50 protein-coding genes and 1 tRNA gene (1 of these 51 running past the window's edge) are annotated in these 57,671 nt (G+C 41.2%); 26 read left to right on the top strand and 25 right to left on the bottom strand.

Annotated features, from left to right (window positions below):
* Both RMY27_RS17390 and RMY27_RS17385 read right to left on the bottom strand, forming a co-directional pair.
* Window positions 1-1,190, bottom strand: the 5' portion of a protein-coding gene (locus tag RMY27_RS17390; RefSeq protein WP_322665272.1) for a TIGR03279 family radical SAM protein. 136 nt of this gene lie to the left of the window's left edge; the window shows 1,190 of its 1,326 coding nt (coding positions 1-1,190); its start codon is at window positions 1,188-1,190; its stop codon lies beyond the left edge, outside the window.
* Window positions 1,191-1,510: 320 nt separating this feature from the next.
* Entirely contained in the window at window positions 1,511-2,335 is an 825-nt protein-coding gene (locus RMY27_RS17385) for an undecaprenyl-diphosphate phosphatase (RefSeq protein WP_322665270.1), read from the bottom strand.
* A 437-nt stretch (window positions 2,336-2,772) separates the two neighbouring features.
* Between RMY27_RS17385 and RMY27_RS17380 the strand changes: the two genes are divergently transcribed.
* The 3 genes from RMY27_RS17380 (at window position 2,773) to nadB (ending at window position 6,422) form a co-directional block, all read left to right on the top strand.
* Window positions 2,773-3,552 (top strand): DUF3120 domain-containing protein, encoded by a 780-nt coding sequence (locus tag RMY27_RS17380; RefSeq protein WP_322665268.1) that lies wholly within the window; start codon window positions 2,773-2,775, stop codon window positions 3,550-3,552.
* 592 nt (window positions 3,553-4,144) lie between these two features.
* Complete coding sequence (gene psbU / locus RMY27_RS17375; RefSeq protein ID WP_322665266.1) at window positions 4,145-4,573, top strand: photosystem II complex extrinsic protein PsbU; 429 nt, start codon at window positions 4,145-4,147, stop codon at window positions 4,571-4,573.
* A 172-nt stretch (window positions 4,574-4,745) separates the two neighbouring features.
* Window positions 4,746-6,422 carry an L-aspartate oxidase gene (nadB, locus tag RMY27_RS17370; protein ID WP_322665264.1) on the top strand — a complete coding sequence of 559 codons (1,677 nt, stop codon included), beginning with the start codon at window positions 4,746-4,748 and terminating at the stop codon, window positions 6,420-6,422.
* A 1,116-nt stretch (window positions 6,423-7,538) separates the two neighbouring features.
* On the opposite strand, the gene RMY27_RS17365 is transcribed toward nadB, so the two are convergent.
* The 3 genes from RMY27_RS17365 to btpA all read right to left on the bottom strand — a co-directional run bounded on the left by RMY27_RS17365 (window position 7,539) and on the right by btpA (window position 12,351).
* Entirely contained in the window at window positions 7,539-9,743 is a 2,205-nt protein-coding gene (locus RMY27_RS17365) for a CHASE2 domain-containing protein (RefSeq protein ID WP_322665262.1), read from the bottom strand.
* A 616-nt stretch (window positions 9,744-10,359) separates the two neighbouring features.
* On the bottom strand, window positions 10,360-11,343 hold the full coding sequence (locus RMY27_RS17360; RefSeq protein WP_322665335.1) for a vitamin K epoxide reductase family protein: 984 nt from the start codon (window positions 11,341-11,343) through the stop codon (window positions 10,360-10,362).
* A gap of 159 nt (window positions 11,344-11,502) precedes the next feature.
* Entirely contained in the window at window positions 11,503-12,351 is an 849-nt protein-coding gene (btpA, locus tag RMY27_RS17355) for a photosystem I biogenesis protein BtpA (protein ID WP_094352113.1), read from the bottom strand.
* A 756-nt stretch (window positions 12,352-13,107) separates the two neighbouring features.
* Here btpA and rimO point away from each other — a divergent pair.
* The 3 genes from rimO (at window position 13,108) to RMY27_RS17340 (ending at window position 17,039) form a co-directional block, all read left to right on the top strand.
* A complete protein-coding gene (gene rimO / locus RMY27_RS17350) occupies window positions 13,108-14,427 on the top strand; it encodes a 30S ribosomal protein S12 methylthiotransferase RimO (protein ID WP_322665260.1) in 1,320 nt (439 codons plus the stop codon).
* Window positions 14,428-14,709: 282 nt separating this feature from the next.
* Window positions 14,710-16,239 carry a DEAD/DEAH box helicase gene (locus RMY27_RS17345; RefSeq protein WP_322665258.1) on the top strand — a complete coding sequence of 510 codons (1,530 nt, stop codon included), beginning with the start codon at window positions 14,710-14,712 and terminating at the stop codon, window positions 16,237-16,239.
* Between the two features lie 221 nt (window positions 16,240-16,460).
* Window positions 16,461-17,039 carry a Uma2 family endonuclease gene (locus RMY27_RS17340; RefSeq protein WP_322665257.1) on the top strand — a complete coding sequence of 193 codons (579 nt, stop codon included), beginning with the start codon at window positions 16,461-16,463 and terminating at the stop codon, window positions 17,037-17,039.
* Window positions 17,040-17,049: 10 nt separating this feature from the next.
* Here RMY27_RS17340 and RMY27_RS17335 read toward each other — a convergent pair whose 3' ends face one another.
* From RMY27_RS17335 to RMY27_RS17315, 5 genes are all read right to left on the bottom strand, one after another.
* Window positions 17,050-17,997 (bottom strand): aldo/keto reductase, encoded by a 948-nt coding sequence (locus RMY27_RS17335; protein WP_322665256.1) that lies wholly within the window; start codon window positions 17,995-17,997, stop codon window positions 17,050-17,052.
* A 236-nt stretch (window positions 17,998-18,233) separates the two neighbouring features.
* Window positions 18,234-18,458: a hypothetical protein gene (locus tag RMY27_RS17330; protein WP_322665254.1), complete on the bottom strand. Its 225-nt coding sequence runs from the start codon at window positions 18,456-18,458 to the stop codon at window positions 18,234-18,236.
* A 595-nt stretch (window positions 18,459-19,053) separates the two neighbouring features.
* Window positions 19,054-19,458, bottom strand: coding sequence for a hypothetical protein (locus tag RMY27_RS17325; protein WP_322665253.1), 405 nt, complete (start codon window positions 19,456-19,458; stop codon window positions 19,054-19,056).
* Window positions 19,459-19,559: 101 nt separating this feature from the next.
* Window positions 19,560-21,062: a hypothetical protein gene (locus RMY27_RS17320; RefSeq protein WP_416212352.1), complete on the bottom strand. Its 1,503-nt coding sequence runs from the start codon at window positions 21,060-21,062 to the stop codon at window positions 19,560-19,562.
* A 19-nt stretch (window positions 21,063-21,081) separates the two neighbouring features.
* Window positions 21,082-22,092, bottom strand: a complete 1,011-nt coding sequence (locus RMY27_RS17315) for a hypothetical protein (RefSeq protein ID WP_322665251.1) — start codon at window positions 22,090-22,092, stop codon at window positions 21,082-21,084.
* On the opposite strand from RMY27_RS17315, the gene RMY27_RS17310 reads away from it, so the two are divergent.
* A complete protein-coding gene (locus tag RMY27_RS17310) occupies window positions 22,091-22,348 on the top strand; it encodes a hypothetical protein (protein WP_322665249.1) in 258 nt (85 codons plus the stop codon). The two genes, RMY27_RS17315 and RMY27_RS17310, sit on opposite strands and share 2 nt — an antisense overlap.
* A 172-nt stretch (window positions 22,349-22,520) precedes the next feature.
* Here RMY27_RS17310 and RMY27_RS17305 read toward each other — a convergent pair whose 3' ends face one another.
* Window positions 22,521-22,715: a hypothetical protein gene (locus RMY27_RS17305; protein WP_322665247.1), complete on the bottom strand. Its 195-nt coding sequence runs from the start codon at window positions 22,713-22,715 to the stop codon at window positions 22,521-22,523.
* 18 nt (window positions 22,716-22,733) lie between these two features.
* Window positions 22,734-23,567, bottom strand: coding sequence for an Rpn family recombination-promoting nuclease/putative transposase (locus tag RMY27_RS17300; protein WP_322665245.1), 834 nt, complete (start codon window positions 23,565-23,567; stop codon window positions 22,734-22,736).
* 292 nt (window positions 23,568-23,859) lie between these two features.
* On the opposite strand from RMY27_RS17300, the gene RMY27_RS17295 reads away from it, so the two are divergent.
* From RMY27_RS17295 to RMY27_RS17280, 4 genes are all read left to right on the top strand, one after another.
* Window positions 23,860-25,293, top strand: a complete 1,434-nt coding sequence (locus RMY27_RS17295) for a BCD family MFS transporter (protein WP_322665243.1) — start codon at window positions 23,860-23,862, stop codon at window positions 25,291-25,293.
* Between the two features lie 70 nt (window positions 25,294-25,363).
* On the top strand, window positions 25,364-26,170 hold the full coding sequence (locus RMY27_RS17290; RefSeq protein ID WP_322665241.1) for an inositol monophosphatase family protein: 807 nt from the start codon (window positions 25,364-25,366) through the stop codon (window positions 26,168-26,170).
* A 213-nt stretch (window positions 26,171-26,383) separates the two neighbouring features.
* A complete protein-coding gene (locus RMY27_RS17285) occupies window positions 26,384-26,956 on the top strand; it encodes a hypothetical protein (protein WP_322665239.1) in 573 nt (190 codons plus the stop codon).
* A gap of 223 nt (window positions 26,957-27,179) precedes the next feature.
* Window positions 27,180-28,136: an MDR/zinc-dependent alcohol dehydrogenase-like family protein gene (locus RMY27_RS17280; protein ID WP_322665237.1), complete on the top strand. Its 957-nt coding sequence runs from the start codon at window positions 27,180-27,182 to the stop codon at window positions 28,134-28,136.
* A 44-nt stretch (window positions 28,137-28,180) separates the two neighbouring features.
* Here the strand turns inward: RMY27_RS17280 and RMY27_RS17275 are convergent, their stop codons facing one another.
* From RMY27_RS17275 to RMY27_RS17260, 4 genes are all read right to left on the bottom strand, one after another.
* Window positions 28,181-28,468: a hypothetical protein gene (locus RMY27_RS17275; protein ID WP_322665235.1), complete on the bottom strand. Its 288-nt coding sequence runs from the start codon at window positions 28,466-28,468 to the stop codon at window positions 28,181-28,183.
* Between the two features lie 78 nt (window positions 28,469-28,546).
* Window positions 28,547-29,593, bottom strand: a complete 1,047-nt coding sequence (gene chlG, locus RMY27_RS17270) for a chlorophyll synthase ChlG (RefSeq protein ID WP_322665233.1) — start codon at window positions 29,591-29,593, stop codon at window positions 28,547-28,549.
* A 92-nt stretch (window positions 29,594-29,685) separates the two neighbouring features.
* Window positions 29,686-30,786 (bottom strand): ArsA family ATPase, encoded by a 1,101-nt coding sequence (locus RMY27_RS17265; protein WP_322665232.1) that lies wholly within the window; start codon window positions 30,784-30,786, stop codon window positions 29,686-29,688.
* Window positions 30,787-30,896: 110 nt separating this feature from the next.
* A complete protein-coding gene (locus RMY27_RS17260; RefSeq protein ID WP_322665230.1) occupies window positions 30,897-31,088 on the bottom strand; it encodes a DUF2862 domain-containing protein in 192 nt (63 codons plus the stop codon).
* Window positions 31,089-31,334: 246 nt separating this feature from the next.
* On the opposite strand from RMY27_RS17260, the gene RMY27_RS17255 reads away from it, so the two are divergent.
* From RMY27_RS17255 to rfbD, 13 genes are all read left to right on the top strand, one after another.
* Window positions 31,335-31,433 (top strand): hypothetical protein, encoded by a 99-nt coding sequence (locus RMY27_RS17255; protein ID WP_322665228.1) that lies wholly within the window; start codon window positions 31,335-31,337, stop codon window positions 31,431-31,433.
* Window positions 31,434-32,313: 880 nt separating this feature from the next.
* Complete coding sequence (locus RMY27_RS17250) at window positions 32,314-33,894, top strand: group II intron reverse transcriptase/maturase (RefSeq protein ID WP_322665227.1); 1,581 nt, start codon at window positions 32,314-32,316, stop codon at window positions 33,892-33,894.
* Between the two features lie 343 nt (window positions 33,895-34,237).
* Complete coding sequence (locus RMY27_RS17245; protein WP_416212351.1) at window positions 34,238-35,095, top strand: ABC transporter permease; 858 nt, start codon at window positions 34,238-34,240, stop codon at window positions 35,093-35,095.
* A 177-nt stretch (window positions 35,096-35,272) separates the two neighbouring features.
* Entirely contained in the window at window positions 35,273-36,628 is a 1,356-nt protein-coding gene (locus RMY27_RS17240) for an ABC transporter ATP-binding protein (RefSeq protein ID WP_322665224.1), read from the top strand.
* A gap of 11 nt (window positions 36,629-36,639) precedes the next feature.
* Window positions 36,640-37,134, top strand: a complete 495-nt coding sequence (locus RMY27_RS17235) for an acyltransferase (protein WP_322665223.1) — start codon at window positions 36,640-36,642, stop codon at window positions 37,132-37,134.
* A gap of 125 nt (window positions 37,135-37,259) precedes the next feature.
* Entirely contained in the window at window positions 37,260-41,903 is a 4,644-nt protein-coding gene (locus RMY27_RS17230; protein ID WP_322665222.1) for a glycosyltransferase, read from the top strand.
* A 259-nt stretch (window positions 41,904-42,162) separates the two neighbouring features.
* Window positions 42,163-43,125, top strand: coding sequence for a GDP-mannose 4,6-dehydratase (locus RMY27_RS17225; protein ID WP_322665221.1), 963 nt, complete (start codon window positions 42,163-42,165; stop codon window positions 43,123-43,125).
* A 173-nt stretch (window positions 43,126-43,298) separates the two neighbouring features.
* Window positions 43,299-44,597: a glycosyltransferase family 1 protein gene (locus tag RMY27_RS17220; protein ID WP_322665219.1), complete on the top strand. Its 1,299-nt coding sequence runs from the start codon at window positions 43,299-43,301 to the stop codon at window positions 44,595-44,597.
* A gap of 27 nt (window positions 44,598-44,624) precedes the next feature.
* Window positions 44,625-45,686 (top strand): glycosyltransferase family 1 protein, encoded by a 1,062-nt coding sequence (locus tag RMY27_RS17215; protein ID WP_322665218.1) that lies wholly within the window; start codon window positions 44,625-44,627, stop codon window positions 45,684-45,686.
* A 102-nt stretch (window positions 45,687-45,788) separates the two neighbouring features.
* Window positions 45,789-46,865: a glucose-1-phosphate thymidylyltransferase gene (locus RMY27_RS17210; protein ID WP_322665217.1), complete on the top strand. Its 1,077-nt coding sequence runs from the start codon at window positions 45,789-45,791 to the stop codon at window positions 46,863-46,865.
* 113 nt (window positions 46,866-46,978) lie between these two features.
* A complete protein-coding gene (rfbC, locus tag RMY27_RS17205) occupies window positions 46,979-47,524 on the top strand; it encodes a dTDP-4-dehydrorhamnose 3,5-epimerase (protein ID WP_322665215.1) in 546 nt (181 codons plus the stop codon).
* Window positions 47,525-47,685: 161 nt separating this feature from the next.
* The gene (locus RMY27_RS17200) at window positions 47,686-47,835 is read left to right on the top strand and encodes a hypothetical protein (RefSeq protein WP_322665214.1); all 150 of its coding nucleotides are present in this window, start codon (window positions 47,686-47,688) and stop codon (window positions 47,833-47,835) included.
* A gap of 92 nt (window positions 47,836-47,927) precedes the next feature.
* On the top strand, window positions 47,928-48,818 hold the full coding sequence (rfbD, locus tag RMY27_RS17195) for a dTDP-4-dehydrorhamnose reductase (protein ID WP_322665213.1): 891 nt from the start codon (window positions 47,928-47,930) through the stop codon (window positions 48,816-48,818).
* Between the two features lie 87 nt (window positions 48,819-48,905).
* On the opposite strand, the gene RMY27_RS17190 is transcribed toward rfbD, so the two are convergent.
* Window positions 48,906-49,646, bottom strand: coding sequence for a 2-phosphosulfolactate phosphatase family protein (locus RMY27_RS17190; protein WP_322665212.1), 741 nt, complete (start codon window positions 49,644-49,646; stop codon window positions 48,906-48,908).
* Between the two features lie 332 nt (window positions 49,647-49,978).
* Between RMY27_RS17190 and RMY27_RS17185 the strand changes: the two genes are divergently transcribed.
* Both RMY27_RS17185 and RMY27_RS17180 read left to right on the top strand, forming a co-directional pair.
* A complete protein-coding gene (locus RMY27_RS17185) occupies window positions 49,979-50,398 on the top strand; it encodes a BlaI/MecI/CopY family transcriptional regulator (protein ID WP_099102645.1) in 420 nt (139 codons plus the stop codon).
* On the top strand, window positions 50,398-51,237 hold the full coding sequence (locus RMY27_RS17180; protein WP_322665332.1) for a M56 family metallopeptidase: 840 nt from the start codon (window positions 50,398-50,400) through the stop codon (window positions 51,235-51,237). The genes RMY27_RS17185 and RMY27_RS17180 overlap by 1 nt, the downstream gene beginning before the upstream one ends.
* A 108-nt stretch (window positions 51,238-51,345) precedes the next feature.
* Here the strand turns inward: RMY27_RS17180 and RMY27_RS17175 are convergent, their stop codons facing one another.
* The 8 genes from RMY27_RS17175 to RMY27_RS17140 form a co-directional block, all read right to left on the bottom strand.
* Window positions 51,346-51,693 carry a hypothetical protein gene (locus tag RMY27_RS17175; protein WP_322665211.1) on the bottom strand — a complete coding sequence of 116 codons (348 nt, stop codon included), beginning with the start codon at window positions 51,691-51,693 and terminating at the stop codon, window positions 51,346-51,348.
* Window positions 51,694-51,874: 181 nt separating this feature from the next.
* On the bottom strand, window positions 51,875-52,513 hold the full coding sequence (locus RMY27_RS17170) for a hypothetical protein (RefSeq protein ID WP_322665209.1): 639 nt from the start codon (window positions 52,511-52,513) through the stop codon (window positions 51,875-51,877).
* Window positions 52,514-52,585: 72 nt separating this feature from the next.
* Entirely contained in the window at window positions 52,586-53,836 is a 1,251-nt protein-coding gene (locus RMY27_RS17165) for an AAA family ATPase (protein WP_322665207.1), read from the bottom strand.
* Window positions 53,837-54,046: 210 nt separating this feature from the next.
* The gene (locus tag RMY27_RS17160) at window positions 54,047-55,225 is read right to left on the bottom strand and encodes an aminotransferase class V-fold PLP-dependent enzyme (protein ID WP_322665204.1); all 1,179 of its coding nucleotides are present in this window, start codon (window positions 55,223-55,225) and stop codon (window positions 54,047-54,049) included.
* A gap of 24 nt (window positions 55,226-55,249) precedes the next feature.
* A tRNA-Asn gene (locus RMY27_RS17155) sits at window positions 55,250-55,321 on the bottom strand.
* Window positions 55,322-55,469: 148 nt separating this feature from the next.
* Entirely contained in the window at window positions 55,470-56,018 is a 549-nt protein-coding gene (locus RMY27_RS17150) for an NYN domain-containing protein (protein ID WP_109011419.1), read from the bottom strand.
* A 263-nt stretch (window positions 56,019-56,281) separates the two neighbouring features.
* On the bottom strand, window positions 56,282-56,959 hold the full coding sequence (locus RMY27_RS17145; RefSeq protein WP_322665200.1) for an ABC transporter ATP-binding protein: 678 nt from the start codon (window positions 56,957-56,959) through the stop codon (window positions 56,282-56,284).
* A gap of 13 nt (window positions 56,960-56,972) precedes the next feature.
* On the bottom strand, window positions 56,973-57,245 hold the full coding sequence (locus RMY27_RS17140) for a hypothetical protein (protein WP_190731518.1): 273 nt from the start codon (window positions 57,243-57,245) through the stop codon (window positions 56,973-56,975).
* Window positions 57,246-57,671 lie beyond the last annotated feature (426 nt).

Below are 57,671 nucleotides of genomic sequence, written 5' to 3'. Positions count from 1 at the left end.
AGTAAAATTCCGTCTCCCAAATCTTGACCTTGTAAATTCAACAGCAAATCATGACCCGTTAGTAATCCCGTGACAGTGATACTCTGTCCCCAATAATCACTACATAAAGCACGCATATTTACTTTTAATCCTTCAACAGAATTTAACCGTTTCAAGATAGGTTCAAAGGCGTTTTCTACTGCGTTGCCTACTACCCAAGTTAATGTCCTCTGAGGATAGACTTTTGGCGGTAGTAATTCTGTTGCCGCGGCTGCAAATTGCTTGATAAACAACTGAATTGAACCAACACCATTATCAATTTGGGGATACTCTTCATATTCAGATTCGCTCGGTAATTCTTCACCAGCAATCAAAAACCACTCATCAGCTAACCAAGCGACGTTAGAGGAAAACTTTTGGCGAAATTGTTGCGAGAGTATTCGCACTTGAGAAATTACTTCTTTCGCTTTTTCTCTGGTTACGGGTATGAGTTCGTCTTCTGGAGGACGAAACCTTGTCAATCCGACTGGTACAACTGCCACCGATGCCACAGTAGGCACTTTACCAGTATGAAAAGATGCTAAGTCTTTTAGGGTTTGCTCTAGGTGTTCGCCATCATTTATACCAGGACAAACAACTACTTGAGCATGAATTTGTAGCCGTCTTTCTTGAAACCACTTGAGTTGTTGCAAGATTTGTCCCGCACGGGGATTTTTCAAGAGTCTAATTCTAACTTCCGGCTCCGTAGCATGAACAGAAACATACAACGGAGATAAGCGCATTTGTTCAATCCGCTGCCATTCTCTTTCTGGCAAATTGGTCAGGGTAAGATAAGAGCCGTACAAAAAGCTTAAGCGGTAATCGTCGTCTTTAAAGTACAAGCTAGTGCGCTTTCCTGGCGGCTGTTGGTCGATAAAGCAAAATGGACAGCGGTTATTACACTGAATTAAGCCATCAAATAGGGCAGTTTCAAATTCTAGCCCCAAGTCTTGGTCGTAATCTTTTTCTATTTCCAGGCTATGAGTTTTACCAGCAGCGTCTAAAACTTCTAATTCCAAGACTTCATCAGCACACAAAAACTGATAATCAATTAAGTCGCGGGGACGTGTACCATTGATTGCAACGATCGCATCCCCAGCTTCAAAACCAATCTCTGCGGCTATTGAGTCTGGAAGAACCTTGGTAATTCGGGCAGGATGAATGGTAGTCATGGTGCATAGGGCGTTGGGCAAAACAGTGCTGAGTGCTGAGTGCTGAGTGCTGAGTAAAGAATCTCACTTCTTTACTCAGAACTCAGCACTCATAACTGGGAACTATTGAGGGGTATTGGGCATTATAACGTCTCTCAGTTGAGTCTAATACAGACCGAACCCCCAGCGCTTTCCCTAATAGTGTTGGGGAGTAAAATTCAAAGCCTCTCTCCTTTTAGGAGAGAGGTTTGGAGTGAGGTTAGATTGTATTACATACAAACGAGCGCTCGCTATAGTCATTTGCTTTGGACAAAGGACAAATGACAAATGACTAATTACTATTATCCTTTCCAACCTGCTGCGATCGCTAGTAAGATCGCACTACCAAATGCTAATCTATACCATACGAAAATCAAAGTGTTTTTGGTTGCTAAGTATTTGATCAAGAATGCAATTGATAGGTAGGAAAAGATAAAGGTTGAAATAATTCCTATAATTAACAGTCCAACAATATTATCTGGCAACTGGTGGTCTTGAAACAACTTGAAGATTTTCAGGCTTTTATACAGCGTCGCAATGGTAAGAGTTGGAAACCCTAACAAAAATGAGAATTTCGCTGCCGTATCGCGTTCTAATCCCAAAAATAAGGCTGTCGTTAACGTCGAGCCAGAACGAGAAACACCCGGAATCAAAGCAAGTGTTTGTCCCAATCCAACCAAAATACCATCCCGAATCTGCAATGACTCAAAACCGCGCTTACGAGTGCCAATTTTTTCTGCTAGAGCTAGTAAAAGTGCCATAATAATTGACATGATGCCAATAATTAATGCACTCTCAGGTAAAATATCTTTTAAAAGGAAGCCAAAAATTAAAGCAGGCAGTGTTCCGACTGCAATACCAACAAGAATCTTCCATTCTTCGCGTTCCCAGTCTTTGGCTTTTAGTGCTTCGATTCCACCTTTGACAATACTATAAATCAGCGACCAAAAATACCCCACAATTGCTATAACACTGCCAAATTGAATTGCGTCAACAAAATCTTTAGAACCTAGTTCTTTCCAACCAAATAGCTTTGTCACAATCAGAAGGTGTGCGGTGCTACTGATTGGCAAAAACTCTGTAATACCTTGAACAATACCTAAAATAAAAGCTTGAATAAACTCCATATAGAATTAATACCTTTTTCGTGTTATAGAGATCGTGATGAACATTTTTTAGCTGATGATGTTGCTTTATATACTCTCTATTGCACCCAATCTTGTAGAAAACTCAATTTTACCGATCAAAAACATCATCGAAGACGCTGACTATGTTCTTACACCCACCTCAATAAGTCAACGCAATTTGAAAAATTCATTAAATTTTAATATTTAGCAGACTTATAGCACCTGACTTTCCACCTTTCTGTAGTCCCTCATTTACAAGGAACTACAAAGGAGTTCTGTACATAGTGGAACTCTAATGGATTCGTCTGGCGCAAAATGTTTTGTTTGGTTTGCACCAGCGCTAGTGGAAATTTCAGTATAATTACAATGCCCCAGGGGGGGATTTGAAAATGTGATATCTTAAATAAAATAAAGTTTAGTAACAAATATTAAAAACTTTGATTAATAATACACTGTCTTCCTACAGCGCTTCTACCCCTTCTATTGATACTGAGTTGGATTTAGCTGATACTGGGCTGAAGAGTATCAAGCAATTGGAATCTACACTCTCCCTTTCTCCCTCTTTACCCTTATCTACTTCTGTCCGACAAACTTGGTTAGTGTTTGCGGCGGCGGTGTTTTTAGTAACAGTCCCAGTATTTGTAGAAGCGCCAATAGTGCGATCGCTACCAACTCTGAGTTTAGCGCTGACAGGATTTTGGGTATGGCTAAGTTTTGCCTTAATGTCACGCCCTGCAACTTACGTCTGGGGGGATTTGCTCTTAGGGTTTAGCTGGAGTTGGTTAGCAGGAGCAATTTACTGGGGCTGGTTACGTTGGGAACCTTTATGGCATCTGCCTGTGGAATTTATCGGCTTACCGTTTGCTTGCTGGTGTCTGGCAAAGAATTGGGGCAAGGTAGGTAACTGGTTTTATTTAGGTTCTTTACTCGGTACAGTTTTAACAGATGTATATTTTTATATAGTAGATTTAATGCCCTATTGGCGGCAAATCATGAGAGTAGATGCAGATGTAGTACCACAAATTTTACAAAATGCTCTCATACAAGTACAAGCACCTTGGGGGCAAACTTGGGCGATACTTCTCGCCGTAGTGCTATTAACAGTAGGAATTTCAGCTTTAGGTCGAAATCAAAGACACTGGTATGCCTTTGGTGGCGCAGTTTTAAGCACAATTTTGGTAGATAGCCTATTTTTGTTAGCTGCGATCGCAGCGTGAAGAAGATAGGAGACACTATATGTTGCAATGAGCGTGTGGGCTTCTCTTACTGAAACTTTTCCCAGCCCAATCTACGGCACATCAAAAATGATGCTGTAGATGATTAATTAGTTAAGAAATATTACATAAAATCGATCGGCATCAAGTCTTTTTTGGCAAGGTTTTCGATCTTAGACATCGTGCAGTTTTGTGTCTGCTTTAGAGGTAGAATCAGCCACCCCAAAAAGATTTCGTCAAGCAGAGCATGCTGCTGGAATCGTCGATGTAAGGCTATTGCAGCCATGCAGGCACTCTTTCCACCATGAAAATTTGTGGCAAAAGTATAGTCAAACCCAGTAACGGTAAATATTGTGGATATTAATACGCTGTATATTAGTTTCTGATGACTGCTGTGTTGACTAAGCTATCAGCTTTTGTCCTTTGTCCTTTGTCCTTCGTGCTTGGCGCTCTCACGTAGAGGCATTAACGGCTTCCCGCAGGGTATGACTAATGACTAATACTTCGACTGCGCTCAGTACAAGTGACTAATGACTAATAACTGTTGTTAGCTTAAAACTTTTATTTCTGTTTGATGGAAAGAGGTAGAAAAATCGTGAAAGGATTGGCGCGTTTATTAACAGTGTTTAGCTTGTTACTTAGTTGCTGGGGATGGTTGGGAACAACTCAGATAGCCCAAGCTGCTAGTTTCAACAGTTTTGCTTTTCCCCAAGTCCCAGTTCTGGCAATTGAGCGGCAAAATAGCGCAGACAGGAAGCTAGCAACGGAATTTGGTAAAAAAATTGATTTGAATAATACCAACGTCCGAGCTTTTCAACAATATCCAGGCCTTTATCCCACCCTTGCGAAGCTCATCATCAAAAATGCTCCCTACGAAAGCGTAGATGATGTATTGAATATTGGAGGATTGAGCGATCGCCAAAAACAAACCCTGCAAGCTAACTTCGATCACTTCACCGTGACAGAACCAGAATCTGCCTTCATCGAGGGAGACGATCGGTTTAACAACGGTATCTACAGATAACTAAATTGCAGTTAATGTAGCAAATAGCAGCCCACTCCTGATTCTAGGGAGTGGCAGATGATATGAGTTATGAGTTATGAGTTAGGAGTTATGAGTTATGAGTTAAAAATTCAAAACTCCTCACTTCTAACTCCTCACTCCTCACTTCTAACTCCTAACTTCTCCATATACCTTGTCTCAGATAGATATTCCCAGCCAATTTGATGTTTTAGTAGTCGGCGCTGGTGCCGCTGGACTATACACAGCTCTGTGTCTGCCAGAATCCTTGCGAGTCGGTTTGATTACCAAAGAAACCGTTGCATTATCCGCCAGCGATTGGGCACAAGGTGGTATTGCCGCAGCGATCGCCCCAGAAGATTCTCCCACGCTGCACATTGAAGATACGATCCAGGCGGGTGCAGGTTTATGCGATCGCACCGCTGTCGAATTTCTCGCCCAACACGCCCCTAGCTGTATTCAATCCCTAGTTAACTTGGGAGTAGCTTTTGACCGTCATGGTCAAGCCTTAGCTTTAACTTTGGAAGCCGCCCATTCTCGCCGCCGTGTTCTCCATGCTGCGGATACTACAGGGAGGGAAGTTACTACCACCCTCACCGCCCAAGTATTACGTCGCCAAAATATTCAAGTTATTCAGCAAGCTTTGGCTTTAAATTTGTGGATTGAACCTGAAACTGGTTGCTGTCAGGGAATTAGCCTGTTTTATCAAGGAAAAATCACCTGGCTAAGAGCTGGTGCTGTGGTATTGGCAACTGGCGGTGGCGGTCAGGTATTTGCCCAAACCACTAATCCAGGTGTGAGTACAGGTGATGGAGTAGCGATCGCAGCTAGGGCTGGAGCTATTCTCCGTGATTTAGAATTTGTCCAATTTCACCCCACTGCTCTCACTAAACCTGGTGCCGATCGTTTCTTGATCAGCGAAGCTGTACGCGGCGAGGGGGCACATCTCATCGATAATGAAGGGCGACGTTTTGCCTTTGACTACCACCCTGCGGGTGAACTTGCACCTAGAGATGTGGTCAGTAGAGCAATTTTCAGCCATTTACAACGTACCGCCCTTGATTTGGCTACTGCTCATGTCTGGTTGGATATGCGCCCCATTCCCGCCGACAAGATTCGTCACCGCTTTCCCAATATCATCAAAGTTTGTCAGCATTGGGGCGTTGATGTCTTCCACGAACCAATTCCTGTAGCGCCAGCCGCCCATTATTGGATGGGTGGAATTGTTGCGGATCTAATGAATCGCACGAATATCCCCGGTTTATACGCAGTGGGTGAAACCGCTAGTACTGGAGTGCATGGGGCCAATCGCCTTGCCAGTAATTCCCTGTTGGAATGTATTGTGTTTGGGGCCCAGATGGCTAATATTAAGTTAGAAAATATTGGGCTGACCTCAGAAACACCAGTGTTACCATTACGGAAATTTAGTCCTGATGCTAGTGAGTGGCACATCCAACAAGCACAGCTAGAAACACTCAGGGAGAAATTACCGCGTCTAGTGTGGGAAAGTGCTGGTATTTGCCGGGAGCAATCAAGGCTGGAAAGTGCGATCGCTACTATTGAATCTTGGCAACAAGATTTCGCTGCCTTGCCTTTAACTCAATTTTTGCTTGCTTTACGTCCAGTAGAACCCGCTAGTTTTGACCTACCAGATGTTGAACGGCAATTGGGACTTTGGGCAGAAACCCGCAATTTATTAGATGTAGCTGATTTAATTCTCAAAAGTGCTGCTTTTAGAACCGAAAGCCGAGGCGGACACTTCCGTTTAGATTATCCTCAACCAGACTCAAATTGGCAAGTTCACACACTTATACAAACAAATCATTGGTGGAAATCTCCACTCTTGTCTTAAATCAACTACCTTAAAGAGCCTGACGGTTTTCGCAACCCTAACCACAACATCTTGCAATGAGCCGCCAAGTAAAAAATGTGGTGTCCAAGACGGTAGCTATCTCATCGTGCTGCTCTACCACAATCTAAAATCTAAAATTGCCATCAGCGTGTGCCGCTACCATTATGACTGTCGGGACCACCATAATTTGGTGGAATGTATATGTCTTTTAAATTTTGAGAATTGACCTCGTGGGCGATTAAGGTGTTACTACTAGGACCAAAAGAATTAGCACTTGCAGTACTGAATATACCTGTGCAAGCGGCAATTTTTGGGAGCAGTATGTAAGCTCCTATGAGGAATATCATAAACTTTGTGATTCGAAAGTTAGTCTTCATATTTTTAAGCAAATTTACTAATCTTTTTTTTCAAAAGTATTTTTATTTACTACCGTATATTTACTGGATTTTTTAAAAAACTATTTGAACTTTATGAAATTCTTGCTGGTAGTGTACAAATCATTATGGTATTTGCTTGTCTATTAACCCTCATTTGCCGATATTAAATAGTCTTTATACTTAAGTGGTATTCTTAATAAACGCTTTTTACATCAGTCTCAGGTTAGATATGTCAATGATTTACTGTGAGCATTTTGCTCAATTCACTCTTTATTAATAATATCTTAATACTTCTAAGTATAAACACTATGTTTGCTAAATCAGTAGTTCACAAAAATGTAAGATAATACTTATTTAAGTGTATAGTTTAGACTTGATCGAGTAAAGGTCTGTAAAGATACAACAACATATTTATCGTGTTATAAGGATTTTTAAAACTATCAAACAGCGTAATAAGCGACTAAGTACAAGTATAATTTTTAATGTAGTTTAAAGTACATTAAAAATTATTTTTCTAATTATTTCTGATCGCTAATTGCTTGATGACATCAGTTATGAAGTTTAGTCTTTAAGCCAAAAATGCTTGCTGGGTATATATCTTGGCTAAAAATTTACCTTGCAGTATATAAGCAATATTTTTCAAAATAGTGCCTTAGACATGTCTCTGGTCTAAATTCCTAATTTGAAGGTAAAAATTGTAACTTTAGTGAAAAAAACTGGAGACTTGATTCTTAACTAATTAAGCAAACTCGTAGCGATTTTTACCCAGGCGCTTGGCACGGTACATTGCTGTATCAGCTTGTTTCATCAAAGTTTCACTGTCTTGACTGTTATATGGGTAAACACTAATGCCAATACTCGCAGAGACTCGGATTGTATAGCCGTCCAAAACAATTGGCTTGCTAATACTGCTTAAAATTTTTTCAGCGACTTTAGCAGCTATTTGGACATTAGGTATTGCGCGTAAAATCACAGTAAATTCATCGCCACCCAAACGAGAAACTGTATCACTAGCGCGTAGAGAGTTGCTGAGTCTTCCAGCAATAGTCATTAGCAAGCGATCGCCCGTCTCGTGTCCCAAAGTATCATTGACTTGCTTAAAGCCATCTAAATCGATAAACAGTAGTCCCAGCAACAAATTGTTATGTTGTGCCCAATGTAAGGACTCGTAAAGTTGTTCGGCAAAAAATTTGCGATTGGATAAACCGGTGAGGGGGTCGTGATACGCTAAATAACGTAAGTGGTCTTCTTTGAGTTTTAATTCATTGTTAGAGCGGGATAGTTCATTAGCAGTACGCTTAAGCTGTTCTTCCATCAGCTTGCGCTGAGTAATATCTCGGATGACACCAACTAAAAAGAAATTGCCAGCTGAGTCTTTGTGGAGCGATCGCTTAGTGGCAATTTGATGAGTCTGTCCATCAGCATTTGTAAATTCTTCTTCATGTTCTTGGGGTTGCTGAGTCCGAAAAACAAGATCGTCCTGTTGTCGAAATACATCAGCTTCATGTTTTGGGAAAAAGTCATAGTCTGACTTTTCAATTAATAACTTATTTGGATAACCGATAAACCGACAATACGCCTCATTTAAAACAATCCACTGGTGTTGTTCATTTTTCACAAAAATTGGATCGGGGATCGTGTTGATAACGTGATGCAAAAATTCTTTGGAACGTTTCCACTCTTCTTGCATATGAGCAATATGACTAGTCATCCAAATAGCTGAAGTGCCAAAGCAAACCACTGAGGGAATGAGTGGTATCCACCAACCGTACAAGAAAGCAAGGTATGCACTCACGGTCAATACAAAGCAAGAAACTAGTATACAGAAGAGACTCCTAGTTGCGTGTCGTATCCGCCATATCGTCACAGATCCCAGATAAGACCAAACAAAAGCCCACAAGTATTCCACCAAGTCAGGCCAAACTTTGAGTAATGGTCTTCCATCAACAGCAGCAGAAATTAACTCACTAATAAAATAAGCCTGCAATTGAATACCAGGTATAGGCTTTGCCGTACTCATAACACTGCTGGAGTAGGGAATAAATACAAAATCTGGAAGACTCGGTGCAGTGGAGCCGATAAGTATAATCCGATCTTTGATTAAATTTGCTTTGACTTTATCTGCCAGTACATCTCTCATCGAGACCTGGCGAAAACTACAAAATTCTCTAGAGAAACTTTGACATTTGGGTTTGGGAAAATTGCTCAAAATTTGGTAGCCTCTATCATCAGCTCCCACATAAGCACCATCATTAGCCTCAAAACGAGTAAAGGCTGCCTTACCCAATTGCAAATACTCAGGGTTGCTTTTGGCTTTGGTAGGAGCAATTCCTTTTGATTTTAAATACAATAAAGCCAACTTCAGGGCAAAACTTTCGTGTACTTCACTTTTAACGTGCCAATACAACAAACTGCGACGCACTTTACCATCAAGATCGTACAGCACGTTATTAAAGCCCACTTGATCCCGATCTAGTCCCAGTGGAGGCGAAACACTAAAGTTTTTGTTTTTGTCATTTGCTAGTAATTCAATACCAATTAAGTTGGTTGTTGACTTATAAGCATTACGTAGTTCTTGATTACCAGGCTCTACTGGTAAATTTCTGTAGATATCTAAGCCAATTGCACGGGGTTTGTGGACATTTAATTTTTGCAACAACTGGGCAATCTTCGCATCTGGAATTGGCCACGAACGTACTTCGTTTAAATAAGCCTCATCAATCACTACGATCGTAATCCGGTCTTCTGGCGGTTCATTTGGACGTAAACGAAAAAATTGATCCAAAGCCGCCAACTCCAAAGATTGCAATAATCCAATGGAGTGCAAAAGCAGGACGCAGACTGCAACGCTGGCCGCAGTAATCAATTCTCTGTGTCCTCGACTAAGCGATTGTTTCAGTCCAAAGGTTAACTTCACAAAACGCTTGCCTAGCTGCTGATTCATTCCCATTACCTAGTAGGCAGAAATATTCTCTATTACCTATAGCTATTAACTATCGGACTAACATAGCTCAAGTAGGAGCTAAATAGAGTTTCTAAAAATTTTTTCAACTCAGCAAGGTTCTTTAAGACACTGTGGTATTTGTGATGTATTACCATATATCGAGGTCAATTATCTGACTAAAAGGCAATTGGTACCCTTGTAGCTATCAGCACAGATTAATAAATATTGTTGAAAGTGAGTTCAGTAAATTTAACTCTCAAAGCATTCTTTATTAGAGCCTACTCAATTAAACTCACATTTGCGATCAATTAAGTATTTTACGGAAAATGACGTTAACTTTCAACAGCCACACCTCTCGGTTTGAGCCTGACATGATTACATCCCAAAGTGGCTCTCAAGTCTTATAAAAATAAATTAAAATATACATTTTTACAAGTAAATGTACTTAGCCAATTTTCTTGAGCTTAAGTATTTGTAGATAAAAGCCGCAGGAAAATCAGTAATTGGGTATTGAATAAGACCTATTATCTGTTAGCAAAAACAAAAAAGCCAACTGGAAACAGATTTTACTGTGTTCATCCAGTTGACTATGGGGTGTGAACTACTGAAGGTCAATTTACTTGAAATACTTGAAGTTCCTAGGCCCTGTGTAACCAGAAACTTTCGCTAATTCCTCTAAGTTTTGGACTCCGCTATAGCTTTTACCATTAACGATCCAAGTGGGGAAACCTTCAATTTTTGCAGCTTTACAGAGTTCTGGTTGAGCTTTGAGTCCATCGGGGGCGCACTCTACCTTAATACCATTATTGATTATTTCCTCAGCTTCTTTACCAAAAAGCAGCTTTTGTTCATGACAGTGAGGACACCAATAAGCACTGTATTCCTTTGCACCTACCTTTGCCAGATGGCTTGCTAAGGCTATTTCTGCCTCACCAGAAGTAGTGGTAACTTCCCAACCGAACGCTGGGTTGGGGTTTTCCTGGGGAGTAAAGGTAATTTTAGTGGGTTGTCCAGGAGTTCCAGGTGTCACATCTGATTGATTCACGCCAGCATAGACGCCTAAAGTACCAATCAGCGTTACCATCCCAACAATCAGGGCGGTAAACAAGATTTGTCCAATATCCTCCCAAGTCCGACCGATAATCGTTAGTATCAAAAGACTCACAGAGAACAAAGCTGAACCGATACAGTAAAGACAAATAGCTTTGATTTGAGATGTCAACACATACATTAAGTAGCCGCTAAAGACAGACATAGCGATCGCACCTACCAGCAGCAACCACCACGTCCAATTTTCCAATTGTTTGCGGTTATTGTTTTCCTTGGAGTTGAATACCAAGGGAGCTAAAGCCAATATCACCATACTGGTGTATGCCAAAAACCCAAACAAAGCTAATGGCTGTCCAAAAACCGTTGCCCAAGGACTGGAAAGCACATCATTACAGCCCTTAGCACCAGCCTGTGCGACACAAGCGGCACTGCCTCCGGTTAACTTTTCTATAGTGAGATAACCTGTTATCAGGACACCACATCCAGCGATCGCGGCAATCAATGGACGTGACCATTTATGAATCCAAGGAGTAGAACGACGGCGAATCATAAATATTGGGGAATGGGGATTAGTAATAGTTAGGAGTTTAAGAGTGAGGAGTGAGGAGTGAGGAGTTAAGAATAAGGAGTTAGGAACAATTAATTTAAAACTCATAACTCATAACTCATAACTCCTAACTCCTAACTCCTAACTCTCTTTCCCTACTTTCTAAGAATGTAACTTCACTTGTTCTGCTGATTTGCTTTCACCTTTGGAGTTCCAATTGCGACGGGCGGCTTCCACAAATTGACTAACGCGAATTGGGTCAATTGGTTGTTCTATGCGTCCATGACGTTTTAGGGAACTGGAAACTATTACACCATCCGCTGCTTGCATCAATGTATCAATATTTTCCCAATTAGCCCCACTCCCGATGAACACTGGTGTGCCATTTGCTGCGCCACAAGCTAGTTCCAAATCTTCTAAGTTAGGAGGACTACCTGTCGCCCAACCAGATAAAATAACTCCGTCTGCTAAACCCCTTTCAATGGTGTCTTTCACGGCGACTGTGAGATTTGGAGAACTCAAAGGACGGGCGTGTTTCACCAACACATCGGCCAGGATTTTAACATCACAGCCCAATTCCCGTCGATAGCGGAGTAGTTGATGGGCTTCTCCCTCAATTAATCCTTGGTCAGTTGCCATCACGCCTGTGAGGACGTTAACGCGGATAAATTGTGCCTGCACACAGCTAGCGATCGCTATTGCACTTTTGGCATCGTTTCGCAAAACATTTAAGCCTATAGGCAAAGTTACCAAATTTTGTATCCGCTGCACCACAATGGTCATGGCACTCACAACCACCGGATCGACTTGGTTTTTGGTAAACGGCGCGTCGAAAAAATTCTCGACAATCAGACCGTCAACCCCTCCACTTGCTAAGGCTGCGGCTTCTTGTTCGGCACGATCAATCACCGCTTTTAGGCTACCTCCCCAACGGGGTGAGGTAGGCAGTGGTAGCAGGTGAACCACGCCAATAATTGGTGAGCGAGTTTTAAATATCTGATATAAGTCCACGTCTTTAATCCGCCTCGCGGAGTCCAGAGTCCAGAATTTTTTGACTATTGAACGCCAGTTCAACACCACTCCCCTGAAGGTCGGGAACCTCTATATAAGGGTGGCTCTTCAACGGGGAAAATCCCGCACGTGACTGGCCCCTCTTGACCCTTGACTCTTGACTTTTCATTAACTAGTCAAATGTGTTTTATGATAGTCGGTTTATTGCCTCTTTCCTCAGATGGAAATTGGCGTCAAACCTCCCATAAGATATGTTAAGATAAAACCTGGCTACAAGAGGAGTTTGCCACTCACTAGACGCAAGGCAGCTTTCCGTGGTTTAGGCGTCTTGTCCGCGCACTGTCGTAGGACTTGCCAATCGCCAGGGTAGCATTACTGCTTTATAGGCGTAGTCGCTTTCGTCGATTTCCCTGAGGGTAGCGACTTCTCACAACAAGCCCTTTGGGCGGCTTCCCGATGGGTAGGTTAACAACGCACACGCTATGGTAATGTAAAATACCAATAGGCTAATTGTTAAAAAAGATTACAAGTGTCAAATGTACCCAAAGACACTTCAATTTACCCTGGGGAACAGATTGATAAAAATATCATAACATGACCTCTATTTTTATTATTGATAGGGTCATCATTCTACGGGCAGTTGCTGACAGTGAGAATCTGCCATCGTACTGTTATTAGAAGGATAGCGATCAGAAAAAAGCGAAATTAGCGCCAGAATGTTGACTACAAGAAAAAAAATGAAGATATTTTCAAAATATGGGTGACAAGCCAACAATTGCCATTTCTCACCTGGGCTGCGAGAAAAATCGAATTGATACAGAACACATGTTGGGAATGCTCGTAGAAGCAGGCTACGGTGTAGATACAAATGAAGAATTAGCAGATTACGTTATTGTTAATACTTGTAGTTTTATTGAAGCGGCCCGGCAAGAATCTGTCAGAACTTTGGTAGAACTGGCAGAGGCAAACAAAAAGATCGTAATTACTGGCTGTATGGCGCAACACTTCCAAGAACAACTTTTGGAGGAGTTGCCTGAAGCAGTAGCCGTTGTGGGTACAGGCGATTATCACAAAATTGTAAATGTAATTGAGCGTGTTGAACTTGGCGAGCGGGTCAAACAGGTTAGTATTGAGCCAACCTACATCGCCGACGAAACTACACCTCGCTATCGCACGACAACGGAGGGCGTTGCTTACCTCCGGGTTGCGGAAGGATGTGATTATCGTTGTGCATTTTGTATAATTCCTCATCTTCGAGGAAACCAGCGATCGCGTACTATTGAATCTATAGTCGCCGAAGCCGAGCAGTTAGTTAGACAAGGGGTAAAGGAAATTATTCTAATTTCCCAAATCACCACTAACTACGGTTTGGATATTTACGGTAAGCCAAAATTAGCCGAATTACTTCGCGCTTTGGGGAAAGTAGATATACCGTGGATTAGAATGCACTACGCTTATCCCACGGGACTGACCCCAGATGTGATAGCGGCCATCCAAGAAACACCCAACGTCCTGCCTTATCTGGATTTGCCCTTGCAGCATTCTCATCCAGAGATTCTCCGCGCCATGAACCGCCCTTGGCAAGGGCGCGTAAATGATGGGATTATAGATCGCATCAAAACGGCGCTACCAACAGCCGTATTGCGGACAACATTTATTGTTGGTTTCCCAGGAGAAACTGAAGAGCATTTTGAGCATCTACTAGAGTTTGTTCAACGGCATGAATTTGATCATGTTGGTGTCTTCACCTTTTCCTCTGAGGAAGGAACTCCAGCTTATGAGTTGCCAAATCAGTTGCCCCAATCAGTGATGGACGATCGCCGATACCAACTGATGGAACTCCAGCAACCGATTTCCCAAAAGAAAAATCAGCAGGAAGTAGGCAAAATCGTCGATGTCCTGATTGAGCAAGAAAATCCTGAAAGTGGTGAATTAATAGGTCGTTCAGGTAGATTTTCCCCAGAGGTTGATGGTCTGGTGTATGTCAAAGGCCAGGCAAAGTTAGGAACCATCGTGCCAATAGCGATTCACCACGCTGATACATACGACCTCTATGGTCAAGTAGTCAATAACTAAATTGTCCTTTGTCTTTTGTCCTTTGTCTTTTGTTAAATGACCCTTACAGATTTACCCTTATCCCAATATCAACGCTGCATTAATGGCAGTTTTCATGAGGGTTTACCTGAAGTTCGGGGACTCACTCGTGGGCATACCTTCTCCAAGAGTTGAGGCTTTGCTATCGCCCTTGGCTGACTAAGTAGCCAATAACTAATGACTAATGACTAATGACTAAATGACTAATAACTAATGACTAAATGACTAATCCAAAAATCCTTACATAAAATTTAGGACGAATTAATGACTCTTTCATTCCAAGAATTAGGCATTTCCCAAGAACGTGTCGAACAACTAGAAAAAATCGGTTTTACCGAACCCACTAACATTCAAGTGCAAGCAATTCCTCAATTGCTGGCTGGTCGTGATGTGGTAGGTCAATCTCAAACTGGAACAGGCAAAACGGCAGCATTTTCTCTGCCAATTTTAGAACGGCTAGATATTAATCAAAAAGCCGTGCAAGCCATAGTTTTAACACCAACTCGTGAATTAGCAATGCAAGTTCACGATGCGATCGCGCAATTCATTGGCAATGAAGGATTGCGGGTGTTAGCAATCTACGGTGGTCAATCAATTGACCGCCAAATGTTACAACTCAAACGTGGCGTTCACATGGTCGTGGGTACTCCCGGACGGGTGATCGATTTGCTCGATCGCGGCTGTTTAAAGCTGGATCAAGTGAAGTGGTTTGTGTTGGATGAAGCTGATGAAATGTTGAGCATGGGCTTTATTGATGATGTAATCAAAATCCTCTCGCAAGCGCCCGTAGAACGCCAAACAGCTTTATTTTCGGCAACAATGCCACCATCGATTCGGATGTTGGTGAATAAGTTCTTGCGATCGCCTGCAACTGTCACCGTTGAGCAGCCAAAAGCCGCTCCCAACAAAATTAATCAGGTAGCTTACTTGATCCCCCGCCATTGGACAAAAGCCAAAGCATTACAGCCGATTTTGGAAATGGAAGATCCAGAAACAGCTTTAATCTTTGTTCGCACCAGACGCACCGCCGCAGAACTCACCAGTCAGTTACAAGGCGCTGGTCACAGTGTAGATGAATACCACGGTGACTTGTCACAACAAGCGCGGGAACGGTTATTAGTCAGATTCCGTAATCGTCAAGTTCGCTGGGTTGTAGCAACTGATATCGCAGCACGAGGCTTAGATGTCGATCAACTTTCCCACGTAATCAACTTTGACTTACCTGATAGTGTAGAAACCTACGTCCACCGTATTGGTCGTACTGGTCGTGCTGGTAAAGAAGGAACAGCAATCTCTTTAGTACAACCATTTGAGCGGCGCAAACAGCAAACATTTGAACGTCATAATCGCCAAAGTTGGCAATTGCTGTCGATTCCAACACGCGCACAAATTGAAGCGCGGCACATCCTGAAATTGCAAGAACAGGTGCGGGAAGCTTTGACAGGTGAGCGTTTGGCTTCATTCTTGCCAATTGTCAGCGAACTAATTGAAGAATACGATGCTCAAGCGATCGCCGCAGCAGCATTGCAAATTGCTTACGATCAAACTCGTCCCGCTTGGTTGAGTTCAGACGTAGAAATTCCCCAAGAGGAATCCTCCGCTCCCAAACCAAGACTCGGTAAGCGTCGTGAATCTTCCAGCGATCGCCCTCGTACTGCGTGGAAATCAGATAGCAGTAATGGTGAAGAAAGACATTCTTCTCCCAAGCCAAAACTGCGGACAAGTGGACAGGATTCTTCTACATCCCCTAGCAAAAAGATAGGTTCACCTACAGCTAGGGAATCAGCTTCTTAGTCAACAGTTAGAAGTTAATCAATTTTGGATTTTAGACTTGTCGTGAGCGTTCAGTCGAACGATTTTTAGATTTTTCTGCAATCCAAAATCCAAATATAAAATTGGAGAGTTGAGAGTTAAGAGTCAAGATTTTGGCTTTGGCTCTTGACTTTTTGGCTTTTGAGTAATTTCTTCTACCTCTTTTATGAAGATAAATTTAAAGATGCATTCTTCGTGGTCTTATGTTCACTATTCCAGACTTAGAGCAGCTACAAGCAGAGCATCCAGAATGGCAGATGGAGCTGGTAGATGGAAATATAGTTGTTATGGGCCCATCAGATTATGAGTCAGAAGAAATAGGCGCTGAGTTAGTTAGATTACTCGGTAACTGGGTACGCCCACAGAGGCTAGGACGGGTAACTGGTTCCAGCGCGGGTTTCATTTTGCCTACATTAAACACTGAAAACGGGAAAGAAGCTGATAACGAAAAACGAAATCTCCGCGCTCCCGATGTGTCTTTTGTTCGTGCTGATAGATTGAAAACAAGCAAGCGCGACTTTGTAGAACTTGTACCTGACTTGATGGTAGAAATAAAATCTAAGTCAGACCGGATCAAACCACTGGTAGAAAAGATTCAGCTCTTCTTACAACTCGGATGTACAGTTGGTATCCTGATCGATCCTGACAAATTGACGCTCACAGTTTATCGACTCAACCAAGAACCAATAGTTTTGCACGACAACGACAAACTGACACTACCAGACTTACTACCAGGTTGGGAGCTAGTAGTGTCAGAGATTTGGCCTCCTGTGTTTGAGTAGTTCAAAAATACTACAGCCAAGGACGACTAACTTGTTCTAACTCTCCAATTTCATCGGCGCTCAATTCCCAGCCTAGAGCGCCAGCATTTTGCCGCACCTGTTCGGCTGTCTTCACCCCAGCAATGGGAATGACGTTCCCCTGAGCAATTAACCAGTTGAGAGCAACTTGAGCAGGGGTGCGATCGTATTTTTCCCCAAAGTTGCGTAGCAAAGATATAACTGGGGCAATTTTTTGTAGACCTTCTTTCTTAAATCGCGGGTCTATCTTTCTCGCACCAGTTGGGGTTTCAGCACTATCAATACTGTACTTACCTGTGAGTAATCCCTGAGCTAAAGGACTATAAGCCAAGATAGTCACACCTAACTCACGGGCAGTTGCTAGAATACCCTTACTTTCAATTTGGCGAGTGAGTAAAGAATAGCGTACTTGGTTCACAGCCAAAGGCACTCCACGCGCCGCCAATATTTGATGCGCGTCTCGCATTTGCTCTGCTGAGTAATTACTTACACCAACTGCCGCAATTCGGCCCCGCTTCACTTCATCCGCTAGGGCATTCATCAAAGTTTCTTGACTTAAAAAGAAGGCAAAAGGCCAATGCACTTGGTACAGTGCAATTCGCTCTAATTGTAAGCGTTTGAGGCTTGCTGTTAAAGCATCAGAGACGGATTGGGCTGTAAATCGCCACGGTAAGGGGCCAAATTTTGTGGCAATTTGTACAGGTTGTTGTGTCTGTTGGAGAAATTGCCCCAAAAATTTCTCTGATAGTCCCATTCCGTAGACTTCGGCAGTATCAAAGAAAGTAACACCAGCTTCTAAGGCTGCTGTAAAGGCTTCTTGTAACTGTTCTGGGCCGTAGGCGTTGCCATAATTCCAAAATAGTTTATCACCCCAAGCCCAAGTGCCTATGCACAAAGGTGTAACAACTGGGCCATTTTGCCCCAATGTGATATTTTCCACGGTTGCAAAATTTAATTTATTTACATTTCTTTACTTTTATAGTCTATCGTTATAGACAAAGTACGGTGCGATCGTTACCCCTTGGCTGCAAATATTGTTGTGCGTAGGCGTAGCCCGTTGTAGACATCACGGCTTGCATAAAGATTTACAAATTACACCTGAGAATATATCTATTCTCAGAATAAAGGGAGGCTAATAACCTCCCTTTTATGATACTTAAGTGTATTTAATTTTATTTATGAACTAGATGATTTCTCCTGCTTGGCTTTTTTGATTAATTCCATGTAGACATTAATCTCGCTAATTTCTAAATCATGCTCAACTCTGGTTACTTTCCATCTCTCCTTTTTTAGGTAAACTTCCTCTCCTACTCTGGGAGTAAACTGGAGATCGTAGAACTTTTTGAGAAAATCTTTTTGATTTTCTTCCCATAATATTACTTTGACTACTTCTTTGCTCATTGCTTATGCCTGTTTTTTTACTAGATGAAGCTAAGTATTTTGAGGACATACATAAGGCAAGTTTATCTTAATAATTCAATGCAATAGCGTAGTTAAAACCACAATTTTATATTGATGTTTTTATGTGGCTTGATTGTGCGATAGAATCTCAAAAAAGCCAAGCTGGAAGATAAATTGATAGAGGTAATTTACAATGCCGAAGAAGAAATCAGCGATTCTTGAAGCTGTTCATAAAACGGCTACGGGCCTGCACAAGGCTGGACTGATGGATTCAGATTACATTACGTGAATTCGACCGTCTGTGCTTGTCTCCGATTGAACCGCTAGAACCTAAGCAAATTAAGGAAATACGTGAATAATCTCATGTTAAGACAGTATTTGCTGCTTTGAAGCGATCACTGTTTTACAAAACCAAGCATTGCTCTCTAACATTGCTGGAGTGCGATCGCTCTTTTTTAGCTAGTTCTTGCTCAATGTTGTGATAAGTCTTTGTTCAAGCTTTTTGACTTTTGTAGTGTATTGTCACAGGCAAGATTGCGAATAGGGCATTGGTGATTGTTAACAAGCTGTATCGATTGATAGTCACGCTCCTATTTCAAGATAGGCTTTGATAATATCGCTCAAAAGGTTGATAAGTATCTAGGAATTCAAATGTAGTAGCTGATGTAGTCATTGAACGAGATATCGCTACCCTCTGATAGTCTATCAATTCCTTTATTTCCGGTATTGTAATTAATTCTTTGAATTCAGATTCAATAACAATTAAAAAATTTATTTCTTTTCTCGAATCATTTTTTATTTCCTCGTGCGTTATACAAAAGGGGTAAGTCACTTCTTTTTCTAAATCAAAATAACAAAACTCCCATTTATTTGGTAACTTGTGAATATTTTCTACATTTACAAGCAATTCTTGTCCTGCTTTAAAGTTTTTCCCTTGGTTAAGAGGAATACACTCTTTATAATGTTTTCGTTTAACATCATCAGAAAGTTTAATTTTCATTTGTTTACTAGTATATTAAATAAATCTTTACAGCTACCGAAAATTATCTTTACTCTGGGATAAATTCAAAGTAACATCAGTTTTCTGACCTAGCACGGCGCTCAATAGCGCCTAATTGCGCCCTCAGCATAAATATACTGCCCCAAGGCATTAGCTTGCCTAGAGGGTGCTGCTAAATGGGCATAAATCTTTGCTTCTTTAAGCAGACGTTGAATATCATCCCAGAAGAATTCACCGCCACCACCAGTAATAATTACATCAGTTACACGCTCTGGCAACCAGGCTAGCACACGGCTACAGATTTCACGATAAAACATCTCTATAAGGTTGGGAAGAAAATCGTCTAAGTTAGTAGGTTTGGTTGCGCTTTTAGGACGGTAGTAGCGTTCACCTCTGGGTTTGTTAACAGCAGAAATCAGTGCCAACGATTGATTATCAGCACCGTCTATTTCCGCAGCCACCAATTCATAAAACTTATTCATACCAAAGTCTTCACTTTTAGAAAGATATTTAATAAATCGGAAATTATCTACCATCAAAAGATCGACGGTTTGATGTCCAATATCGACGATCGCCACCGATATTTTTGTAAAATCGGGACTGCCAGGACTTTTCTTAGGTTGAGCTTCAGACCACAACAGGCTGCCATAGCCCTCTGGCATTACCCATACCTTACTGACGTTCAGCGACACAGATTCGCCTCGGAAGTTCAACACATGAGGGCCGCCTACTTGACTAATCAAGTATGCTTTTTCGTTTTCAAATTGCTCTAAGGAAAGAAAAGGCAGACCCAGTACAACTGAGATATCGTCTCTGAGTTTGAAGTAGCCAGCACTTGCTAACACTTTTACCAGTGCAGCCTCTACCTTAGATTGTCCGATTCCTAGATTCGCTCCAAAATCTGCTGCCAGTTGACCAAGAGCATATCCATTTCCTTGATACTCCAGCCACAAATTTATTAAAGGATCAATAGCACGAACTTCAAGAACGCCTCCACGTAACTGTTCTATTGATATCTGCTTCACATTAGCAGGTACGAACACCACATTGCCCGGTTCGCGGCTTACACAAGTTTTTGTGGAAGTTCTGCCTAAATCAACACTGAGAATGGTTTTACCGCCAGCATCGTTGGATTTTATAGTGTTGATTTTTCTAGTTGCTGCTGTTGCTGTTAAAAGACTTGCATAGTAATCATTAGGAACAATAATTAGCTCCTCTTTTAATTGGTAGAGAACTTGGTTAGTTTGTTCCACTGCTGCTTGAAATCTGTTTAAAGCATCTGTTGTAGGTTCTCTATCAATCTCCCACATTAAGGAAATGAGATTTTGTTGCAGTCGTACTGCTAAACGCAAACAGTCTTTTTCTACTTCATCTAATACGTGTTGACGAGTTAAATCATTAATCTGCCTTTTGCTTTCATCAGCAAATTCATAATATTTCTTCTCTAAATTTGCGTATTTGTCCGTTAATTCATTTGCAACTTCTCTGTGATGCTTGGCTGCTTGTCTATCCTTTTCGCCAGCAGCATGAGCAGTAAAAGCACCTGCAACAGCACCAACTGCCGCTCCTAAAGCACCGAACACAAGAGGAATTATAAAAATCATATAATTTTTAACTAATTCTCTAGGAATTAGGAGGAAGGCAAAGAAGTTGAGAATCAGGCAGTAACTTACTATCTGCTGATGTTAGTCCTAAAGACTGGGCAATAGCGACCGATTCACGTAACCGTTGCATAGCCCCTTTTATTCCTGGTGCAATTGGGCGATTTGTAATTTCTTGATTAATTGCTTCTGCTTCAGCCAAAAACTCTAGATTTTTCTGGTGTTCATAAATCAGTTCGTTTTCAATTGCTTCTAATCTTTCTAATTCTTGTTGAGTTAAAGATTCATAATAGATTTTCACCGTTTGTTTATGATCGTCGAGAATTTTGAAAAACTCGTAAACCATACCCGCAGTTCCAACAACAGCTAAAACTGGTGCTGCTGCGGTTAAAGCGATCGCAATTGGTGGACAAGCTGCTGCTACTGTTGTGGTTACAAACGCTGTCACGCCCCCAACTGTGCCGCCTTTTACGGTATCTTTCAATGTTTCTATAGCGGCTTCTTGTGCAGAAATTTCACCCCGAACTACCCGCAACGCATTGGTTAGTAACGAAAATGGTGCTGTTGTCGCTACACCAATGGCTGCTCCAAGGGGCGCGGCTTTAACGCCTGCTTCAACTGCACCTGTTAGGTTGTCAAAATGTCCTTTGGCATTTAGTCTCATTTGCTCCTGTGGAGTCATAGGTTTATCGCCACGGGCTAAATTATCTTTGGCGTTTTCCCACTCGATATTTTTGGGATCGTTTGAGCCACCTTTGCTGTGGGGTTTGATGTGACTAGCGTGTTTATCTGATAAGTATTTTTGGATATTAACATCAGTAGATTTGCCATTAATCCCTGCTCTTTGAGATGGGGGGATTTTATCTAACATTTCTTGGGCTTGCACTCTGGTTCTTATCGGATCACCAGGCCGAATCCCACCTTTATATAATCTACGGGCTGCACTTAAGGATAAATCTTGTAATTGGGCGTGTTGAACGTTAATGTTGGCAGCAGCGTTAAAAGCGGAATTACGCTCTTGTTCGTTAGACATGGATAAACAAATATATTGTGATGTATTACGTTTTTTTGCTTTATACCAAAGCATGGTATTAGCTTATTTTCTTATAGTTCCCGTTTTGGCATCAGATGCGATCGCCTCCGATGAAGTCATGAGCATCTTACATCTGTTAAATTTTGGCGCGATCGCATCACCACCATCCAAAAAATTAGCTATGGCAAGCGATGAAGTATTTGATACCAAAACAAAGCTTTCTAACCTCTGTAGCTTCTGCTTTTCAATGAAGTGAAGAATGTAGCAGCTTAAACAGAGGATTTATTTACTCTTTGATGAAATTATAAGCATCTTAATTTGTCACATTTTGGCGCGATCGCTTTGAAAACTATAAAAAGGCAATTGAGGATTTTAATCAAGCTCTCCTCATTTTGCCAAAATATGAGAACAGGCATGAAATATCAATTCTATGTATTTTGCTGTGCAGCAATCTGGACAGCTTCTATATCAACATTGAGGTGTTGAGCAATCTGTTCCATACTCATCCCTGTTTTTAATAACAGAGGCACGGTAAGTTTCAACATTTCAGCTTTCCGTTCTTCTCGACCTTCGGCTTTCGCTTCTTGATAAACCCTTGTTTGTTCCAAAGTCAGTCCCAGCATAGCTTCAACTTCCTCATTCTATGTGCTTGACTGTGCAGCGTTCTGGACAGCTTCTATATCAACATTGAGGTGTTGAGCAATCTGCTCCACACTCATCCCTGTTTTTAGTAACAAAGGCACGGTAAGTTTCAACATTTCAGCTTTCTGTTCTTCTCGACCTTCTTCTCGACCTTCCTCCCGACCTTCTTCTCGACCTTCGGCTTTCGCTTCTTGATAAACCCTTGTTTGTTCCAAAGTCAGTCCTAGCATAGCTTCAACTTCCTCTCTACTCAACGAAGAAAACTTATAAACGGCAATTGTGGTTATGATGTCTAGTATTTCGTTTTTCGGCAGTGTGTCCGTTTCTTCTAATTTTACTCGCTCAATTAATTGCTTTGCTTGCTCCGCCATCACTTCATCCGATGCTAGAGTCAACTGCATTAAGTTGATACCTATTGGCTGCTGATTAGTCGCGCCTAACTCATCTAAATAGATTCGCTGTACTTGGTCGCTGTTGAGAAATATTCGATGAGTTTTTTGATCGCTTGGTTCCAGAGAGCGTGATGAAAAAATTACCACACAGAACCAGTCATCGTACTGAGAACGATTCCGGTTCAGGTACATCAGCGACTCGGTAAAGAACCGATGGTACAGGGCTTCATCTTTTTGGAATTGAACTTCAGCAAAAAAGATTATCCTGGATGTTGCATCCTCTGGAGGTAAAAACACACCATCCATGCGAAAAGCGGTTTCTTTGACTTCAACTGATTCAAATCGATAGTTTTGCCCTTGAAGAGGAGGATTATCAACCAGTTCAAAGAGTAACCCAGGAAAGCGCTTAAAAATTTGATAGTAAATAGAGTCTCGTTTCACTACTTCATCCTAAAATTCTCTTGTTATGCGTAGGCGTAGCCCGCACTTCGGCTGCGCCCTTCGGCTACGCTCAGGACAGGCTCAGTGACCGTCGTAGACATCGCAAATTACGCTCAAGCCACAAAGATTAATCCTAACTTGGCTGAAGCTTATGCTAATTGGGGAGTATAACTGCTTGCTAAATAACTGCAATCGTAACTTCCACTTTTCGTTCGCTGATTTTGAGCAGCTAGGGTTTATCTTTATTTAAATAAGAGAGATTAAATCCTATAAACCATACAAAAAAGTAGCTATGGCAAGCGGTGAAGTATTTGATACCGAAAAAAAATCCCTATCTGTGCCAAGGGTAAACCTGCTAACCATGTTCCGGTTGGGTTTATTTCAGATGGGGTTGAGTATGATGTCCATTTTGACTCTGGGGGTACTCAACAGAGTCATGATTCAAGAAATAGCAATTCCGGCAACACTGGTTTCAGTAGTTCTAGCACTGCCTTTATTTGTTGCTCCTTCCCGTGTCTGGTTCGGCCAGATTTCCGATGCCAAGCCGTTATGGGGTTCCCACCGCACAGCTTATGTTTGGGTGGGCGCGGCAATATTTGCGATCGCAGCATTTTTAGCTGTACAAGTAATGTGGCAGATGAATCTTGCTGGAAATAGTGCAGGTACTTGGGTGTGGACAACCCAAACAATCGGCTGGACAGGACTTTTGGCTTTAGTTTTTGCTGTCTACGGTCTAGGAATTTGTGCTAGTGGTACTGCCTTTGCTGCTTTGTTGGTGGATATATCTGAAGAAGATAACCGTTCCAAAGTAGTTGGTGTGGTTTGGTCGATGCTAATGGTGGGGATTATTGTTGGGGCGATTATCAGTGCCAGTTTGCTGAAGCAGTTAACGCCAGAAGCAACTGTAGAAACCTTACAACCAGCAATCAACCGATTGTTTACTATCGTCCCAGCAATTGTATTTGGTTTAGCGATCGCAGCCACATTCGGTGTAGAAAAAAAATACTCCCAATACTCAACCCGTTCCACACTGGTGAACCGAGAAGACAGCATTACTCTAGGCAATGCTTGGAAAATATTGACAGCTAGCCCACAAACAGGTATTTTCTTCACCTTTTTATTGGTGATGACTATCAGTTTGTTTATGCAAGACCCAATTTTAGAACCTTATGCGGGTCAAGTCTTTAAAATGCCCCTAGCGGAAAGTACCAAATTAAATATTTTTTATGGAACGGGTCTACTGATTGCCTACGGCGTTACGGGCTTTTACATTGTTCCGCGTTTAGGTAAGCGCAGAACTGCACGTTTCGGCTGTATGTTGGTAGCATTCTGTGCAATATTGCTAGGTATATCAGGATTCACAGCTAATGCAGCAGTTCTCAAACTAGGTTTGGTATTGTTCGGTTTAGCTACAGGTTTCTTAACTACAGCCGCAATTAGCTTGATGTTGGATCTTACCGCAGCAGAAGCCGCAGGTACATTTATTGGGGCATGGGGATTAGCACAGTCCCTTTCTAGAGGTGTGGCGGTGGTAATCGGAGGTACAGTTTTGGATATTGGACGCAAGCTTTTACCAAGCCTAGAGTTAGCTTATGGACTGGTATTTGTTCTGGAAGCCGTAGGAATGGTGCTGTCGATTTGGTTTCTGAATCGGGTGAATATTACAGAATTTCAAACAAGTACCAAGCAAGCGATCGCTTCAGTTTTAGAAAGCGATTTAGACTAAACTGTATTGGGCATGGGACAAATGACAAATGACCAATGACCAATGACCAATGACAAATGACTATTAACCAATGAATGATTTTTGGACAACAATTCTTGATTTTGCCCAAACTACCACTACGAGAGTGGGCAAGCAGCTAATGCAAGATTTTGGGCAAGTCCAGGCTTCCCAAAAAGCTGATGGTACTTTGGTGACGCAAGCAGATAAATGGGCAGATCAGGAAATTCGGGATGCGATCGCTTCTACTTTCTCTGGTTACGGCATTTTGAGCGAAGAGAGCGATCAGTCATTTCCCGGTACTGAGTGGTGCTGGGTAATTGATCCTCTTGATGGTACAACCAACTTCACACGCGGCATTCCCATCTGGACAATTTCTCTGGGTTTACTATATCGAGGCACGCCCATTTTTGGGTATGTTTACGCACCAACTTTAAATCAAGCTTTTCATGGTTTTTGGCCGGGTTCATCTGGGTTAGCAACGCCAATGGGAGCATTTCTCAACCTCCACCCCATCCATACTAGTATTGATAGTCCCAGCAACAATCACTTTTTCAACCTCTGTTCTCGTAGTACCGCAGCTATGAAAAACGGCTTTCCCTGTAAAATTCGGATGTTGGGTGTGGCTAGCTATAATTTCTTGACAGTTGCTACTGGGGCTACTCTAGGTGGTATTGAGGCGACACCAAAAGTTTGGGACTTAGCGGGAGCTTGGGTAATTGTCCAAGCTGCTGGTGGGGTCTGGTCATCGCTTAAATCAGAACCGTTTCCTTTGTCACTGGGAGAAGATTATAGCGATCGCTCTTTTCCCACCCTTGTAGTTAGTCGTCCCGAATTAGTTCAGGTATTTCAACCTTTTCTCGAAGGTGTAAAAATTTAATTTGCTGCATTACTATACTTGGAAACAGTGATTTTATCAACCAGTATAGTCAATGGCGGCACATCGATATTAAACTTAACAAGACCCTAGTCAAACAAAGAATTTAGTATAAATGAAGCTGGTAATAATCCTGATTTAAGCGCAAGACCAGTGTAGTTATTAATTTAAGTACTGCTGTGATTTTAATTACACTGGTTAACTTAATATAATTTTATGTTATCTAATCTAGATTTAATTCGAGAGTTTGTGCAAAACTCTATCCAGAAAAAAGAAGTTTTGTTGTCAAATCCTGCTTTGACAGCGCAAACAGTGTATAAAACAAACCAACTAACAGCGAAATCTGAAGGCGTGATTGCCACCGCTCAAATATCTAACACCTTATCTGACTTCTTGATTTCTCCAAAATCATCCCAGTGGGAATTGATAAATCAGGTATTAGCAGAATATGCTTATCTCCTCAAAGGAGAAGTAGATAGTCGGGGTTACTATCAGTATCAATACTGCGAAGTTCCCAAAGGTTATCAGATGCACTGTACTAAATCTGTACTTATATGGCGAGCTTGGTGGAAATATCGCAAGTATACTTCAAGACCAGGCATTCCTTTGGAACTTCTGATTAGAACACGAGATTCATGGTATCCAATTAGAGATTTAGTTATTAGCGACGGACTTCTCTATATCAAAACCTTGGGAAGTGAAATTGCACTTAGCTCAGATGACTTGGTTACTTGGTTAAGCAAAGTTGATGTAACCAAAATAAAAGAAATACCTTCTACAGAGACATAGGTATGGTTATAGGGGTGCAGATGTACGTCGGTATATATTAGACCTGTTGCAAAAGAAACTTTTGCAACAGGTGGGTAAAGGAGAAAGGTTAAAGGGAAAAGGTTTTTCTTATTCCTTTCCTCCTTACCCCTTACCCTTTTCCCGACAAATGCCAAGAAGTCTATTTTATAAAAATTTTTCAAAGTAGTATGACAATCTAATTAGGCAAAGGACGTGAAGAGCAATGAAAGGACTTTGGCTCGAAAATAATCAGCTGCAACTACGCACGGATATTCCCATTCCTGAACCACCACCGGGAGAAGCCTTAGTGCGCGTCTTACGTGCAGGTATTTGTAACACTGACCTAGAACTACTCAGAGGCTACTATCCCTACACTGGTATTTTGGGGCATGAATTTGTTGGCGTGGTTGAAAAAGGGCCAGAACACTTAGTTAACCAACGCGTAGTTGGAGAAATCAACGCTGTGTGTGGGCATTGTCGGTTTTGTCACAGTGGACAACCAACTCACTGCGAAAATCGCACAGTTCTAGGTATTGTCAACCGGAATGGAGCCTTTGGTGAATATCTCAGTTTGCCGATGGAGAACCTGCATCCCGTACCTGATAATGTGCCGACAGAAGTAGCAACATTTACCGAACCTATAGCAGCAGCTTTGGAAATTCAACAGCAAGTGCCATTGCGTCCAAGCGATCGCGTGCTAGTGGTTGGAGATGGCAAATTAGGACAATTGGTAGCCCAGACGCTAGCCCTAACTGGCTGTGAACTCTTAGCTGTGGGGCGTCATCGAGACAAACTGGCTAACTTAGAGACACGGGGGATAAAAACGAGTCTAGCCGACGCTGTTACAGATGGATATTTTGATATCTCAGTAGAATGTACTGGCAACCCTGAAGGGTTTGCGATCGCCCGCCGCGCCCTCCGTCCCCGTGGTACGCTTGTACTTAAAAGTACGTATGCTGGCAACCTCAGCCTAAATGTTTCTTCCTTAGTAGTGGATGAAATCACCCTTATCGGCTCCCGTTGTGGGCCCTTTACACCAGCCCTCCAGCTACTAGCCACAGGACAAGTTGACGTGCAACCCCTGATTCATGCCACCTACCCCCTCATTGAAGGGCTTGCGGCTTTTGAACATGCCCAGAGTCGCGGTGTTTTAAAAATATTGCTGAATATTAGTGAATAGTTATTGAATATTGGGCATCTTTCCCAATCCCCGGCCCCCAATCCTTAATACAGATAGGGATTCGTCTTCGGTTGATAGTCCAAACAATTGATTGCTTCTTCTGTATTGGCAGTAGATGGGCGTACAGTACATTTAAGGCGGTAATTGTCAGTAAAGAATTGGCAACCAGTACAGGGTATTTGATGCATTTGCTTGGCTGTAGCCACGCTATCTCGCGCCGCCGTCCAGAGACTCAACATAACGAGAATAGTTACAGTCCAAGCAGTGATAAAGCATATTGGGATTAGCAAAGGTTGAATCGCGTGAATCAGGAAAGATATAAGTTCTAACACGGCATTTTCTGATACAAATTAGGAGTTAAAAGTATATTAACTCCTAACTCCTAATTGATAACTCTACTGAGAAGTATATTAAATGCCAGCATGACCCAGCGCTAAACCTGTTACCAGCATTCCCAAAACAAGAAAAGGTTGAGCGCTGGCTTGGTACTTAACATCATTCTTCACAGGGTCGCGCAGAAAATACATATCCTGCAAGGTGATTTGCGGAATGATTAAGAGTATTAGTATTGTTGCATACAAATTTTCATGGATGCTGACCAGATAAGCTGCTATCAACCCTTGAAATACATCAATCGTTACTACACAAATCCATGCCGCAGTGGTGATGCCAAACATTACGGGTAATGACTGTAATCCTAACTGGCGATCGCCTTCTACACTCTTAAAATCATTGACAATGGCAATACCCAATCCAGCCAAGCTGTAGAACATTGTCAAAATTATAATTGTGGAATTGAGTTCGCCAAACAAAGCGTGTCCTGTAGACCAAGGTAAGGTGATATAACTTGCACCCAAGGCGTAGCTGCCTAGCCAGCCGTTTTGCTTGAGTTTCAAGGGAGGTGCAGAATAAATGTAGGCGATGAAAGAACCGATGATGGCGATCGCTGTAATTGTCGGGAATTCATGACCAGACCACACATCTAGCGCAAATGCCAAACCATAGCCAGCAATCAGTAATACCCAAATCTGAATAATTACCTGGGGTAGGGGAATTGCCCCAGAGGGAATTGGGCGATAAGGTTCATTGATGGCATCGATTTCGCGATCGTAGTAATCATTGAGAATTTGGGTGTAACCTGTCATCAACGGCCCAGCCAGTAACATACAGGCTGCTACCTTCAACACATTTTCCAGCGTCCAAGTATAGTTACCAGAAGAAGCCGCACCACAGACTACCCCCCAAATTAGGGGAATCCAGGTGATGGGCTTCATGAGCTGCAAACGAATTTTCCAAATTGAAGTTTCCCCAGACGCTGCACCTTTCATCCCCAACATCTGCCTAGTTTTCGCACTGCGATCGGCAGATGCGAGCGCTTGCTCATTGGGATTATTTACCACTGAGTCTAACGCCTCAGATGGGTTAGGGTCTGGGGTAATGGGAGTTGATTCTGACATAAAGCGTATTTTTTTTAGAGTGAGGAGTTAGGAGTTAAAAGTTATGAATTATTGTTTTATTCCTAACTCGTCACTCCTAACTCCTAACTAAATTAAAACGAAATTATCAAATAATTATTCTGAAACTTTGCTCCAGCAACAGGTCTGCCACTCAGAGCCGGGGGTAAGGGAATATTACGCCGCTGATCTCCGGCTTCTACCGTGACTTCTGGCCCATATTGGGTAAGCTTCACCTGCTTTTTGTCAAATCCTGGCAAGAATAAGCGTACTTGACGATTGTGGATGTCTATTTCAATAGGTTTAGGAGCCTGTAAAGCTTGTGCTTCAAAGTTGGGTAGAGCATTTATCAGTGGTTGCCAGTCACCTGTGGACAAGTCGGGAACGACACTCACAGGTAGGGGTATAAATTCCTCTGACAGGTTAACATTTGTCTCGGTAGACACAAGCAGAACACCACCGACAGTTAAACCGATTTGTTGAGCGCTACCCCATAAATAACGAGCGTTTGCTACTTCAATTGGATCTCCTGTAGTCACCAAGAAAGCAGCAAGACGCTTGGGATCGGCCAGAGCGGCTCTCCCCTTTTCTAAGAAATTATTGACTTGGTTAGTGGGCCCTGCAAAGTTATCTGCTGTCCAGTTGATATTGAAAAAACTGCTAATCAGCGGTTGAATCAAGGGCGATTCAGTAATCGTCTTCCCTAAGTCTGAGTTGACAAATAATTGCCGAAATCGCCGAACATACCAACTCAGAGATTCTGGCAAACCCAACATTCGCAGCGTTAAAGAGTCGCCCGTGCCATCGTAGACAATCGCATCATATTTGCCACTGGCATCATATTCGCGGATAGCATTCAGTGCCAGGGCATTGTCCATCCCTGGTAATACTACCAGTTCTTGACCAAAAACGTCTTTGAAGATGGGTGTACGAAGATATTGCGCCTCAAGTTTCTTCACTTCGTCCCAATTGCGTTCTAGCAGTACAGATGCTTGAAACTGGACTGCTTGCAAATTGGGAGCGATTTCCTGAGGATCGGCAGCAATGGGAGTACCTAGCAGGATTTGCAATGTTGGTTCTGCTTGTCCTGCTAGGAGTACGCGCTTGCCTTGACTTGCCAATAATTTGGCGGCGGCGATCGCAATTTTGGTACGAGCGGTGCCGCCTTTGCCCAAAAATGTCAATATTAGAGCCATTAGTTGATTCCTATTTTCACCGCCGATCTTTTCAACTCCAACTTAGCACTCAATAAAGACTCTCAACCTGTGTTTGAAATTTCAGATACCAAGAAAAACTCAAAGCACTACTACACAGGTTTGATTTCATCTTCAAAAAACCAAGTGGAAGTATTGTCGTCAAACAGCACCACTACACCGATACCACGACCATCGGTGACTTTGTAGCCTTGAATGATACCCACTTGTCCGAGTTTTTTTACAATTGGGGGAGAAACGCGATCGCGTAAACGAAAGACTTTAACTTTTTGTCCGATTTCCATGCCTGATTACAATTCAGATAAACCAAGTCTCAGTGTAGCGGAATCCGTGACTCTGCTTTCATAAATTCAGTGTAGATGGGGGAGAGATCAGAAAGAATAACTCCTAACTCCTGACTTAACAGCTTAAATTAAATCAACAACCGAACAAGTACATACCCATGTTTGTCTTTTTTTAATCAAAGCACACCGAAATAGCGATCGCGTAGTTCTTGTGTAGTCTGGGAAGAAGATGGCCGTTATCCAGATTTGATTATTGAATTACTTTCTGAAAGTACGGCTGATATTGATCGGAATTTGAAGAAAAATTTTTATGAAAATCGATTTCACACACCAGAATATTTTTGATTTTCGTCGGATAATTTGGAATTTGCTGGTTTTGAATTGGTAGGCAACAAGAACAAGTATCAGAAAGTTACACCAAATGCGCGAGGATGGCGTTGGAGCGATGTGCTTAAGCTGTACTTACGCGTATAAAAAGATGAGATATGCTAATTTACACTCAGTAGTGATTTAAGTTCCAACACCAGAAAAAACTGCTATTGCGGCGCAACAGGTGGCTGTTGAGGCGCAGCAACAGACATCAGAAACCCAATTGCAGTTGGAACAAGAACAGCTGCGATCGCATCTATTAGCGGAACTCCCTGCGATCGCAAGGAGTTGATCCGTGCGATTCGTTGTTTAGTGAATCACGGTAATCAGTCCGTACATAACTAAACCAGCCCGACAGCAGATTACTGTCATCAAAGGGCTGAACTCTCGGACAGATGTAGGTGAAAGCCCTACCATTCAGACTCAGAATTGACTCCTTACCTGCCCACACCGAACAAGCTCGGTTCTTGTAGAGTGAAGCTGGGAACAGGGCGCAACCAGACGACCGTTGCGGGTTGACACTGGCGCTAACAGGGAGTTCCTACGGCGAAAACGGGTCTAGAAAAGCAACTTAATCCTAAGCAGGGCGCAACACAAATACCCCTGACTCCACTGGAGAATTAATTCCCGCCGTAATTGATCAGTAAACGGCAAGAGTCAAGGGAATCCAGTAGTTGAATTGACCACGCCTAACGGAACTATCAATCTCTCCGAGGGAACGAATAAAAACGATTTGGGAGTCTTGGGGCAGTCGAACCCCAGGTAGGCTAGACGAGAAGCGGAACTCTCACAAATCGGGTAGGACAGACCGTAATTGGTCTGAGGTGTTCAGAATACACAAACTCTAGAAGAGAAAATGATTAGACACAGTAGACATACTAGTGAATCTTGGAGAGCTTTACCGTGGAAGAAATTCCGCCGAAATCTTTTCCGCCTTCAAAAGCGCGTGTATAAAGCTGTTCAAGTTGGAGACAAGCGGAAAGCGAGGTCACTCCAAAAGCTCATTCTAAAATCCACCTCGGCTCGATTTCTTGCAATAAGACAAGTATCTCAGCTAAATGCTGGCAAAAAGACGGCGGGTATTGATGGTAAGAAATCCCTCACTGTTAGCGAACGCTTCTACTTAGAAGAATGGCTAAGAGTCAATAGCGGAGATTGGAAACATCAAGGCTTACGAGAAATCCCCATTCCTAAGAAGGACGGGACTACCAGAATGCTTAAAATACCAACTATCGCGGATAGAGCTTGGCAATGCCTAGCAAAATATGCACTAGAACCAGCACACGAAGCAACTTTCCACGCACGGAGCTATGGGTTTAGAACTGGGCGCTCTGCCCACGATGCACAGAAGTACATCTTTGACAATCTCAACTCCATCTCCAATGGAATAGAAAAACGAGTTATAGAACTCGATATCGAAAAATGCTTCGACAGGATTAACCACTCAGCAATAATGGACGAACTCATCGCCCCCAAAGGCTTAAAACTCGGAATATTCCGATGCCTCAAGGCAGGAGTTAACCCAGAATTTCCTGAACAAGGAACCCCACAAGGGGGAGTGGTCAGTCCTTTACTAGCAAATATTGCGCTCAACGGGATTGAGAGTATACACAGATACCACTACGACTACAAACGAGGTAGAAAGGTAAACGATAAGACTTTAAATAAGTTAATCACAGAACCATCAATCCGATACGCGGATGACATGGTTATTATACTCCGACCCGAAGATGATGCGACAGAGATACTTGAAAGAATCAGCGAATTTCTCCGCAAACGCGGAATGAATGTAAGCCAAAAGAAAACCAAAGTCACCGCCGCGACAGATGGGTTTGATTTCCTCGGCTGGCACTTCAAAGTGCAAAGCAATGGAAAGTTCAGAAGCACTCCCTCAGTGGACAACTTCAAAGCATTCCGTAAGAAAGTAAAACACATCGTCAACAACTCGAATTATGGTGCTACCACAAAGGCTGAGAAATTAGCCCCGGTAGTAAGGGGTTGGAGAAATTACCATAAGTTCTGCAAGATGGATGGGTCAAGGTTCTCCTTATGGCACATCAATCATAGAGCTTTCAAGGTATTTAACAAGGAAACCAAACAGAATCGCTACTCTAGTGCAGAACTAGTTAAAAAGGCATTTCCAAAAGTTCCTTACTCCGAAAACAAGTACACATCAGTCAAAGGTACAAAATCCCCCTATGACGGTGACACCGCCTACTGGAGCGAACGCAATAGTAAGCTCTACGACGGCGAAACCTCTAAAGCTCTTAAGAAGCAAAACCATAGATGTGCTTCCTGCGGCCTAAAGTTCATTGATGAAGAAAAGGTACACCTGCATCACATCGATGAAAATCACGCCAACTGGAAGAGAAATAATCTTGAAGCAATTCATGAGAGTTGCCACGATTACAAACACATGAGCAAAAGCGCAAGCTAAGAACATCGGAAGCTGGGTGCGATGAAAGTCGCACGCCCAGATTTAACTGAGAGGTGCGGGAGGTAATACTCCCCATCGACTCAACCAGATAGCTTGAGTTAAGCAAAAACTCGTGTCCTTAATAAGAAAAGCAGCGTTGCCAGGAAGAATTTATATTTGTAAGAAAAATTGTAGGAAAAATATACTTGACAATCGCCGATTCATTGTATGATCACCAAGACAATTTAAGTACTATTTTCTAGTAATGGTGTATTCTCCAGAGAACACAAAGGTACTTTCATAGGTATTAAGCTTTATTTTTAAAGCCAAATTGGGTGTGTAGCTAGTGAAAAGGAAATAATAATTGTTACAAAAAGTAAGAGCATCTGTACGTAAAGGGGGTAGGTTGAGGCGCATACTGCCAGTGAATGAGCAGTTGTGGGCAAAATTTGATCTGCTGAGAACTTTGGTGCGCCGGGATTTAGAAGCACGTTATAAGGGTTCTGTTTTGGGCAATTTGTGGCCTTTGCTGAATCAGCTATCACAATTACTGATTTACACTTATGTATTTTCAGTTGTGCTGAAGGTAAAGCTAAGTCTCAAAAGTTTGCCGGAAAACAACTTCACCTTTGGTTTATGGCTCTTTGCAGGGTTGCTACCCTGGATTGCTTTTACGGGTGGTTTGATCCAGTCTGCTAGTTCAGTTGTTGGACAACAAAATTTAGTTAAGAAAGTAGTGTTTCCCTTAGCTTTATTACCGCTAGTGCCAATTTTATCAACTTTCATTGAGAGTTCCTTTGGTTTAATAGCACTGATTTTTTTTGTAGCAGCAAGTTCTCATACTTTACATACTACTTTGGCGCTATTACCTTTAGTTTGGATACCACAGTTATTGTTAACGGCAGGGCTGGGCTATTTGGCGGCGGGACTAACAGTTTTTTTGCGAGATATTCCTCAGACACTGGGAGTGATTTTAAATATTTGGTTGTACATGACACCTATTGTTTATCCAGCATCTACAATTCCTGTGGCATGGCGAGGATGGGTATTTTGGTTAAATCCCATGACAGCCGTAGTTGAGGTTTATCGTGATCTAATTTTAGTAGGGGAGGTGAAGCATTGGGGCGAATGGGGTGTGTCTTCTGTAGTAGCAACGCTTATCTTTTTTTGCGGTTTTGCAGTATATAAACGTTTACGTCCCGCCTTTGCTGATGTCTTGTAGTACAGTTTCAGTAGAAAACAGCTTCATCAATAAGCATTAGTGGTAATGTAAACTATGCAGTTTGAGATATCATCAATATACTTCAACAGAGCATACAATGCTTGATCGCTGAGTTAATAATTTCCGATTGATAAGTTTGTGCAGTCTGGAATGTCTTGATAGTGAGTGTGCGGCAGTATGGGTGAGGAAATTGCGATTTCGCTGAAGAATGTCTCAAAGTGCTACAAACGTTATGCCCGTCCGGTAGATAGACTTAAAGAAATTTTGTTGCCTGCTAAAAGTCATGCACAAGAATTTTGGGCATTGCAAAATATTAGTCTGGAGGTTCCTAAAGGTGAAACTTTAGGGATTATTGGTCAAAACGGATCTGGCAAAAGTACTTTACTACAAATTATTGCGGGTACTTTAACCCCTACTACTGGTGAAGTCTATGTGGATGGGCGAGTTTCAGCTTTACTCGAGTTAGGTAGTGGGTTTAACCCTGAGTTTACTGGTAGACAAAATGTATTTTTTAATGGGCAAATTTTAGGATTAAGTAGAGCAGAAATAGAAGCAAAGTTTGACAAAATTGCTTCCTTTGCTGAAATTGGCGATTTTATGGAGCAGCCAGTAAAAACATACTCTAGCGGTATGTTTGTTCGTTTAGCATTTTCAGTAGCAATTAATGTAAACCCAGAAGTTTTAATTGTAGATGAATCTTTAGCAGTAGGGGATGGTATCTTTGTCCATCGTTGCATGGCCAAAATTAGAGATTTTCAAGATACTGGAGGAACAATATTATTTGTATCTCATGATGTGGGATCTGTTTCACGCCTGTGTTCGGAAGCTCTTTGGATTAATCAAGGTTTGATTGTAGATTCTGGGAAACCACCTGAAGTCTGCAAACACTATCAAGCTTGGGTACATGAAGAAGTAAATAAAAGAAATCAAGTAATTAACTTTGAATCGCCAAATCAAATAAAAGAGACTGCCAAAGAAATTACAATAGATGTTAGTCAAATTACAAACAAACAATTAAATCCTTTTACCAATAAACCATACATAGCTTTTTCTGGTTTTGAAAGATTTGGAACTGGTAGGGCAGAAATAAGTGGTATATCAGTGTTAAGTGCAGATAATAAAACTTTGAAACTAGCATATCCAGGGGATGTAATTAAAATCAGAGTCAGCACTTTTATACATGGCAAAATTAGAAAGCCAAACGTTGGGATAGCTTTAGTAGATAGGTTACGTACTGTCTTATCAGGATGGAGTACTGAACTGATCGATTTAGATTTTGGTAGTTACTGGTTATCCAAATCAGAACAAGGTATAACAATCATTGAATTCGAAATAGTTTGGCCCCACCTAATTGGTGGAAGCTATGCATTAGATATCGCATTTGCTGATGGTTCTAATGAAAGTAACGAAATGTTGGATTGGATTCAAAATGCAACTGTTATCCAATCAGCTACTAACGAAGCTGTACATGGATTATTCCAATTATCTAGCACAAAAGTAAGATTATGTGAAGAATTATTATGTACAAGTTAATTGAGAAATTTTTGAAGTCTAAATTTGAAATATGGATAAAATCTTATCTTGAAACTTATTTAGATGAAGCTTTATCCCAAGGTTATTTTGATCAACGTATTAAAGAAGTGAATTTAACTCAATATATAGTTTTTGGGGATTCTCAAAAATTAACATTGTCACCAAATTGTGTTGTCAATAATGCATTATTTAACTTATCTTCAGGAAACATTTCAGTTGAAGAGTATGTTTTTTTAGGACATAATGTTAGTTTGCTAACCGGCACTCACAACTATACAAAATTTGGATTAGAGAGAATGATGGATTTTCCCAAGGAGGGAAACGACATTGTGATTGAGGAAGGTGTATGGATTGCAAGCAACGTAACAGTTATTGGTCCTTGTAAAATTGGCAAGCATTCTGTAATAGCAGCAGGTTCGGTAGTTAAAGGCGATATTCCTAGTTATCATGTTGTTGCTGGTATCCCTGCTAAAACTATAAAACAAATAGGTTATCCTATTCAATAAACAAAAATATTAATTTAGTACTTAATTCAATTGAAAATGAGCAAATTTTAAATAATTTTTGAAACCTTTATTTGCTTAATTTGCAAATTATATATACAAAAAAATGATTTTTTTGGGGTAAAAGCATGAGTTTAAGATATGTACAGTTTGTAGATGCATTAGATTTTGGTGATGCAGTATCAAATCAAGTAATCAGAATTCACCAGATGCTTCTAGAGAAAGGTGAACAGTCACAAATTTTTTGTAAGTTTGCAGATCCTAGAGTAGATAGGTATCGTCTACATTATCCAGACTTTTGCATGAATGAAGATACTGTTATATTACATCACTTTTGTGGCTACTCAGAAATGGCAAATGAAATCAGTTCTTGGCGTGGTTACAAAATTATGATTTATCATAATATTACGCCACATATATTTTTTCATAAAAAAGCAGCATTATACGAATTTTGTAAAAAAGGAAGAAATCAGCTAAGAGATATTATTAATAAATATAATTTAATTTTGGGAGATTCACCTTTTAATTGTCGAGAAGCTAAAGAATTAGGAGCAATTATGGTTCAAGAACTCCCGATAATTGTCCCTAGTTTTTCTACAGCTATATCTGAAAAACTAATTAAGAATTTGCGGTTTGGCATTGATAATATTTGGTTGTTTGTTGGACGTATTGCTCCTAATAAAAGACAAGACCTCTTAATAGATATCTTTGCTCATTATGTTAAATTATTCCCTCATAAAAAAAATCATCTATATCTAGTCGGCAAGTATTATGAAGATGATTCTTACTACAACAAGGTTCGCTTCAAGATAAATAATCTTGGGCTAAACACACAAGTTACTCTTGTAGGTAAAGTTGAAGATGAAGACCTTCCTGCTTATTATAAAGCAGCAGATTTATTTATCTGCATGAGTGAACATGAAGGCTTTTGTGTACCTATAATAGAGGCTTTCAATAATAAGCTACCAGTAGTAGCGTATGCCGGAACAGCAGTTGCAGACACTATGGGTGGAGGGCCTGGCGCTCTTGAAAATATAGATATAGAAAGTGCTGTCAAGCGTATTCATTCAGTGTTTACTAATAATTCGCTAAAAAATGAGCTAGTTTCTCATGGTATTAAACAAGCTTACCGTTTTACGCCTGAAGCTGTACGTCAACGTTTGTATTCAATCATAGATGGAATCACACATGGGAATGGGCGAAAATATCCATTGCGGGTATCTGTAGTTATTTGCACTTGTAATCGCTATGACTACCTGAAAAGATGTTTAAATTATCTTAAAGATCAAAATTATCCATTTTTTGAAGTAGTAGTAGTTAACGGTCCATCAACAGATAACACGCAAGAGCTACTTAAGTTTAGAAAGGATATAAAAGTAGTTCAAAATTCTCTGCGTAATCTTTCTATATCACGAAATTTGGGAATAAGATATGCCTCTGGAGATATTGTAGCTTTCATTGATGATGATGCTTTGCCTTATGATAATTGGATTTCTGAAATAGTTAAACGTTACAATGAATTACCATTGAATGTTGTAGGTGTAGGTGGAAGAACATTTTTCGCTAATCAGTTTAGATTTCAATTTGAGTTTGGAATTGTTGACTCTTTCGGTACTCATGTAGAAGTTTCTTCTAATGATCCTAAAATAAATAATTCAAAATATTATCGTCATTTATTAGGAACTAACTGTTCTTTTCGTAAAGATACTTTAATTGCTATTAATGGTTTCGATGAGCAATATGATTATTACCTTGATGAAAGCGATCTTGCAGTCAGATTACAGCAAGCAGGCGGTGTAATCGCGAATGCCAATCAAGCTTATATTAGGCATGAATTTGCACAAAGTCACAATAGGCAAGGAAAATATAATTTTAATTGGCAAGTAATAGCTAAAAATACTGCTTATTTCGGCATTAAAAATGCGAAACAAACAGTTTCGTTACCAAAAAGAATATGGTTAATCAGTAAAAATCTATTGCGAGAGCGTTGCTTATTTTTTATTAATGCTTGGCGTCAGCAGGATTTGAAACTACAGGAAGCAATTTACTATTCTTCACGTACAGTTATAGGTGCTTTACGTGGTTTCTATGACTCTTGTTTTCCACGGCAGCTTGCAAAAAAATTGGATGATATAAATTCTCTTTTCCTTCCTTATATAGAAAATCAGAATGATCAGGAAAATATAGAAGCTAATCTATTTGAAAATAATAAGTTACATATTTTGATTGTTTCTCAAGAATTTCCTCCTAATTCTTTTGGGGGAATTGGAGCATATAATCAAACTTTAGCTAGAGAATTAATACAAATGGGGCACGAGGTTACTGTTATTAGTCGTGCTTCCAGAGATTGCATTGATGTAATTGGACCATTCACACATATCCAAGTAGCTACTGTAGAAAATTCTGATTGTATTCCGGAATCACCTATTCTTTCAAAAAATATTGCTTGGGCAAAAAAAGTGGCACGGATAGCTCAAGAAATTCATCATCAGCGTCCCATAAGTGCTATTGAGTCTGCTCTGTGGGATTTTGAAGGAATCGGTATATTAATGCTCCGTCCTAAATTTAATGTACCACTGATTGTACGCTTAGTAACTCCACTCGTTGTCTCTATAAAAATGAATGGATGGCAAATGACTGAGGATTTGAAGCAGTGTGTGCAGATGGAACAGGAATTAATTCGCTGTGCTGATACTGTTATTGCTATTAGCAATAATATTAAAAACAGCGTTGTATCGAATTATGATTTAGCTCCTGATTATCGTTGGCTTGTCCAGCCTTTGGGGGTACAACCTTGGCCTGCTTATACAAGCGTCACTAATTATGGTGAACTCCCTAAAGATTTAAAGCGAGGAACTATACAAATTCTTTTTGTTGGTCGCTTAGAACCAAGAAAAGGTATTGATGTATTCCTTAAGTCCTTAAAACTTGTGATGCCTAAAGAGCCGAAAATATTTGTTTGGATTGCTGGTGCAGATATCGGAGGCTGGGAAGAAAAAGCACGTCAGATACTAGGTGAACACGTATACAATCGTGTCCAGTTCTTGGGTATGGTCTCTGAGGAAAAACGTGAGTTACTTTATGCTAACTGTGATTTTCTTGTGTTTCCCTCCCGTTATGAATCTTTTGGACTAGTACCATTGGAAGTAATGGTTCATGGTAAACCTGTTATTGGCGCAAGGGCAGGAGCAATACCAGAAGTAGTACTGGAAGGAGAGTGCGGACTTCTCTTTGAACCTGATAATTATCAAGAGTTGGCACAAAAAATTCTGACTCTCGTCAATGATTCTAATCTAAGATGCCAGTTGGCTAAAGGGGCAAAGCAAAGAGTAGAAATTCTTTCAGCTAGAAACATGGCAAAAGCTAGTGTTAAGGTTTACCGCTCTCTTGTTAATGCAGATGTTCAAATGCAGAAGCTCGATAGCCAAATTATCCAAAGATTTCAAAATAATATCTTGTCCGTAGAGGTAGAAGAAGATATGCAAAATAATCATACAACTGATGCTGAATTGATAAACTATCAACCAGAGCAATCAGTTTTAAAACAATCTGATGACTTGAGTATACGTTCAGATTGGAGTGTAACAAAGCCTCAAATCATTAGTTGGGGATGGCTTAACTCTATTTTTAATGGTTTTGTAGTTCCTAAAGCTGTAAACTTTATTAATTCTGTTCTATTTGAGTCTATGCAAAGGCAGACTTACATGAATAATGCTTTAATTTCTAATAATAAAGCTTTAGAAAATGAGCTAAATATCCTAAAGAAAAGCATTGCTGATGACAAAAAAAATATCGAACATTTATTGACTGCAAATCAAGAAAGTATACAGAAAATTATTATCGATGGCAACAAGGGTGCTGAACATTTGCTAGGCGAACTTCATGAAAGTATTGAAGATGTAAACAAAGGCGTGGAACATCAATTAGTTACACTTCATGAAAGTATTGAAGATGTAAACAAAGGCGTGGAACATCAATTAGTTACACTTCATGAAAGTATTGAAGATGTAAACAAAGGTGTAGAACATCAATTAGTTGCACTTCATGAAAGTATTGCGGGTATAAATAGGAGTTTAGAAAGTAAGTTAGCTGTACTTGTAGCAAGCATGGAAGATGAAAAACAGAGCATGGTGAATGCGCTGGTTGAATTAAAAAAGCTTGTATATGAAACGCAGAATCTCACAGCTATTGAAAATGAAATGAGTAGAAGTGAGTTTATTTATCAGCTGAAGACCCAAAAAACTCCGGAAGCTACAATCATTGCTCAAGAAAAAATCGCTGCTAACTTACATAATTTACGCTTAAACCTAGGTTGTGGGCAGGTAGTTATACCAGATTATATCAATGTAGATCAAAGGGAATTACCTGGAGTTGATGTTATCTCTAATATTGGAAATTTGCCATTTGATAAAGGAACCGTTGCAGAAATATTTAATTCCCATGTTATTGAGCATTTTACTCAGTATGAAATTACTAATCATATCTTACCTTACTGGTACGAACTGCTAAAAGATGACGGTAAAATAGTGATTATTTGTCCTGATGCTAAATCGATGATACTTGATTATGCAAATGGTCAATTTACTTGGGATAATTTGAGGAAAGTAACCTATGGTTCTCAAGATTATGAAGGTAATTATCATTTCAATATGTATACTTCCGAATCTCTCTATGAAATTCTGTCAAATTGTGGATTTAGAGATGTAAAAGTTGTTGATACCAAGCGGATTAATGGCTTGTGTTATGAGATGGAAATTCATGCATTTAAGTAAGTTATGATATGTGAATAATTGGGATTACAAATTTCGTTTATTACAACATAATTACGTACATGAATTACAATCAGTTGTCTGAATTAAGACATTTAGCCTTGCCCCTGATACTTTTAAGGAATCTAACATTTAGCGATATATCGCCTCAATTACTCCATCAAACTTAGATATGATGCCTTTAATATAGATTCCGTTTAAGAGGCATCTTAAAATGTCAGTATGGTAAAGGTTTATTTTTCCCAAAAGTAAAGTTGTTAAAGTGACTAAAAAGGCTCTCATCACCGGATTAACCGGGCAAGACGGCTCTTATCTTGCTGAACTTCTCCTAGCTAAAGGCTACCAAGTATTTGGCTTAGTCCGTCGCTCAAGTTCCAGTAATCTTGAGCGTATCAATCACCTTTCTGGCAATATCCAAATCCTTTCTGGTGATCTTTTAGATCAATCCTCTTTAATGGATGTGATTGCCGAAGCTCAACCTGACGAAATTTATAACCTAGCCTCCCAAAGTTACGTTCCTCTCTCTTGGACACAACCTGCTCTGACTGCTGAATATACAGCCCTCGGTGTCTCTCGCCTTTTAGAATCTATTCGTCGCTGCAAACCTGATGCCAGATTCTATCAAGCATCCAGTAGCGAAGTTTTTGGTCAACCCGACGAATCACCTCAAACCGAACGCACTGCCTTTCGTCCCCGGAATCCTTATGGTGTTGCCAAAGCTTATGCTCATTGGATGACTGTCAACTATCGGCAGAAATACAACCTTTACACCTGTTGTGGTATTACTTATACTCACGAATCGCCTCGACGTGGGACAGAATTTGTATTTCGCAAAATCACGCACGCAGTTGCCCAAATTAAACTAGGTTTGGCAAATGAATTAAAATTAGGCAATCTAGATGCTCGCCGTGATTGGTGCTACGCCAAAGATGCTGTCTACGCTATGTGGTTGATGTTGCAGCAGGAACAACCCGATGACTACCTCATTGCCAGTGGTGAAACGTACTCTGTTAAAGAACTTGTTGAGTGTGCTTTTGACTGCGTTGGGCTTAATTGGCAAGATTATGTCTCGGTTGATCCCGCTTTTTATCGCGCTGATGAATCAGTGCAGTTAGTTGGTTGCATCGATAAAATTAAAAATGGAATAGGTTGGCAGCCTCAATACTCTTTTAGTCAATTGGTCGAGTTAATGGTTGATTATGACCTGAAGAAATTAAGCAGTTAGCTTTTTAGTTTCTTCATCATAAATGACCATTAACTTGAAACTAGGAAAAAAGCAAAATAGCTTACCTAAGAATGTAACTACTAAGTTTTTTAGTTATGGCTTTTCTTGGGTAAGTTTTTTAAGTAAAAAAATATTAAAAATTTGCATAAAAATAGTTTCAAATAGGTTTTAGGATGAAGATATTTATAGATTGTACTCACACTGCAAAACATACGTATAAAAATACTGGAATTCATCGAGTAGTTCGAGAGCTAACTTCTGAATTATTGCAAATAAGCTCAAACCGCACAGATATAGAAATAGTAGCGGTTATGTTTGATGGTAGTTTTATGCGGAGGGTGACTAATCTTAATCAACAGCAAAACGACCATTTGATCGAGGTTAACAAATATCTCGCTCTAACTAAAATAAATATAAAATTTCAAGCTCTGTTTTTGAAGCTAAAAAATAAATTTATCAATTTTTTTTATAGATTAAATCTAATTGATTGGTTTGATTCAAATTCACTAAACAAAAAAGTTTTCCTTGAATTTGAAGATTCTATAATCCAGTCAGGAGATATTTATGTTATAGCTGATGCTAATTGGGATTTACCTAAAACTTACTACCGGTTTTTACAACTTTTGAAAAGGCATAAAGTTACTATTGTAGTTATATGCTATGACCTCATTCCAATAAAATTTCCAGAGTTTTCTTCCAAAAGATTTACTAAAGCTTTTACAAAATTCTACAGCGATTATTCGATTTTATTTGATAAGGTATTATGTATTTCTAAGAAGAGTGCTGAAGATTATAGTGATGCGAAAGTTCAAGGAATATTAGGTAGTAATAATTCACAAATTGTTCAAAGCTTTCGCTTGGGCAGTAACTATTATAAACAGGATTTGTTACTAAGTGAAAAAAATAATATCTTTAATGTAAAGTTGCAGAAATTACTTAATAAAAAATATATTTTAGTAGTTGGAAGCTTAGTACCTCACAAAAACATTAAAACTATTATTGCAGCCTTTGATTTATTGATGAATTCTAGTCAGGATGATGTATTTTTAATTTTCGCAGGTAATAAAGGTTGGGACTCAGAAACTGATCGTTTGATAGAATCTAATAAAATGTATGGCAAGCTCATACAAATACTAGGTTCAGTGAGCGATGCTCAACTAGATTTTCTCTATCAAAACTGTTACTGTTTAGTTCAAGCCTCTTTTTATGAAGGATTTGGATTACCTGTGGTAGAAGCACTTCAACACTGTAAACCTGTAATCGCCAGCAATGGTGGTTCTTTGCCTGAAGTCGGAGGCGATTTTTGTAGATATTTCTCTCCTACTCAACCAACAGAACTGTATGAAGCTTTAAAAGAACTACTTGATTCAGAGATTTACTACAATAATTTGGTAGAGCGCATCAAAAATGAGTATGTACCATTCTCATGGCAAGAATCTGCTGAAGAGTTTCTCTCTTGTTTGTATAATTAAATTCAGTTTAAATAAAAGTTTAAAAATTTGCTGGTCAATCTATCTTTTTTATCTAAGAAACCTACAGGTATCACAACCTACGCTTTAAATATTCTTGCAAATCTGCAATCTCTCAAACTGACATTATTAACTTCACAGTCAATTTCTGGTTATGAATGCTATGAAATTTCACCAAAATTAACACCAGACCACGGCACAAAAGGTCATTTTAAGCGCCTGATTTGGACACAATTTCAATTACCACAAATATATAAAAATCTCAAATATAGTCTTTTATTCTCCCCACTACCGGAAGCACCCCTTTATAGCAACTGTCGTTTTGTCGTCACATCTTTTGACATGATACCGTTGCGCTTTGCCAAAAGCTTCTCACCACTCACAGCCTACCACCGCTACTACACTCCCCAAGTTCTTAAGCAAGCACAACACATTATTTGTATCTCCCAGACTACGGCTAAAGATATCACCGATTTTTACCAAATTCCCGTCAGCAAAATTACTCCAATTCCTTTAGCGCATGATCGCACTCACTTCCATCATCTTAACCTCCCCACCAGCAACTACTTTCTCTACATTGGCCGCCAAGATCCTTACAAAAACATTCAGCGACTCATCAGTGCTTTTGCGGCGTTACCTAACTGCAAAGACTATGAACTATGGCTAGTAGGGCCAATTGATTCGCGTTATACCCCGACTTTAAAAGTGCAAGTTGCTGAATTGGGTGTAATTAATCAGGTGAAGTTCCTTGACTATGTTCCTTACAGTGAATTACCAAAAATCATCAATCAAGCGATCGCTCTGGTTTTTCCTAGTCTCTGGGAAGGTTTTGGTTTACCTGTTCTCGAAGCAATGGCTTGTGGTACTCCCGTCATTACCTCCAATCTCTCTTCTTTACCTGAAGTGGCTGGCGATGCGGCGATTCTAATCGATCCCTACAACACTGGAGAAATTACAGAGGCGATCGCCTGCATCGCCTCTAATTCGGAATTGCGATCGCGCCTTTCTAGTGAAGGTATCACTCACTCTCAAAAATTCAGTTGGGAAAAAACAGGAAAAGCAACCTCCGAGGTGTTATCCCGTTACCTATAAGCTAACGCCAGAATTTAAATGCAATGATTTGGGATTTTGTCAAGATTTCAGATTATCTTGACTAATGACTTGTAATTAATCCTAAATCCTGATGAAAGCACTATGAAAGCACTCATTCTTTCTGGCGGTAAAGGTACACGCTTGCGTCCCCTCACCTACAGCGGAGCAAAACAACTTGTACCAGTTGCTAACAAACCTGTTTTATGGTATGGCATTGAAGAAATGGTTGCGGCTGGTATTACTGATATTGGCATCATTATCAGTCCAGAAACCGGGGCAGAAGTCCAAGGGAAAACCGGAAATGGAGAAAACTTTGGAGCGAACATCACCTACATCGTACAATATCAGCCACTTGGACTTGCTCACGCTGTCCAAGTCGCTCGTCCTTTTTTAGGGGATTCTCCCTTTGTCATGTACTTAGGAGATAACTTGATTCAACTAGGTGAGTTACGTTATTTTCTGCAACAATTTCGTCAACAACAGCCAGATGCTTTGATTCTCTTACGTTCAGTTGCTAACCCTAGTGCCTTTGGTGTGGCTCAGGTGGATGAAACAGGACGGGTATTACAGTTAATTGAAAAACCTAAAATTCCTCCTTCAAATCTAGCATTGGTAGGGGTTTATTTCTTTTCTCACCTCATTTATGATGCGATCGCAAATATCCAACCTTCCACCAGAGGCGAGTTGGAAATCACTGATGCTATTCAATACCTAATTAATCAGCAAAAGCAGGTTGTAGCCCACAATCTCCAAGGCTGGTGGTTAGATACTGGTAAAAAAGATGATTTATTAGAAGCTAATAGATTGATTCTCGATACCTATCTGACAGCATCAGTTGTGGGCGAAATTGATGCCCAAAGTCAGATTATTGGACGAGTCCAAATCGGGGTAAAATCTAAAGTAATTAACTGCACAATTCGCGGGCCAGTAGTCATTGGTAACAATTGTCATTTAGAAAACTGTTTTATTGGTCCTTATAGTAGCATCGCTAACAATGTCACACTCATTGATACTGATTTAGAACACAGCGTTATTTTAGAAGGTGCTAAAATTGCCGGCATCCATCAGCGCATTATTGATAGTGTGATTGGACAAAGGGCACAATTGAGTCTTGCACCCCGTCGTCCTAAAGCCTTGCGATTTATGATTGGCGATGACTGTCAAATTGAACTAACCTGATTTACTTATTCAAAAGAAAAAAGCCACAGTCAAAATCTTATTCTAATACCTGTAAAATACAAGTATTAAATTATTCTCATAATTAAGACTGTGGCACATTACTTATAATATTAATGAGCATTGTACATACCAAAATCCCCGAAGTTATCCAACTCGAACCCCAAGTATTTGGAGACGATCGCGGTTTATTTTTTGAAGCTTACAACCACCAAAAATTTGCTCAAGAGATAGGGATTGTTACGAACTTCGTCCAAGATAACCACTCTTGCTCTAAACAAAACGTCCTACGTGGATTGCACTATCAAATCCAACAACCCCAAGGTAAACTCATTCGGGCGATTGTTGGCACGATTTTTGACGTAGCCGTAGACATTAGAAAAAGTTCGCCTACCTTCGGTAAGTGGGTAGGTTATGAACTCAGTGCTAAAAACAAACGTCTACTGTGGATACCACCAGGCTTTGCTCACGGCTTTCTGGCACTTTCAGAAATAGCCGAAGTTCTCTACAAAACTACAGATTATTACGCACCCCAAAGCGATCGCACAATTTTATGGAACGATCCAGATTTAGCGATAGATTGGCCCCTGAGTGAACCACCAATTTTATCAGCTAAAGATCAAGCTGGTAAATCTTTCAGAACTGCTGAAGTATTTGATTAAGTAGTCATTGGTCATTGGTCATTGGTCATTTGTCATTGGATTTTGTCAGATACCCAGCCTCTTGGGATACCCTAAGCTTACTTTTATGGTGGGCGGAAAAACTTTGTCTTTCATCAGACTAAGGTGATTTCTCATAAAAAAAATACCTCTGTTGATGAGTTTTGACTACTTCGACTTCGCTCAATACAAGTTCGCTCAACTCTCGACTGCTCAGTTGGTTGAGCGGAGTCGAAACCAACGGCTATGGTAAATTTATTACTAGAATTCACCTAATTCAAACCACGTTAAAAAGTGGGCGTGGCTTCTCTTGAAAAAATGACAAATGACAAATACTTCTTTACGAGAGGCTACGCCAACGGCTTCGCGGTAGTTGAGCGCAGTCGAAACTCAGTACAAGTGACAAATGACAAAATCAATTTTGCTGATTGGTAGCAATGGTCAAGTGGGTAAGGAACTACAACAAATCCTCTCATTTTATGGCGATATTATCTCAGTAGCACGCCCAACAGTAGACCTTGCCCAACCCGATACCCTCTGCAACGTTATCAGATCCAAGCAGCCGCAAATCATCATTAATGCCGCCGCTTATACTGCTGTAGACAAAGCCGAAAGCGAACCCGAACTTGCTACCGCTATTAATGCGACTGCACCCCTAATTCTTGCCCAAGAAAGCCAAAAGTTAGGAGCTTTTTTAATTCATATTTCGACTGATTACGTTTTTGATGGCAATGGCTGTAGTCCTTACCAAGAAACCTACACAACTAATCCCTTGAGTGTTTATGGTAAAACCAAACTCGCCGGAGAAGAAGCTATTCGGGAAACTTGCGCCCATCACCTCATCCTCCGCACTGCTTGGGTTTATGGAACCTTTGGCAAAAGTAACTTTGTCAAAACCATGCTGCGACTAGGTGCAGAACGCCAAGAACTCCGTGTTGTCGCCGATCAAATTGGTAGCCCGACTTGGGCACAAGATATAGCGGCAGTTATAGCCCAGATAATTCCCCAGTTAACGCCAGAAATTAGCGGCACTTATCATTACACTAATAGCGGCGTTGCTAGCTGGTATGATTTTGCCGTTGCCATTTTTGAAGAAGCCCAACAACTAGGCTTCCCTTTGAAAGTTGAACGTATTGTCCCTATTACAACTGCCGAATATCCCACACCAGCCCGTCGCCCTGCTTATTCTGTCCTTGCTTGTGGAAAAATTGCCACAATTCTAGGGACTTATCCACCCCATTGGCGACAAAGACTCCGGCAAATGCTCACAGATTTGGAAATTGGGCATGGGGCATAGGGCATGGGGCATTGATTATTCTCCCCTGCTCCTCTGCTCCTCTGCTCCTCGGTCACTGAGCGTAGCCGAAGTGCTGCTCCCCACTCCCTATTTCTTTTGACTTTTTAATACTCCCGTTTCATGTTGTATGGGCAAGACATCTAAAATATCAGTTTGGGAACAATATTTTAAATCTTCGTGACAGTCAAGACGTAACAATCGTTGTCCGTGACTAGCTTGGTGAATTAATCCTAATAAGTTATCTTGCCATTGAGAGTAAAGAGCGATCGCACTAATTACTTCATCGTTACCAGCGAGTTCTTCAGGTGACAGCTTGGTTTGCTGCAAAATACTATGAGCGATCGCACCCGCACAAACTGTATCCTCTAAAGAAAAACTGCCTTCCCAACCGGAACCGACAATCCACACTGTCTCTGGTTGCTTATCTAAGAGAAATTGCACCACCGCCGCCCGGTTAATCAAGGCTGCTGCTAAGACATTTGGGGAGTCTTGTACCCTTTGTAAAGCACGAGTGCCGTTTGTGGTACTGATAAACAAACGCCGCCCTTGCACTAATTCTGGTGTGCAGTCGAGGGGAGAGTTTCCCAACTCAAAACCAGCTACTTTCGCGCCGCCGCGTTCTCCAGCCCGCAGACGTTTTTCAGGGGGCCATTTTTCGCTAACTTCAATTAACTGATCTAAATCGCTGAATACTTGTACAGCTTCGCCTCCAGATGCCAAGACAGTCGCTATTGTGCTAGTGGCTCGCAAGACATCGACTGCGATCGCACATTCTGGCGCTTTATCCGTTGGAGTCAATTCAGGAGTGTGGTATACGAATAACTTCACGGGCTGGATACACCTGTTTTAATACTACTGCCGCAAATAACATTCTACCTAGTTGGTGTCACTAACTATAGTCACAATTATTCGCAAACAATTTTTTAGCATTAAATATGCACAATGTAGCCAATTCAATACAAAAATACTCAAAAAGTCTATTTTTATGCTTTTAGACTTTCATATTTGCTGCACTATCCTGTAATCTAAAACAAGAATAGATTTTCTCAAGCTGTATTTGGCATTCCAAGTTAGCACCACTACGCATCCTGACTAATGCTTGGCCAAATAGAAAGTAAAATTTTTACCTTTACTCCGCTCATCCCAAATCGAAAATCGCTATGGCACCTTTACCCGACTACCGCCCTAAACAACTATCTTTAGGCCCGTTGGAAGCGGAAATTTTAAATATTATCTGGGAACTTGGTTCAGCCACAGTCAAGGATGTACACGATCGCATTCTCGCCGATCCCAACCGCGAATTAGCGTATACTTCTGTCACCACAGTTTTACGTCGCCTCACTGATAAAGGTTGGCTAGCCTGCGACAAGAAGGAGCGGGCATTTTATTGGCGGCCAATGCTGAGTAAGCAGCAATCAGATGTTATCAAAGCTCACGAGCAGTTACAGCGATTTCTAGCGGTGGGGAATCCCGATGTTGTTGCTGCCTTTGCTGATAGTCTGGATGAAGCAGCTAGCGAGCAAATAGCAGCGATCGCCAAACGTATTCAATCTGCACGCCAAGCCAGGGAGGAACAATGATGCATCTGATAATGATTTTGAATGCTTTGGCAGTTGCCTGGTGGTTAAGATCCTCTTGGAATCAACGTCAAGGCAATTGGAGTCGGCGGTGGCAGCGATCGCTATTTTTGTTTCTCTTTCCGCCCTTGCTAATTTTCATGACTGCGATCGCTGTCCTGTTCATGGGGCCTCAAGGACAAATGGGTGGGATGTACACAGGCTCAGTTAGCTATTTACTAGCATTAATTTATTTAGCATTTTTTGCCATTTCATGCATTAAACTTGCCTTCCAGGGTTGGCAGTCTGTAGAATCTGCCCGTAACTGCCCTTTAGTGAATGTTGGCGATAGACGAGCCAGACTGCTGCAAACAGGCGCGTTGTTTGCAGGTCAAATCGGTTTTTGGCAACCAGAATTAGTAGTTAGCCAAGGATTAGTGCAAACTCTCTCACCGGCTCATTTAGAAAGCGTCTTAGCCCATGAGCAAGGGCATCACCATTACAGGGATACGTTCTGGTTTTTCTGGCTGGGTTGGGTGCGTTCCTGCACTGCATGGTTGCCGAATACAGAGCCTTTGTGGGAAGAATTGTTAGCTTTGCGCGAACTCCGTGCTGACGGTTATGCAGCATTGCAGGTAGACCCTCTGGTGTTAGCAGAATCACTTTTATTAGTGGTTAGTAGCGGCCCCGTCTTATCGGAAATTTGCTGTGCTGCCTTAGGTTCCTCTGGTGCAGATCGCTTAGAACAAAGAGTAGAAGCCCTATTAGCACCACCAGAACCAACCCCAGAAGCTCAATTACAATCTTGGCATGGCTTTCTGTTGGCGTTCCTGCCTCTACTGTCTGTGATATTTCATAGTTAAATTGAATTTATAGCAGGGAACAGGCAATAGGCAATAAGCAACAGGCTTGCAAGTATCTTGATATCGGCGTTTTACGAGCAGTTTATATTCTAAACTATATTTCAACTGCTATAAAAAGCTACTACAGCCCAAAGCTGCAACGGTAGCGGCATCGGTCGTGTCTGTAGCAACTTCTGCTTTCCCTGTAGTAACTTCCGCTTTGACGTTTCCGTGTTTCGCGCAAGCTGTAGCAACTTCTGCTTTAACGTTTCCGTGTTTCGCGCAAGCTGTAGCAACTTCTGCTTTAACGTTTCCGTGTTTTGTGCAAGCTGTAGCAACTTCCGCTTTGACGTTTCCGTGTTTCGCGCAGGCTGTAGTAACTTCTGCTTTAACGTTCCCGTGTTTCGTGCAGGCTGTAGCAACTTCCGTCACGACTGTAGCAACATTGGTTATGTCTGTAGCGATGTCGGTTGCCACATCACGATGAAAATTTTGAATATAGCGGTTCCCAATTCATGGAACACAGACCTAACCCCCAGCCCCTTCCCTTCAAGGGAAGGGGAGTAAGATTCAAAGCCTCTCTCCTTTTAGGAGAGAGGTTTGGAGAGAGGTCAAAAATGTACTACACCCAAGCGAGAACCACTATAGGGTTGTTATATTACTCTTCTTCTAGCAACTGTTCTATATATTTTTGCACCAAAGGCACTTGAAAAGCATTGCCTTCTGGAGTCAAAATTTCTTTTCGCGTTAGTTTGCGAATAACACCTTTGTCTTGCTGCGTGGGAGTTTCCCCGTAGATTATCCGGCGTAAGAGAGAGCGTAGGCGTAGCCCGTCGTAGACATCGCTATCTGTTAAACTCTTCCATAATTCCCGAAAATACTGATCGCCTCGCTCAAGCACAACAGGTATAACTTCTTGAACGTCCTGTGCAGTAGCTTTTGCTGTATCAGCTTCTCGCCTATTTCTTCTAATATCGCGGTTTAGCAACTCCACCACTTCATAACACACCAACTGAACGAGATAAGGTTGACAGCGAGTAAGTTGAATAATTGCATCTATAGCAGTTGGTTCATAGATATTGCTGAAGTTCTCTACTGGCTGTTGAATCAAATCGCGGGCTTCTAACTCGTGCAGATAAGTCATTCGCAAAGCACGGGTGTTAATTAGATAGTCACTCCAGTAATAATCAAGTTCAAATAACTCCTGTGAACCACTAAAAAGTAAAATCCACTTGCGTTGATGTTGCAGCAGGTTACGGATAAAATTTAGTGGCGCACGGCTGCTTGTTGCTTTCACTACCTCACCCAGGCGTTCATATTCATCCAAACAGAGGAGAAATTGCTTACCAGGATTCCTGCGTTCTATTTCTCATAACCAAGTTTGCAGCGCTGGAAATGGATCTTCAGCTAGTTTATTGGCATCTGAATTAGGCAAGTATACTTTGCGGGGTAATCGCCGTGCAGCTTCGATAATTTGTTGAGCTAAATTTTTAGCCAATCCTTTTAAGGTTGTGGCTGATGCTGCTCCTTGTAAATCTACCAGCAAAGGTACAATATTTGCTTGTATTCTGTAAGGTATATATTTCAGCGCTGAAGTTTTCCCTGTCCTCCGCCCACCATAGAGTAACAAGACTGGCGGTTGCTCAGACCAGTTGCCGATATCACCTACAGTTACACCAATGAATTGGGGTATCTTACCTAGACGCACTGGTAAATCCCAAACTAACCGACGCAGCCATAATTGCCATCGCTGTCCCTTGGATGGGGATTTAGCTTTAGTAAGCTGTTGTTTAAACTGCTGTTTTGCCCACTTGATTGTCTTGCCTTGTTGACGTGCTTCCCACAAATAGGAACCAGCTAATTGCAACTTGTAAGGATGACGATCGCCCCATTGCTGGGCATAATTCTGTTCGTCTACACTCAAAGCAGCACCATTTGTAGAGCGAGTTGGTAAGCGCGACAGTTCAATAGCCTCATCTGTAGTTAGTTCATTCAAATAAATAGTGTGACCAATATTGAAAAAATTAGAGACAAACCGATGCTCGTTAGCATAAACATCCAGTTGTTTACGCGAAGCCACCACTAGCATCAAGGCGTTCCTATCCATCAGCGATCGCAAATTGTCATAAAATCCATTATCGAATTTATCGGGATGTTTCAAAAGGCTTTCAAAATCATCCAAACAGAGAACAGGTAGCTTTCCTTGCTGTTTCCATTGCTTAACCGCATCTGAAAATGCTTGACGATTAAGCGGTTTAGTCTTCCAACAATTTTGCAGACTGCGTTGTTGCCATCCCTGAACGTGATTCAGTAAACCTTCCGCTACAGCCTCATAAAAACCCGTTTCAGTTTGGCAATCTACACCCCGTAACGGTAGGTAAATTACCACATAATTACTGCTGTTGTTTAATATTCGCTGCTGCCAGGTCAGAACGAAATAATGCAGCAACGAAGATTTACCAATGTGCTTGTCACCAACTATATTAATACTTGTAGGCTGATCGCCCTTCATCCGAGATGCGATCGCGTGTAATTCATCCTTACGACCGACAAATAGTCTGGGATCTTCAATCATCCCCGCAGCCACAAAAGGATTAGAAGGCAGCGCTCCAGAAGCCATGTAAAGCGTTATCCTAGTTTCAGCAATTTAAGTGCAATCACTTAAAAGAATAGCACTGAGTGCAAAACAGACCCTTGATGCGATCGTTACTTCCCTGAAACTATAGCAGTTCCTAGTCAGGTAAGGTACATCATAGCCCCCTCCTCGCTTGCGGGGAGGGGGTTGGGGGTGGGGTTCTCATAACTTACAAAGGCCGAGAAGCGCTATAGATTAACCTGAGAGCAACCCCTTTAAAACCTTTGCCAAATACTCATACTGCTCAAAAGTATTGTAAATCTGCGCCGAAATCCTTACCAACAGCCGAGGTTTTTCCTGCCACGGCATCACCTGCACTTGAATACCAAACTTATCAAACAACTCATCGTGTACAGACATAAAATCGCGGTTTTCCAAAGTCACAGGCATTGGCACAACTGCCATTGAACCAATCATCTCCTCTGGACAAGGCGGCTGCACTTCCAGCGCTTCACAAAGTAGCCGTCTTCCCTGCAACACTAGCTGATGATTTTGCTGTCTTAATTCTGTCCACCCACCAGGTAGCAAGGAACCCATAAAAGCGATCGCTTCCGGTACACACATATAAGCTGTAGGATCGTCTGTACCTGTCCAGTCAAATTCCAACTGAAAACGGCTTTTATCAATGCGTGGCGAGTTTGTCCCGTGGCTAATTGTTAGAGGACGAATTTCTGACTGTTTATCTCGTCGCACATACAAAAATGCTGCCCCTTTAGGCGCACACAACCATTTATGACAATTCCCCGTGTAATAAGTTGCGCCAATCTCTCGCAAATCGAGAGAAATCATTCCAGGCGCATGTGCCCCATCTACCAACGTATCTATACCCCGTTGTTGCAACTCCTTCGCCAACTCTTGAATCGGGAAGATTAACCCTGTCTGGCTGGTAACATGATCCAAAAGTGCTAATCGTGTTTTTGGTGAAACTCGCTCAATTACTGCTGCGATTACTTGCTGTGGTGAGTCAATAGGGAAAGGAACTTTTGCCACCACCATCCGCGCACCAGTGCGACTGGCAATAAAATCAAGTGCATTGCGGCAAGCATTATATTCGTGGTTAGTTGTAAGTATTTCGTCCTCTGGTGAAAACGTCAGCGACCTTAACACCGAATTAACGCCAGTCGTTGCATTGGGGACAAATACCAAATCTTGGACATTAGCACCCATAAACGTAGCTAGCTGACTTCTGGCATTGTCTAGCAGAGGTTCCCATTCCCTACCAAAAAAGCGTAAGGGTTCATGTTCGAGCTGCGATCGCAGCCTTTGTTGAAATTCCAGCACTTGTTTAGGACAAGCACCAAAAGACCCATGATTCAGAAACGTCACAGCCGAGTCAAGCGACCATAAGTCTCTGATGGATAATCTAGAATCCAAAATTTGAAATCCAAAATTGATAAACTCCCCAGGCTGGATTCGAACCAGCGACCAATCGATTAACAGTCGATCGCTCTACCACTGAGCTACTGAGGATCACTCACGATTTATAATATTAGGGCTAAAAATAGTATTTGGCAAGTACTTTCGCCAATATTTTTTTTAGAAACTTAATTTAGAGAATTATTTGCAGCCAAAATCGATTCAGGAACTTAAGCAGAGACTCTTAGATACTAAATATCTATTACAATCCCATTCGTAATTCAGCTAGACGCTGCCGCGCTTTAGCATCAATGGCATTAGCTAAAAACCTACTCTTAGATTGTTTGCGCGTATGATACTTTTGTCGCATCCGGCAGACAGTGGCTTCCACTTCCCCACAGAGTTGCTGTGCTGACAACCATTCAGCCCCATACCCTTGGATCATCAACTGTTGTGCCCGATCTGATGTAGCAACAATCACACGAGAAATCAAAGATTGGGCTATTTGGTGGCGAAAAGAAGCGCAGGATTTTTCGATATAAGTATCTGCTGTTTGCCCAAAATCAGTGTAATAAACAGATAAAAGCTCAGTAATAATTTCTTTATTACTAGAGCAATTTTGATATTGGGCATCAAAAACTATTTGAGTTGTGTAACCTTGAAACGCACTATAACCAGTCATCGCTTCCACAAGCTCGCCCCGTGCAGCCTCTAGTCCAACGCTATCACGCGTTTTTTTAAGGCAAGGCCAAGCACCTATGATATTGTAGCCGTCCACTAACAAAACGGCTTGGAGTAAGGAACGGGGCATGGTTTTTAATCACAATTTTCTAGAGTTAACAAAATTCATTCATAAGTTTTATAATAATTGATGCATAGTCTGTAACACTATGTTACACAGAATAAAAAATACGGCAGCCTCACAAAACTCAAACCTCAGATAGACACACCAACTTAAAACGCGCCTTTGTTTAAAAGGCGCGTTACAGTTCTTTTTTAGTAGTATTCAGGAGTACTGAATGCAATGAATTTTACTCAGCACTCAGCACTCAGCACTCACTACTCAGTACCTAATTAAGAGGCTTCGCTCTGTACCTCCATCAGACGTTGTTTGAGACGTTCGGCTTCACCACTATCAACCAAAGAGCCTTTTTCTAACAAGAAAGCGCCATCACAGTAATTTAGCTCATCTAATCGATGTGTCACCCAAAGGGCTGTAATACCTCGACTTTTGACAAGGCGGCGGACACCAGCAACTAAATCCAACTGGCTATCTGGATCTAGTAAAGCAGTGGGTTCATCTAATAATAGAACTTCACAGCGACGGGCGATCGCACCTGCGATCGCGACTCGCTGTTTTTGTCCCCCAGAAAGTGCATAAATAGGGCGTCGTTGCAAAGTAAGCAAATTCACCGCCCCTAACGCCTCTTCAACTCTTGCTCTGGTAGCAGCAGGTGGCAACTTTTCTTCCACCAATCCAAAAGCCACATCAGCACCAACTGTTGGCATCACCAGTTGATGATCCGGATTTTGGAAGACAAAGCCAACAGGGTGCAAAACCCGAATTTCGCCAGATTTAGGAGCTAATAACCCCGCCAGCAGTCTCAGTAAAGTAGATTTTCCACTGCCATTTGTACCCAAGAGCATCCAAAACTCACCCTTGGGTACTTCTAAAGAGCAAGATTTGATAACTTTCTCTCCATTAGGCCAGCTGAAATTTAAATCCTTGACCTCAATGCCCACTTGAGCCATTTGTCAACCTTGGTTACTCAGCAGCTACAGCGAAAAAGCCAGGTGGTCTGCCGCCACCAGGGGTTGTACCATCTTTCTGAACAATCTGCACCCCAGAAATTTCACTAGCGCGGACAGCAATTTTTTTCTCTGTCTTGCCTTCGCACTTGAGTTCTACAATGTCAGGATTCCCAGAACGGATTGCTGCCAAAATTAGCTGATAGATAGCCTCAGCATCCTCTGCTGACTTACGTTGTACCGAGATAGGGAAAGCAGTGTTTCTGATGCTTAAATCGATGGTAAACATTTAGCAATAATCAAATTTAACTGTGGACTCATTTTAGCGTCAGCTGAGTGATTCTAGGGAAATGAGGATTGGGCATGGGGCATTGGGCATCAGTTATTTCTTCCATCCATTGCTCTTTTGCCTCTCTGCCTCTCTGCTTCTGATTCCCCATTCCCTACTCTCCATTTATCACCTTATCTGAATCAAAAATTAAATTTTATGAGAAAACCCCTAGAAAAATTAGCAATTTACACCTAATATAATTAAAGGTGTGTAAAAAATTGTAAACTTGGTTAACAACCTGGTTAACTTTCTGCTTATGGAAGGCTTTTATATTGCCATCTATAATACAGATACAACCTGTACTTATAAACATTTGGAGATTTGCTCTAATGACCATCGCAGTTGGACGTGCCCCTAGTAGAGGGTGGTTTGACGTTCTAGACG

This window comes from Nostoc sp. DedQUE09 (assembly GCF_034530915.1).
Lineage (GTDB): Bacteria > Cyanobacteriota > Cyanobacteriia > Cyanobacteriales > Nostocaceae > Nostoc.
Note: the sequence above shows the minus strand (reverse complement) of the source record. Positions and strands in the feature narration are given on the sequence as shown.

Bases quoted from the DNA above. Each gene is read 5' to 3' on its own strand.
- RMY27_RS17385 (WP_322665270.1), bottom strand. From the start codon at position 2,335: ATGGAGTTTATTCAAGCTTTTATTTTAGGTATTGTTCAAGGTATTACA.
- RMY27_RS17365 (WP_322665262.1), bottom strand. From the start codon at position 9,743: ATGAATCAGCAGCTAGGCAAGCGTTTTGTGAAGTTAACCTTTGGACTG.
- RMY27_RS17360 (WP_322665335.1), bottom strand. From the start codon at position 11,343: ATGATTCGCCGTCGTTCTACTCCTTGGATTCATAAATGGTCACGTCCA.
- rimO (WP_322665260.1), top strand. From the start codon at position 13,108: ATGGGTGACAAGCCAACAATTGCCATTTCTCACCTGGGCTGCGAGAAA.
- RMY27_RS17345 (WP_322665258.1), top strand. From the start codon at position 14,710: ATGACTCTTTCATTCCAAGAATTAGGCATTTCCCAAGAACGTGTCGAA.
- RMY27_RS17340 (WP_322665257.1), top strand. From the start codon at position 16,461: ATGTTCACTATTCCAGACTTAGAGCAGCTACAAGCAGAGCATCCAGAA.
- RMY27_RS17330 (WP_322665254.1), bottom strand. From the start codon at position 18,458: ATGAGCAAAGAAGTAGTCAAAGTAATATTATGGGAAGAAAATCAAAAA.
- RMY27_RS17325 (WP_322665253.1), bottom strand. From the start codon at position 19,458: ATGAAAATTAAACTTTCTGATGATGTTAAACGAAAACATTATAAAGAG.
- RMY27_RS17320 (WP_416212352.1), bottom strand. From the start codon at position 21,062: ATGATTTTTATAATTCCTCTTGTGTTCGGTGCTTTAGGAGCGGCAGTT.
- RMY27_RS17310 (WP_322665249.1), top strand. From the start codon at position 22,091: ATGGATAAACAAATATATTGTGATGTATTACGTTTTTTTGCTTTATAC.
- RMY27_RS17315 (WP_322665251.1), bottom strand. From the start codon at position 22,092: ATGTCTAACGAACAAGAGCGTAATTCCGCTTTTAACGCTGCTGCCAAC.
- RMY27_RS17305 (WP_322665247.1), bottom strand. From the start codon at position 22,715: ATGCTGGGACTGACTTTGGAACAAACAAGGGTTTATCAAGAAGCGAAA.
- RMY27_RS17295 (WP_322665243.1), top strand. From the start codon at position 23,860: ATGGCAAGCGGTGAAGTATTTGATACCGAAAAAAAATCCCTATCTGTG.
- RMY27_RS17290 (WP_322665241.1), top strand. From the start codon at position 25,364: ATGAATGATTTTTGGACAACAATTCTTGATTTTGCCCAAACTACCACT.
- RMY27_RS17285 (WP_322665239.1), top strand. From the start codon at position 26,384: ATGTTATCTAATCTAGATTTAATTCGAGAGTTTGTGCAAAACTCTATC.
- RMY27_RS17280 (WP_322665237.1), top strand. From the start codon at position 27,180: ATGAAAGGACTTTGGCTCGAAAATAATCAGCTGCAACTACGCACGGAT.
- chlG (WP_322665233.1), bottom strand. From the start codon at position 29,593: ATGTCAGAATCAACTCCCATTACCCCAGACCCTAACCCATCTGAGGCG.
- RMY27_RS17265 (WP_322665232.1), bottom strand. From the start codon at position 30,786: ATGGCTCTAATATTGACATTTTTGGGCAAAGGCGGCACCGCTCGTACC.
- RMY27_RS17260 (WP_322665230.1), bottom strand. From the start codon at position 31,088: ATGGAAATCGGACAAAAAGTTAAAGTCTTTCGTTTACGCGATCGCGTT.
- RMY27_RS17250 (WP_322665227.1), top strand. From the start codon at position 32,314: ATGATTAGACACAGTAGACATACTAGTGAATCTTGGAGAGCTTTACCG.
- RMY27_RS17240 (WP_322665224.1), top strand. From the start codon at position 35,273: ATGGGTGAGGAAATTGCGATTTCGCTGAAGAATGTCTCAAAGTGCTAC.
- RMY27_RS17230 (WP_322665222.1), top strand. From the start codon at position 37,260: ATGAGTTTAAGATATGTACAGTTTGTAGATGCATTAGATTTTGGTGAT.
- RMY27_RS17220 (WP_322665219.1), top strand. From the start codon at position 43,299: ATGAAGATATTTATAGATTGTACTCACACTGCAAAACATACGTATAAA.
- RMY27_RS17210 (WP_322665217.1), top strand. From the start codon at position 45,789: ATGAAAGCACTCATTCTTTCTGGCGGTAAAGGTACACGCTTGCGTCCC.
- rfbC (WP_322665215.1), top strand. From the start codon at position 46,979: ATGAGCATTGTACATACCAAAATCCCCGAAGTTATCCAACTCGAACCC.
- rfbD (WP_322665213.1), top strand. From the start codon at position 47,928: ATGACAAAATCAATTTTGCTGATTGGTAGCAATGGTCAAGTGGGTAAG.
- RMY27_RS17185 (WP_099102645.1), top strand. From the start codon at position 49,979: ATGGCACCTTTACCCGACTACCGCCCTAAACAACTATCTTTAGGCCCG.
- RMY27_RS17180 (WP_322665332.1), top strand. From the start codon at position 50,398: ATGCATCTGATAATGATTTTGAATGCTTTGGCAGTTGCCTGGTGGTTA.
- RMY27_RS17165 (WP_322665207.1), bottom strand. From the start codon at position 53,836: ATGGCTTCTGGAGCGCTGCCTTCTAATCCTTTTGTGGCTGCGGGGATG.
- RMY27_RS17150 (WP_109011419.1), bottom strand. From the start codon at position 56,018: ATGCCCCGTTCCTTACTCCAAGCCGTTTTGTTAGTGGACGGCTACAAT.
- RMY27_RS17145 (WP_322665200.1), bottom strand. From the start codon at position 56,959: ATGGCTCAAGTGGGCATTGAGGTCAAGGATTTAAATTTCAGCTGGCCT.
- RMY27_RS17140 (WP_190731518.1), bottom strand. From the start codon at position 57,245: ATGTTTACCATCGATTTAAGCATCAGAAACACTGCTTTCCCTATCTCG.